The 57,671-nt window shown below is 44.7% G+C and carries 50 protein-coding genes, 1 tRNA gene and 2 pseudogenes; 30 read left to right on the forward strand and 23 right to left on the reverse strand.

The window, feature by feature from the left end; translation table 11 throughout:
• Window positions 1-124: 124 nt before the first annotated feature.
• From A0256_08655 to A0256_08670, 4 genes are all read left to right on the forward strand, one after another.
• Window positions 125-469, forward strand: coding sequence for a hypothetical protein (locus tag A0256_08655; protein AMR31490.1), 345 nt, complete (start codon window positions 125-127; stop codon window positions 467-469).
• A 3-nt stretch (window positions 470-472) separates the two neighbouring features.
• Window positions 473-889, forward strand: a complete 417-nt coding sequence (locus A0256_08660; GenBank protein ID AMR31491.1) for a peptide-binding protein — start codon at window positions 473-475, stop codon at window positions 887-889.
• Window positions 890-913: 24 nt separating this feature from the next.
• Window positions 914-1,339, forward strand: coding sequence for a hypothetical protein (locus A0256_08665; protein AMR31492.1), 426 nt, complete (start codon window positions 914-916; stop codon window positions 1,337-1,339).
• 161 nt (window positions 1,340-1,500) lie between these two features.
• Complete coding sequence (locus tag A0256_08670; protein AMR31493.1) at window positions 1,501-2,004, forward strand: hypothetical protein; 504 nt, start codon at window positions 1,501-1,503, stop codon at window positions 2,002-2,004.
• Here the strand turns inward: A0256_08670 and A0256_08675 are convergent.
• Both A0256_08675 and A0256_08680 read right to left on the reverse strand, forming a co-directional pair.
• Window positions 1,984-2,463: a hypothetical protein gene (locus tag A0256_08675; GenBank protein ID AMR31494.1), complete on the reverse strand. Its 480-nt coding sequence runs from the start codon at window positions 2,461-2,463 to the stop codon at window positions 1,984-1,986. The genes A0256_08670 and A0256_08675 overlap by 21 nt on opposite strands.
• A gap of 79 nt (window positions 2,464-2,542) precedes the next feature.
• The gene (locus tag A0256_08680) at window positions 2,543-2,953 is read right to left on the reverse strand and encodes a hypothetical protein (GenBank protein ID AMR31495.1); all 411 of its coding nucleotides are present in this window, start codon (window positions 2,951-2,953) and stop codon (window positions 2,543-2,545) included.
• A 421-nt stretch (window positions 2,954-3,374) separates the two neighbouring features.
• On the opposite strand from A0256_08680, the gene A0256_08685 reads away from it, so the two are divergent.
• From A0256_08685 to A0256_08695, 3 genes are all read left to right on the forward strand, one after another.
• The gene (locus A0256_08685; GenBank protein AMR31496.1) at window positions 3,375-6,221 is read left to right on the forward strand and encodes an ABC-ATPase UvrA; all 2,847 of its coding nucleotides are present in this window, start codon (window positions 3,375-3,377) and stop codon (window positions 6,219-6,221) included.
• A gap of 109 nt (window positions 6,222-6,330) precedes the next feature.
• Entirely contained in the window at window positions 6,331-7,140 is an 810-nt protein-coding gene (locus A0256_08690) for a hypothetical protein (GenBank protein AMR31497.1), read from the forward strand.
• Window positions 7,141-7,249: 109 nt separating this feature from the next.
• A complete protein-coding gene (locus A0256_08695) occupies window positions 7,250-8,749 on the forward strand; it encodes a bifunctional ADP-dependent (S)-NAD(P)H-hydrate dehydratase/NAD(P)H-hydrate epimerase (GenBank protein AMR31498.1) in 1,500 nt (499 codons plus the stop codon).
• A gap of 210 nt (window positions 8,750-8,959) precedes the next feature.
• Here the strand turns inward: A0256_08695 and A0256_08700 are convergent, their stop codons facing one another.
• The 7 genes from A0256_08700 to A0256_08730 all read right to left on the reverse strand — a co-directional run bounded on the left by A0256_08700 (window position 8,960) and on the right by A0256_08730 (window position 13,746).
• Entirely contained in the window at window positions 8,960-9,817 is an 858-nt protein-coding gene (locus A0256_08700; GenBank protein ID AMR31499.1) for a hypothetical protein, read from the reverse strand.
• A 1-nt stretch (window position 9,818) separates the two neighbouring features.
• Complete coding sequence (locus A0256_08705) at window positions 9,819-10,370, reverse strand: RNA polymerase subunit sigma-70 (GenBank protein AMR31500.1); 552 nt, start codon at window positions 10,368-10,370, stop codon at window positions 9,819-9,821.
• Window positions 10,371-10,394: 24 nt separating this feature from the next.
• Complete coding sequence (locus A0256_08710) at window positions 10,395-11,273, reverse strand: lipoyl synthase (GenBank protein ID AMR31501.1); 879 nt, start codon at window positions 11,271-11,273, stop codon at window positions 10,395-10,397.
• Window positions 11,274-11,492: 219 nt separating this feature from the next.
• The gene (locus A0256_08715) at window positions 11,493-11,822 is read right to left on the reverse strand and encodes a bacillithiol system protein YtxJ (protein ID AMR31502.1); all 330 of its coding nucleotides are present in this window, start codon (window positions 11,820-11,822) and stop codon (window positions 11,493-11,495) included.
• Between the two features lie 232 nt (window positions 11,823-12,054).
• Window positions 12,055-12,552, reverse strand: coding sequence for a 6,7-dimethyl-8-ribityllumazine synthase (locus tag A0256_08720; GenBank protein AMR31503.1), 498 nt, complete (start codon window positions 12,550-12,552; stop codon window positions 12,055-12,057).
• 134 nt (window positions 12,553-12,686) lie between these two features.
• Entirely contained in the window at window positions 12,687-13,364 is a 678-nt protein-coding gene (locus A0256_08725; GenBank protein AMR31504.1) for a hypothetical protein, read from the reverse strand.
• Between the two features lie 184 nt (window positions 13,365-13,548).
• Window positions 13,549-13,746 carry a hypothetical protein gene (locus A0256_08730; protein ID AMR31505.1) on the reverse strand — a complete coding sequence of 66 codons (198 nt, stop codon included), beginning with the start codon at window positions 13,744-13,746 and terminating at the stop codon, window positions 13,549-13,551.
• A gap of 47 nt (window positions 13,747-13,793) precedes the next feature.
• Between A0256_08730 and A0256_08735 the strand changes: the two genes are divergently transcribed.
• Both A0256_08735 and A0256_08740 read left to right on the forward strand, forming a co-directional pair.
• The gene (locus tag A0256_08735) at window positions 13,794-14,894 is read left to right on the forward strand and encodes a DNA recombination protein RecF (protein ID AMR31506.1); all 1,101 of its coding nucleotides are present in this window, start codon (window positions 13,794-13,796) and stop codon (window positions 14,892-14,894) included.
• The gene (locus A0256_08740; protein AMR31507.1) at window positions 14,887-15,177 is read left to right on the forward strand and encodes an RNA-binding protein; all 291 of its coding nucleotides are present in this window, start codon (window positions 14,887-14,889) and stop codon (window positions 15,175-15,177) included. Before A0256_08735 ends, A0256_08740 begins: the two co-directional genes overlap by 8 nt.
• On the opposite strand, the gene A0256_08745 is transcribed toward A0256_08740, so the two are convergent.
• Entirely contained in the window at window positions 15,178-15,375 is a 198-nt protein-coding gene (locus A0256_08745) for a hypothetical protein (GenBank protein ID AMR31508.1), read from the reverse strand.
• A 126-nt stretch (window positions 15,376-15,501) separates the two neighbouring features.
• A complete protein-coding gene (locus A0256_08750) occupies window positions 15,502-15,921 on the reverse strand; it encodes a nucleoside-diphosphate kinase (protein AMR31509.1) in 420 nt (139 codons plus the stop codon).
• A gap of 141 nt (window positions 15,922-16,062) precedes the next feature.
• Here A0256_08750 and A0256_08755 point away from each other — a divergent pair, with 141 nt between their 5' ends.
• Genes A0256_08755 through A0256_08775 form a run of 5 tightly spaced genes read left to right on the forward strand, consistent with a single transcriptional unit; the run spans window position 16,063 to window position 20,956 of the window.
• Window positions 16,063-17,073, forward strand: a complete 1,011-nt coding sequence (locus A0256_08755) for an exopolyphosphatase (protein AMR31510.1) — start codon at window positions 16,063-16,065, stop codon at window positions 17,071-17,073.
• A gap of 22 nt (window positions 17,074-17,095) precedes the next feature.
• Window positions 17,096-18,058 carry a hypothetical protein gene (locus A0256_08760; protein AMR31511.1) on the forward strand — a complete coding sequence of 321 codons (963 nt, stop codon included), beginning with the start codon at window positions 17,096-17,098 and terminating at the stop codon, window positions 18,056-18,058.
• Between the two features lie 49 nt (window positions 18,059-18,107).
• Complete coding sequence (locus A0256_08765; protein ID AMR31512.1) at window positions 18,108-19,091, forward strand: peptidylprolyl isomerase; 984 nt, start codon at window positions 18,108-18,110, stop codon at window positions 19,089-19,091.
• A 46-nt stretch (window positions 19,092-19,137) separates the two neighbouring features.
• Window positions 19,138-19,905: a hydrolase TatD gene (locus A0256_08770; protein ID AMR31513.1), complete on the forward strand. Its 768-nt coding sequence runs from the start codon at window positions 19,138-19,140 to the stop codon at window positions 19,903-19,905.
• 31 nt (window positions 19,906-19,936) lie between these two features.
• Entirely contained in the window at window positions 19,937-20,956 is a 1,020-nt protein-coding gene (locus A0256_08775; protein AMR31514.1) for an L-asparaginase 1, read from the forward strand.
• Between the two features lie 132 nt (window positions 20,957-21,088).
• On the opposite strand, the gene A0256_08780 is transcribed toward A0256_08775, so the two are convergent.
• Window positions 21,089-21,799 carry a hypothetical protein gene (locus A0256_08780; protein AMR31515.1) on the reverse strand — a complete coding sequence of 237 codons (711 nt, stop codon included), beginning with the start codon at window positions 21,797-21,799 and terminating at the stop codon, window positions 21,089-21,091.
• Window positions 21,796-22,884 carry a hypothetical protein gene (locus A0256_08785; protein ID AMR31516.1) on the reverse strand — a complete coding sequence of 363 codons (1,089 nt, stop codon included), beginning with the start codon at window positions 22,882-22,884 and terminating at the stop codon, window positions 21,796-21,798. The genes A0256_08780 and A0256_08785 overlap by 4 nt, the downstream gene beginning before the upstream one ends.
• A gap of 162 nt (window positions 22,885-23,046) precedes the next feature.
• Here A0256_08785 and A0256_08790 point away from each other — a divergent pair, with 162 nt between their 5' ends.
• The 4 genes from A0256_08790 (at window position 23,047) to A0256_08805 (ending at window position 26,984) form a co-directional block, all read left to right on the forward strand.
• Window positions 23,047-23,868 carry a hypothetical protein gene (locus A0256_08790; protein ID AMR31517.1) on the forward strand — a complete coding sequence of 274 codons (822 nt, stop codon included), beginning with the start codon at window positions 23,047-23,049 and terminating at the stop codon, window positions 23,866-23,868.
• Between the two features lie 527 nt (window positions 23,869-24,395).
• Window positions 24,396-25,895 (forward strand): deoxyribodipyrimidine photolyase, encoded by a 1,500-nt coding sequence (locus A0256_08795; protein ID AMR31518.1) that lies wholly within the window; start codon window positions 24,396-24,398, stop codon window positions 25,893-25,895.
• 80 nt (window positions 25,896-25,975) lie between these two features.
• Window positions 25,976-26,311 (forward strand): hypothetical protein, encoded by a 336-nt coding sequence (locus tag A0256_08800; GenBank protein ID AMR31519.1) that lies wholly within the window; start codon window positions 25,976-25,978, stop codon window positions 26,309-26,311.
• A 166-nt stretch (window positions 26,312-26,477) separates the two neighbouring features.
• The gene (locus A0256_08805) at window positions 26,478-26,984 is read left to right on the forward strand and encodes a transcriptional regulator (GenBank protein ID AMR31520.1); all 507 of its coding nucleotides are present in this window, start codon (window positions 26,478-26,480) and stop codon (window positions 26,982-26,984) included.
• A gap of 264 nt (window positions 26,985-27,248) precedes the next feature.
• Here A0256_08805 and A0256_08810 read toward each other — a convergent pair.
• Window positions 27,249-27,668: pseudogene (locus tag A0256_08810) on the reverse strand (two-component sensor histidine kinase).
• A gap of 407 nt (window positions 27,669-28,075) precedes the next feature.
• On the opposite strand from A0256_08810, the gene A0256_08815 reads away from it, so the two are divergent.
• Window positions 28,076-29,179 (forward strand): PAS domain-containing sensor histidine kinase, encoded by a 1,104-nt coding sequence (locus A0256_08815; GenBank protein AMR31521.1) that lies wholly within the window; start codon window positions 28,076-28,078, stop codon window positions 29,177-29,179.
• A 30-nt stretch (window positions 29,180-29,209) separates the two neighbouring features.
• Here A0256_08815 and A0256_08820 read toward each other — a convergent pair whose 3' ends face one another.
• Window positions 29,210-30,025, reverse strand: coding sequence for a hypothetical protein (locus tag A0256_08820; protein ID AMR31522.1), 816 nt, complete (start codon window positions 30,023-30,025; stop codon window positions 29,210-29,212).
• A gap of 176 nt (window positions 30,026-30,201) precedes the next feature.
• Here A0256_08820 and A0256_08825 point away from each other — a divergent pair, with 176 nt between their 5' ends.
• The gene (locus A0256_08825) at window positions 30,202-31,407 is read left to right on the forward strand and encodes a hypothetical protein (GenBank protein ID AMR31523.1); all 1,206 of its coding nucleotides are present in this window, start codon (window positions 30,202-30,204) and stop codon (window positions 31,405-31,407) included.
• A gap of 409 nt (window positions 31,408-31,816) precedes the next feature.
• Here the strand turns inward: A0256_08825 and A0256_08830 are convergent, their stop codons facing one another.
• The 3 genes from A0256_08830 to A0256_08840 are packed head-to-tail and all read right to left on the reverse strand — an operon-like array spanning window position 31,817 to window position 37,603.
• Window positions 31,817-33,223, reverse strand: coding sequence for a hypothetical protein (locus tag A0256_08830; protein AMR31524.1), 1,407 nt, complete (start codon window positions 33,221-33,223; stop codon window positions 31,817-31,819).
• Between the two features lie 18 nt (window positions 33,224-33,241).
• Window positions 33,242-36,403, reverse strand: a complete 3,162-nt coding sequence (locus A0256_08835; protein AMR31525.1) for a multidrug transporter AcrB — start codon at window positions 36,401-36,403, stop codon at window positions 33,242-33,244.
• A gap of 33 nt (window positions 36,404-36,436) precedes the next feature.
• Window positions 36,437-37,603, reverse strand: coding sequence for an efflux transporter periplasmic adaptor subunit (locus A0256_08840; GenBank protein AMR34483.1), 1,167 nt, complete (start codon window positions 37,601-37,603; stop codon window positions 36,437-36,439).
• A gap of 205 nt (window positions 37,604-37,808) precedes the next feature.
• On the opposite strand from A0256_08840, the gene A0256_08845 reads away from it, so the two are divergent.
• Window positions 37,809-39,428: a hypothetical protein gene (locus A0256_08845; GenBank protein AMR31526.1), complete on the forward strand. Its 1,620-nt coding sequence runs from the start codon at window positions 37,809-37,811 to the stop codon at window positions 39,426-39,428.
• A 276-nt stretch (window positions 39,429-39,704) separates the two neighbouring features.
• Here the strand turns inward: A0256_08845 and A0256_08850 are convergent, their stop codons facing one another.
• Genes A0256_08850 through A0256_08860 form a run of 3 tightly spaced genes read right to left on the reverse strand, consistent with a single transcriptional unit; the run spans window position 39,705 to window position 45,556 of the window.
• The gene (locus A0256_08850) at window positions 39,705-40,826 is read right to left on the reverse strand and encodes an efflux transporter periplasmic adaptor subunit (protein AMR31527.1); all 1,122 of its coding nucleotides are present in this window, start codon (window positions 40,824-40,826) and stop codon (window positions 39,705-39,707) included.
• Between the two features lie 13 nt (window positions 40,827-40,839).
• Complete coding sequence (locus A0256_08855; protein ID AMR31528.1) at window positions 40,840-44,118, reverse strand: acriflavin resistance protein; 3,279 nt, start codon at window positions 44,116-44,118, stop codon at window positions 40,840-40,842.
• A 43-nt stretch (window positions 44,119-44,161) separates the two neighbouring features.
• On the reverse strand, window positions 44,162-45,556 hold the full coding sequence (locus tag A0256_08860) for a transporter (protein ID AMR31529.1): 1,395 nt from the start codon (window positions 45,554-45,556) through the stop codon (window positions 44,162-44,164).
• A 438-nt stretch (window positions 45,557-45,994) separates the two neighbouring features.
• On the opposite strand from A0256_08860, the gene A0256_08865 reads away from it, so the two are divergent.
• The 9 genes and pseudogenes from A0256_08865 to A0256_08905 all read left to right on the forward strand — a co-directional run bounded on the left by A0256_08865 (window position 45,995) and on the right by A0256_08905 (window position 56,359).
• A tRNA-Ser gene (locus A0256_08865) sits at window positions 45,995-46,082 on the forward strand.
• Window positions 46,083-46,276: 194 nt separating this feature from the next.
• On the forward strand, window positions 46,277-47,521 hold the full coding sequence (locus tag A0256_08870) for a recombinase (GenBank protein AMR31530.1): 1,245 nt from the start codon (window positions 46,277-46,279) through the stop codon (window positions 47,519-47,521).
• A 39-nt stretch (window positions 47,522-47,560) separates the two neighbouring features.
• Window positions 47,561-48,108 (forward strand): annotated as a pseudogene (locus A0256_08875) (DNA-binding protein).
• A 931-nt stretch (window positions 48,109-49,039) separates the two neighbouring features.
• The gene (locus A0256_08880; protein AMR31531.1) at window positions 49,040-49,891 is read left to right on the forward strand and encodes a hypothetical protein; all 852 of its coding nucleotides are present in this window, start codon (window positions 49,040-49,042) and stop codon (window positions 49,889-49,891) included.
• 102 nt (window positions 49,892-49,993) lie between these two features.
• Complete coding sequence (locus A0256_08885) at window positions 49,994-51,067, forward strand: hypothetical protein (GenBank protein ID AMR31532.1); 1,074 nt, start codon at window positions 49,994-49,996, stop codon at window positions 51,065-51,067.
• Window positions 51,068-51,096: 29 nt separating this feature from the next.
• Window positions 51,097-52,413 (forward strand): hypothetical protein, encoded by a 1,317-nt coding sequence (locus A0256_08890; GenBank protein AMR31533.1) that lies wholly within the window; start codon window positions 51,097-51,099, stop codon window positions 52,411-52,413.
• A complete protein-coding gene (locus tag A0256_08895; protein AMR31534.1) occupies window positions 52,410-54,416 on the forward strand; it encodes a hypothetical protein in 2,007 nt (668 codons plus the stop codon). The genes A0256_08890 and A0256_08895 overlap by 4 nt, the downstream gene beginning before the upstream one ends.
• Before the next feature lie 2 nt (window positions 54,417-54,418).
• Window positions 54,419-55,924 carry a hypothetical protein gene (locus A0256_08900; GenBank protein AMR31535.1) on the forward strand — a complete coding sequence of 502 codons (1,506 nt, stop codon included), beginning with the start codon at window positions 54,419-54,421 and terminating at the stop codon, window positions 55,922-55,924.
• Between the two features lie 249 nt (window positions 55,925-56,173).
• Window positions 56,174-56,359, forward strand: coding sequence for a hypothetical protein (locus A0256_08905; GenBank protein AMR31536.1), 186 nt, complete (start codon window positions 56,174-56,176; stop codon window positions 56,357-56,359).
• Window positions 56,360-56,923: 564 nt separating this feature from the next.
• On the opposite strand, the gene A0256_08910 is transcribed toward A0256_08905, so the two are convergent.
• A complete protein-coding gene (locus A0256_08910) occupies window positions 56,924-57,355 on the reverse strand; it encodes a hypothetical protein (protein AMR31537.1) in 432 nt (143 codons plus the stop codon).
• Between the two features lie 79 nt (window positions 57,356-57,434).
• The gene (locus A0256_08915; protein AMR31538.1) at window positions 57,435-57,641 is read right to left on the reverse strand and encodes a hypothetical protein; all 207 of its coding nucleotides are present in this window, start codon (window positions 57,639-57,641) and stop codon (window positions 57,435-57,437) included.
• Between the last annotated feature and the right edge of the window lie 30 nt (window positions 57,642-57,671).

Below are 57,671 nucleotides of genomic sequence, written 5' to 3' on the forward strand. Positions count from 1 at the left end.
GCGGCTTTTTTTTATATTTCAAATCTTGATTGTTAATTCAAATGAAATAAAATTTCATTTGAAGATTTTATAACAAACATAATTAGAATAAAAGTAGTTGTAACACCACACCAAACTACTAAAAATGAAAAAGTACTTATTGAAACCCATCGTATTTTGCGCATTGCTACTTAGCGCCACCCAGTTCCCGGCCTGTAAAATTAAGCCCAAAGAGGTTACAACTACAGATTCTGTAATTACCGATACTGCAGCTAAAACTGCCGCCCCGGTAACCATAGCTGCTGATGATGAATTGACTAAAAATACGAAAGATGCCATCAAAGATTTTCCTGGTGTAACTGCGGATGTTAATGACGGCGAGATTACGCTCACCGGCAACATTACCCGCGATAGATTGCAAAAACTGATGATGTCTTTAAACGCACTGCATCCCAAAAAAGTAAATAATAACCTAACTATTACCAAATAAGCCATGGCATTACAAGAAAAATATGCTGAACTAATCAGCGCAGCAAAAGCTGGAGGCGTAAGCAATTTACAGGTTCGCGAGCAGGATAATGTTTTATACATAGACGGTAGCGCTGCGAGCGGCGAACTGAAAGATTCCCTTTGGGACGTTTACAACAAAATAGATCCCGATTACCGGGCGGGCGATTTGGTACTTAATATTGATGCTTCTGCTGCGGCAGGTACAAAAGCCAAAGTTACTACCGAATCATCTAACCTCAATATACGTAAAGGCCCCGGTACCGATCAGCCGGTTGTTGGCAAAGCCGCACATAACGAGGTAATTACCGTGGTGAGCCGCGCAAACGAGCTGTGGTCATTAGTACGCACCGATGCCGGTGAAGAAGGCTATGCATACAGCCAGTATTTAAGTCAGCAATAATATTTACCTATAAAAAGCAATAACATGTTTGATGAAATTTTAAAGATGGTTAAAGACCATATAGGCGGTAATAGTGAGGTAGCATCGGCTATCCCGGCAGGGCAGGAAAATGAGGTGCACAATGAAATTGCATCACAAATTGATAGCGGCATAAAAACCCAGGCGCAGGAGCAGGGCGGTATCGGCGGCCTGTTAGGTTCGCTTAGTAGTGCAGTAAGTTCCGGCAGCCCGGTAACCAATGCTATACAAGGAGGCCTGGTAGGTAGCCTGGGCGCCAAATTTGGCTTATCGCCTGCTGTTACCGGTGCAATAGCGGCGGCACTACCCGGCCTGCTGCAACAATTTGCCCATAAGGCTAATGACCCAAACGATCATAGCATCACGCCAGATAGCATCCAGAATTCGGTTAGCGGCGGTTTGGGCGGCCTTGTTGGCGGCTTGTTTAAATAAGGATATATCCATTACCCGTTAAAAAGGCCCGCCAAGGGCCTTTTTTAATGCACCTAAAATTGGTTGCCAAACCCTGGTGCCTTTTTAAGATTACAAAAAGATAGGATGGGTTTTAGGTGCGGCGGTTTTATTTCATACCTTCCCCTAAATAAACCGCACGAATGATCGATAAAACCATACAGTTCCTCACCAACCAATTAAACCAGCACCTTAAAAACCTATACACCGTTCATGATGACCTGGCCGTTGCTTCCCCTATGCTTGCTCCGGGTGGGCAGCCTGCCCCCGGCATTCAAAACAAAGTAGTTTTAACCCTCATCAACATCAAACAGGATGCCTTACTGAAAAACGAGCCGGTTTACAAAATCAATAACACCTCGCCCATTGTGGGCAACGCCCCGCTGCATATCAGCTTAACCCTGCTGTTTGCTGCTAATTTTGATAATTATGCCGAAGCTTTGAAATTCATCTCGGCCACCATGAAATTTTTCCAGGGCAAATCAGTTTTCAACCAAAGCAACTCGCCCGAGATGGATAGCTCGGTAGATTCGCTGATCCTCGATCTGGAGAACACCTCCATCCAGGATCTTAAATCCATCTGGGGAATGCATGGAGATTACTACCTGCCATCGGTGATCTATAAACTAAGAATGCTCACCGCATAACGCCCGCAAAGGCAAAATGGCTTTTAATATCAAACTCGTTATCGCCAACAACGAAGCCTTATACACCATTGTCGCCCTGAGGAACAAAGGATACGTTGAACGCCATGCCTGTGGGCTTGCAATATCCATCATTGTCATCCTGAGGACGAAGGATCTGTTGAACGCCATGCCTGTCGGCTTGCAACATCCACCATTGTCATCCTGAGGAACCAAGGTTACGTTGAACGCCATGCACATCGGCTTGCAAAGTTTGTTAATAGATCCTTCGTTCCTCAGGATGGCAAGTACTGATTCGCCGTTGTTGGTGTTTTCACCAACAACCTTCAGGACGGTGAACGAGGGCAAAGTTTGCTCCACCATTGTCATCCTGAGGAACGATGGATCTGTTGAACGCCATGCCCGTTGCTTGCAATATCCACCATTGTCATCCTGAGGAACGAAGGATCTGTTGAACGCCATGCACATCGGCTTGCAAAGTTTGTTAATAGATCCTTCGTTCCTCAGGATGACAAGTTCTGATTCGCCGTTGTTGGTGTTTTCACCAACAACCTTCAGGACGGTAAACGAGGGCAAAGTTAGCTCGCCCATTGTCATCCTGAGGAACGAAGGCTCTGTTGAACGCCATGCCCGTTGGCTTGCAATATCCATCATTGTCATCCTGAGGAACGAAGGATACGTTAAACGCCATGCACATCGGCTTGCAATATCCATAATTGTCATCCTGAGGAAGGAAGGATCTGTTGAACGCCATGCCTCTCGGCTTGCAACATCCACCATTGTCATCCTGAGGAACGAAGGATCTGTTGAACGCCATGCCCGTTGGCTTGCAAAGTTTGTTAATAGATCCTTCGTTCCTCAGGATGACAAGTTCTGATTCGCCGTTGTTGGTGTTTTCACCAACAACCTTCAGGACGGTAAACGAGGGCAAAGTTTGCTCCACCATTGTCATCCTGAGGAACGAAGGATCTGTTGAACGCCATGCCTGTCGGCTTGCAAAGTTTGTTAATAGATCCTTCGTTCCTCAGGATGACAAGTTAATGATGCCATACGGGATGCCCATGCCTGTCCGCAAAACCCCGCTTCCAAAAACGGACGGACAGCACTTACCTAAACCCGATAGGCGCGGAAAGCCCCGACGAAGGAGGGCTTGCAGCAGATAGCGGGGCTACGGGCACCTAAGGGCTACTGCAACTGCTTTTCAAAATGCGGACACCACCCGGCCCGGTACCGAAATTTTACATTAAACGGTAGTTGCTGCCTGTGGCTAACTCTTTAAAACACCGCTGTTTTTACCTATATTTGCGAACTTTTTTAGTATTTACGCGACTGGGTGAAACCATGCCGTGCTTAACCTGTTTTCTACAGCATATATGAGCGAAAAAACAATAGACCTTGGCGAGCAAAGTGAAGTTGAAGTGTATGGTGCCCGGGTACATAATTTAAAAAATATTGATGTTACTTTTCCGCGTAATAAACTGGTTGTTATAACCGGTTTAAGTGGCAGCGGGAAATCGTCGTTGGCCTTTGATACCATTTATGCCGAGGGGCAGCGCCGTTATATGGAAACGTTTTCGGCTTACTCGCGCCAGTTTATGGGCGGTATGGAGCGGCCGGATGTAGATAAGGTGAGTGGCCTTAGCCCGGTGATTGCCATTGAGCAAAAAACTACCAGCAAAAACCCGCGCAGTACGGTAGGTACCATTACCGAGATCTACGATTTTATGCGCTTACTTTTTGCCCGTGCAGGTGATGCTTACAGCTACACCACCGGCGAAAAAATGGAGCGCATGAGCGAGGACCAGATCCTGCGTACCATTATGGAAAAGTTTGACGGGCAGCCGGTGAATATTATGGCCCCTGTTGTAAAAGCCCGTAAAGGCCACTACCGAGAACTTTTTGAGCAGATTCGTAAGCAGGGCTACCTGAAGGTTTACATTGATGGCGCTATTGCCGATGTGGAACCTAAAATGCAGGTAGACCGTTACAAGATTCATGATATTGATATTATTGTTGACCGCCTGGTGGTAAGCGAAGCTGATAGCAAGCGTTTGTACACCTCGGTGCAGTCGGCCCTGAAGATTGCCAAAGGCATTATCCGTATAGCAGATAAGGACAATAACGTAGCCTATTTCAGCAAGTATTTGATGGACCCGGTTTCGGGCATCTCTTACGATGAACCGCAGCCAAATACCTTCTCTTTCAACTCGCCGTATGGCGCCTGCGAAAAGTGTAACGGTTTGGGTTATATCTTCGAGGTGGATGAAGCATCGGTGATCCCTAACCCGAAGCTGAGCATTAATAATGGCGGTTTGGCGCCGATAGGGGAGTACCGCGAAACGTGGATCTTCCAGGTGCTGAAATCGCTGGCCAAGAAATACGAGTTCTCGCTGACTACCCCGATAGAGAAACTTACCCGCGAACAGCTGGATATTATACTGAACGGTACGCCCGATACGATCAGCGTTGCCGTGGAATACAACAAGTGGAATGTACAGAACTACCAGATCACGTTCGATGGGATCATCCGGATGCTGGAAGAACAGCAGGAGCGCCGCAACGACGAGGGGATGGACGATATGGAGAATTATCGTGTACTGCGTACCTGCCCGGTTTGCGATGGCGCAAGGCTGAAGAAGGAGTCGCTGCACTTTAAGGTAGATGCCAAAAACATCTTTGAACTGGCTACCATGGATATTACCACGCTAAGCAAGTGGTACGAGGGGCTGGAAGACCGGTTAACCGATCGCCAGAATGTAATAGCGAAGGAGATTTTGAAAGAGATCCGTGCGCGTATTGGCTTTTTGCTGGATGTGGGGCTGAGCTATTTAACGCTGGATCGTACGGCGAAGACCTTATCCGGCGGTGAGGCGCAGCGCATCCGTTTAGCTACGCAGATAGGTTCGCAGCTGATGAACGTGATGTATATCCTGGATGAGCCGAGCATAGGACTGCATCAGCGGGATAACGAACGCCTGATTAACGCGCTTAAAAACCTGCGCGATTTGGGCAATACCGTGTTGGTGGTGGAGCACGATAAGGATATGATACTGGAAGCCGACCATGTAATAGATATGGGCCCGGCAGCAGGTGTACACGGCGGCGAAATTGTGGCCCAGGGCACGCCAGCCGAGCTGATGGCCTGCCATACGCTAACCACATCTTACATTAACGGCGAGCGCGGGATAGAGATCCCTAAGAAACGCCGCGAAGGCAACGGTAAAACGCTGAGCCTTAAAAAAGCTACCGGCCACAACCTGAGGAAGGTTTCGGTAGATTTTCCGTTAGGGAAACTGATAGGTGTTACCGGGGTATCTGGCAGTGGTAAATCCAGCCTGATCACCGAGACCTTGTACCCAATATTGAACCACCATTTTTTCCGTGCCAAAAAGCACCCGCTCCCTTATGATAAAATTGAGGGACTGGAGAATATAGATAAGGTTATTGAGATAGACCAGACACCTATCGGCCGTACGCCGCGGAGCAACCCGGCTACCTACACGGGTGTGTTCTCGGATATCCGGAACCTGTTTGTGGCCCTGCCCGAATCAAGGATCAGGGGGTATAAACCCGGTCGTTTTTCTTTCAACGTAAAAGGTGGCCGTTGCGAAACCTGCCAGGGAGCAGGCCAGAAGGTAATAGAAATGAACTTTTTGCCGGATGTGCAGGTGCCCTGCGAAGAATGCGGCGGTAGGCGGTACAACCGCGAAACGTTGGAAGTACGTTACCGTGGTAAATCCATCAGCGATGTGCTGGATATGAGTATAGAGGATGCTACGCCATTTTTTGAGCATATCCCGGCTATTTACCGTAAGGTAAAAACCTTGTTTGATGTTGGTTTGGGTTATATCACCCTGGGGCAATCGTCTACAACCCTATCGGGCGGTGAAGCGCAACGGGTTAAGCTGGCTACCGAGCTGTCTAAAAAGGATACGGGTAATACCTTTTATATACTGGATGAACCTACTACCGGCTTGCATTTTGAGGATATCAACGTGTTGCTGGGTGTATTGTACCAATTGGTTGATAAGGGCAACACCGTGCTGGTGATAGAGCACAATTTGGATGTGATAAAGGTAGTTGATCATGTGATTGATCTTGGTCCGGAAGGTGGATCGGGCGGAGGTAAGATCCTGTATAGTGGCACACCAGAAGGTTTGTGTAAGGTAAAAGACAGCTTTACCGGCCAGTTTTTGAAAAAGGAAATGGGGATAAAGTAAAGCGGCTGAGTTTGTCCGCTAATTTTCCATAGCGGAGTTGCTGGCGGACGGACGGACAGATATGCTGAATAGTTTGCATGGTTTAGAAAAAACCCGATATTGCTTTGATATGAGCCTTGCCGATAAATTACAGGAGATAGATCGCTTAAACGGTTCCATTGCGACGCATGGAGTTATCCCTGTGGCTTTGCTGAACAAAATTAACTACAAATTGCGGTTGGAATGGAATTACACTTCTAATAGTATGGAGGGTAATAGTCTTACTAAACGTGAAACGCGTACGGTAATGGTAGGGGTAATCAGCGTTAACGATAAACCGCTAAAAGATATCCTGGAGATTAAAAACCATGATGATGTGATCAGCACCATTATGCGTATGGGGAAAGGCGAGCTAAATGTATCTGAAAGCCGCATCCGCGAAATTCATAAAGGTATAATGTATGAAGACGATCCCAAAAAGCGGGAGTACATAGGCCAATGGAAAACAGTCGATAACTATCTTTATAACGCCCACGGTGAACGGTACGACTTTGTACCTCATGCAGAAGTTGCAGCGCGAATACATCAGTTGGTTAATTGGTGTAATGCTGAAAAGGAAAAGACTGAGCGAAAGCTAAAAGATGCCATTCATCCTGTTGAACTGGCCCTGAAATTTCATCTTGACTATGTTAATATCCACCCCTTTTATGATGGTAACGGGCGTACCGGAAGAATTTTATCTAACCTGATACTAATTTCATACGGTTATCCTCCATTTTATATACAAGAGAACGAGCGCAATACCTATTACCAATATCTAACGGATATCCAAAGCTACGGCGGGGAGCCGGATCTTTTTTACGAGTTTATGGCTGGTTTAGTTGAAAGGTCATTGCAAATTACGCTGGACGTAATTGAGGGGAAACAACTGGAGGAATAGCAAAACTTCTTGCAGGTGCAATGCGATAAGAATTATTGAGTAGAACAGTCCTTAGTATAATACTCCTTTCTTCGCCAAACAATTTCCTAAAATCCTACCTTTAGGCTATATGCAACCATTACTTATCGCTTCCCAAATTCGCGAAGCGGACGCCTTTACCATCGCCCATGAATCCATCTCCTCGTTGGATCTGATGGAGCGTGCCTCCAAAGCTTTTGTGGGGTGGTTTATTAACCATTTTCAGGATAAGGATAAAAGCATTTCGGTATACTGCGGTACCGGCAATAACGGGGGTGACGGACTAGCTATCGCCCGCTTGCTGAAAGATCATGGTTATCATCTCATCAATGTTAAAGTAGCCCGTTTCAGCGATACGGCAAGTGATGATTTTAAGGCTAACCTGCAATTGCTCGGCAGCATAGATCAAACGGACATCAATAAGGGTGAAGACCTACCCGAAGAAAAAAGTGATATCCTGATCGATGCGCTGCTTGGAAATGGGCTCAACAAGCCCTTAGCCGTCGATTATAAAAAGCTGGTGGAGTATCTTAACTCCCTTAATAAAACCGTTGTTGCAGTAGATGTGCCTACCGGATTTTTTACCGATGGTGAGATCCCGAAAGATGCGGTGGTTTTGAAGTCGGATCTGACGATTACGTTTCAACAGCCGAAGATCAATTTTCTGCTGCCGGAATCAGGGCCTGTTATCAATTGCTGTGAGGTGGTGAAGATTGGATTAAGCGAAGAATTCATTAACTCCGTTGATACCCCTTATTTATTTGTAGAGGAAGCGGATGCCCGGCAAATGCTTAAGCCCCGCCATCGCTTTAGTAACAAAGGTACTTACGGGCATGCCTTGATCATTGCAGGGAAAGATGAAACCATGGGAGCGGCCCTGCTGTCGGCATCGGCCTGTGCACACGCCGGTGCGGGGCTAACAACTGCCTGTATCCCGCAAACCGGATTAGTAGCTTTAAACAGTTATTTGCCGGAACTGATGGCCATCACCAGGAAAAAAGGTGAAGTGCCGGAAATTGAATGGGATAAGTTCAGCGCCATTGCCATTGGGCCGGGTTTAGGGAAAGATGCCGCTGCCATGAAACTGCTAAAGGCGCTTATCAAAAACTATAAAAAGCCGCTTATTATTGATGCCGATGCCCTGAATATTTTAGGAGAAAATCCGGCACTACTGAAAAAATTACCTGCGGGTAGCATCCTTACCCCGCATATGAAAGAGTTTGACCGGATGTTTGGGGAGCATACCGGCTGGTGGCAGCGGTTGCAAACCGCAAAAGCCAAAGCGATTGAGTTGGGTATTTTTATTATTTTAAAAAACGATTACACCATAACAGCCACCCCGGAAGGTAACCTTTATTTCAATTCAACAAGTAACGCAGCTATGGCCACGGGAGGGATGGGTGATGTGCTGACTGGTATTATTGCATCGTTATTAGCACAAAAATATTCGCCGCAGGAAGCCTGTATCTTAGCAGTGTACATCCATGGGAAAGCAGGAGATGAGCTTGCTTTGCCCAACCGCTTAAATGTTACTTTGCCTGGCAATATTATACAGCAACTACCGGTAACCATGGCAAAATTAAAGGCATAAAAAAACGGATGTAAGTATCAAACATCCGTTTTTTTTCATTAACTATTAACTGATCTTATAAAGAACTAAATACTTCAAATTAGTATCTATATGACGTGTGAGACATATAATAGTTACGATAACAGTGCAATTTATTTTTAGTTTTTTTTGCGCACAAAAAAGTCCCGGGTAGTTTGGCTACCCAGGACTAGATAAATATTTTCTCTTCAGTTAGTTAGCAGCGCCTGATACTACCATTTCGGTAATAGTAGGGTTTGTACTTCCTCCGGTCGGTTCTATAGTTACCGCGAAGGCATCAGCACTTGCAATGGTTTTCATCTCCTTTACGCTAGATGTGTCTATCGCATTTTTGCCGTCAAAAACACCCAAGTCAACCGGCTTTCCACCAACCAATGCCCAAAGCTGGTATTGATGTTGTCTATCCGTTTCGGGCAACTTTAGGCTGTTCATATCTACTAATACTTTTCTGCTGGTTGTATTCCAGGCAATCGTCATAGCAGCTGTTGGGGTTTTAGCTGTACCTTTTAAGCGTAATACTTTAAAAACCGGGTCTCGGTACAGGTCAAGTTCCTGGTCGCGCATGTTTACCTGGTTGGCTATTTTTTGCTTATCCAGCAGCATAGCAGTTAACTGGCTATCAGAATCCTGCAGGCGGGTGTACAAATTTACCAAGCCGTAAATACTGATCAGTAACAGCGTTAAACAAGCCGCAAAAGCGTATTTAAAAAAGTTGGTTTGTCTGGCAGGCATTGCTACTACTTTATCATCCTGCATCTCGTCATCTTCAAAAGTTTCGTCTTGTTGGTTTCGTGCTTTGCTGAACGTTCTGTCATCGCCCAAGTTGATTACCAGGCTGTTTAGCACTTTGCTGCGTAATGCTTCGGCAGGCTCAATTGCGTGTGCTTCAGCATAAAATTCCATCGATCTTTCTATTTCGTCTATCTCCGCTCTAATCTCGCTATGCTCAGCAGCCATTGCCTCCACTTGCAACTTTTCGTCGGGGCTGATATCGCCCAGAACGTAAAGTTCCAATATTCCCGATTCAATATACTCCTTGTTGTCTTTCACTTTAATTAAAATGTTTTCTGAGCTGTTGAATTGCCATTCTTAACCGGGTCTTAATGGTTCCCAGGGGCACGCCAAGTTCCTCGGCAGCTTCAACATGGGTATAACCTTTAAAATACACCAGGTCGAGGATCGACTTCTGTTCGGGTTTCAGTGTAGATACTAATTCCCTGATTCCAAGCAACTCAGGCTTGTAAACCGTATTTCTTTGTTCGTCTATGAAAGTTACGTTATTTTCAAGCTCGTGGTTTTTGCTTTGATTTTTAAAATCTTTAGAACGTACCTTATCAATGGCCAGGTTGCGGGCGATATTAACCATCCAGGTAAACAAGCGGCCTTTTTCGCTGCTGTATCCCGAAAAAGAATTCCAGATTTTCACAAAAGTTTCCTGCAAAACATCTTCGGCAACAGGGGTATCTGTTATGATGCGGGAGATAACACCGAACAACGATGCGGAATACATATCGTACAATGCCTCCACCGCAATCTTTTCGCGGTTACGAAGGGCAAGTACCAATTCTTCCTCAGAGAGTGATATTTTTCTTTTTTTGCTCAACGTTGTGAAGATAGAAAGGATTAATTACATTTCAAACAAATGCTTTTCAGCGTGATAAGAAGATCGTACCAACGGCCCGCTCTCCACATATCTAAATCCTTTTTTCAATCCCCATTCTTTATAAGCAGCAAACTGGTCCGGATGTACCCAATCAATAACCGGATGGTGATTACGGGTAGGCTGCAAATACTGGCCTAGCGTTAAAATATGTACGCCTGCATCCAGTAGATCGTCCATTGCTTCCAATACATCTGCCTCTGTTTCACCCAGGCCAAGCATAATGCCAGATTTGGTCCGCAAACCTGTTTCAGATACACGGCGCAGGGCATCTAAACTCCTGTCATACTTTGCCTGTATACGCACCTCTTTGGTTAAACGGCGAACGGTCTCCAGGTTGTGCGACACCACTTCAGGGCGGGTTGCCAGCACACGCTCCAGGTTATCCCATATGCCGCGGAAATCGGGCAACAAAGTTTCAAGGGTAGTATCCGGGCTCTCGCGGCGGATGGCATTGATCGTTTCAGCCCAGATAGTAGATCCTCCGTCCTTTAAGTCGTCGCGATCGACAGAAGTAATAACACAATGTTTTACCTGCATCAGTTTTACCGAGTTAGCTACGCGGTTAGGCTCATCGGTATCAACAGCCAGGGGCCTGCCCGTTGCAACTGCACAGAAAGAGCACGAGCGCGTGCATATGTTACCCAATATCATAAATGTTGCCGTACCGGCTCCCCAGCACTCGCCCATATTCGGGCAATTACCGCTTTCGCAGATGGTATGTAGCTTATGGTTATCAACCACGCCACGCACATGAGCATATTCCTTCCCGATAGGAAGCTTAACTCTGAGCCAATCGGGCTTACGTTGCGGCTGATTCGCCGGTACTACAGGCAGTTCGATCATATCTACAAAATTAGTTAAAAATGTTTTAAATGTAGTAAGGCAAGAAATGGTTACAGAAGTTTGACGGAGAAAGTTGGTAAGTCGGAAAGTCCGTAAGTCGGAAAGTCCAGAAGTCGGTAAGACGAAATCTGTGCGCATGTAAAAGCCCCTGAGCTAAGTTCAGGGGCTTTAAATATTTTTCTTACGGACTTACCGACTTTCCGTCTTCCGGACTTCCTGCTAATTCAGAACGCTGATTGTCTCGTCTACAGAAATTCCTCCGTGTGACTGATCCAACACGCATTCACCATCTTTTATCAACAATAACTGTGGCGATTCATGATGCACATGGAAATCTTGGGCTATCTTGGCAGAAAGGTCACGGTTTTTTAGCAGGTCTAAAAAGTATAAAGGCATATCTGCCGGTAGATTTTCCCAATCCAGCTCAAAGCGCCTTTTGGCCATCATACTGATAGAACAGCGGGTGCTATGCTTAAAAATTAAGCTGTAACCTTGTTGTTGTTTTATATTATTCAGCTGATCAGCCGAATTAAGCGATATCCATTCCATAAAACAAAATTAAAAGTATAAACCCTTTTAAAAGTAAATACAATGTAAAACTGCTTAAAGTTTCGGGTCAGATGCGAAAAATGACAATCTCCGTTACCTGCCCCTGTTAGGATAAGAGCCGTAAGCAGGGCATAATTTGCTCGAGCAAGCTGATATGCTGCTGATGGCCAATGCGATAACAATGATGTAAACTATTTTTTTCATCTTTAATAAATATACGATTTATACGTCTCTAGCTTTTTAATGTTTCAGCCAATTTAGCCATTTTTATGGCAGTGACAGCAGCCTCCTCACCTTTATTTCCGTGTTTACCGCCTGCCCTGTCAATAGCCTGCTGTTGATTATCGGTTGTAAGTACCCCAAATATAACAGGTTTTGAATATTTTATGGCAACATTACTTACGCCATTTGCCACTGCGTTGCAAATAAAATCGAAGTGCCGGGTTTCACCCTGTATAACACAACCCAGGCAAATTACGGCATCAAACTTACCCGTTTGTAATAGCAGCTCAGCACCGCTGGTTAGTTCAAAACTTCCAGGTACCGGGTAACTGTGAATATCAGCGGCATTTGCGCCATATTGAAGCAGGCTGTTGTAGGCACCCTGGTATAAAGCGTTGGTGATTTCGGCATTCCATTCGGCAACCACAATGCCAAAAGTAAATCCCTCTGCCGATGGAATTTCGGAAGCTGTTGAAAAATCAGAAAGGTTTTTTAATGCGGAAGACATATTGATTAATGTAAATGTTGGAATGGTTATGGGTGCAAAGGTTGCTAAAAGACGGTAAAAAACAAAGGGTTGAAAAGGAAGCAACGCCCTTCGACTTTTACAACCCTTTCAACCCTCAGAATATTTTAAACCGGTTACGATTTGGTTTCGCTGCGGGCTATGTACTCGTCTATATTTTGTGCTTCCTGGCTTGTTGGATAATCAGATTTGATCTTCTTGTAAGTGTCGGTAGCCGATTTGTTGTCATTTTTAGCTTCGTAAACCAAGCCTAATTTTTTCAGATACACCGGAGAAAGAAACTGGTTGTTAGCTTTATCGATCGCTTTCTTAAAGTAGGTTTCAGCTTTATCAAAGTCTTTTAACTCTACATATGCATCAGCAGCACCACCAAGTGCTTCTGCAGCAACCATGATATCGTCACCGCGGTAGCTGTCAAAGTTCTCTATCGCTTTGCGATATTCGCCTTTGTTTAAATAAGCAACACCTAAATAAAAATAAGCAAGATTGGCGGTTTTAGTATTGCTGTAATCACTGATGATCTTTTCGAAACCAGGGTAGCTGTCGGCGCCTTTGATGGCTTTATCCCAATCCTTTTTCGCCCAGTAATCTTGCGCAACGTGCATTTGGTTTGCAGCAGTAACTTCGCGCGGGCCCAGGTACAATTTAAGATAAGCAATATATATGATCACCATTAAAACTATAGCAGCAGCTATAAATAATAAGCTTTTCTGATTTTCCTGAACAAAACTACCACTCTTTACTACCACTTTATCTTCGGTTGTAGTTTTGGTATTTACCTGCGTTGCTGACATTTGTATTTAAAAATTAAGTTTGCAAAAATACGGTTTTCAAAACTTTTAGCAAATAAATATTTTGGCTGATAATGCATAGGTGAAGGATGGTTTAAGACATGTTATATTTACTGCCGGCAGGAGCGGAGAAGAAGCAGAAAATTCACAGAGTTCGCTTTGCTCATTTAACTTTTGTGGGGTGTAATTAGAAGTTTTGCACATCTTTAAAAATTAAGTGGTCGCCTAAGGCCCCGTACTTTTTACTGCAACTATTTATTTTAGGCCGCTGACGGTAGCGGCCTGTTATCCGGAGGGTTCCGTTCAAACCTAAGCCAACATTTTTGGCGAGCTTCTTGGTTTCATTCAGGCAATGGGATGCTTCTTTCAATATCTGTGCAATCACATCTTAAATCGGTTAAATCGCAAACTAATCTGTAAATTTGCCATCCCATGTACTTGCAGCATCTTTCCTTTTTAAATTTTAAGAACTATACCGAGGCCGAGCTTACCCTTAGTCCGGGTGTAAACGCTTTTGTTGGTAACAACGGTGCCGGCAAAACCAACCTGTTGGATGCCGTGCATTACCTTTCACTTTGTAAAAGTTATTTTAACCCCATAGATAGTCAGCAGATAAAACAAGGCGCCGACTTCTTCATGATCAATGGCGTTTTTCAAAAAAACAACCAGAAAGAAGTTGTTGCCTGCGGATTAAAGCGGAATCAAAAAAAGCAATTTAAGCGAAACAAGAAAGATTACCAGCGCCTTGCCGATCATATTGGGCTACTGCCGCTGGTAATGGTATCGCCCTACGATATCAGCATTATTATAGAGGGGAGTGAAGAGCGCCGTAAGTTTATCGATAACGTTATCTCGCAAACAGATCATCAGTACCTGGATGAATTGATCGCTTACAACAAGTTTTTGGCTAACCGCAATGCTATGCTCAAACAAATTGCAGATACCGGCCGATACGACCCTGATCTGCTGGCCGTGCTGGACGAGCAACTCAGCGTTTCCGGTTCCCGCATTTTCGACAAGCGCCGGGCATTTATGGAGACTTTTACACCCATATTTAACGAACATTATAGTTTTATAAGCGGGGACGCGGAGCAGGTTGATCTGATCTATGAATCGCAATTGCTCAACGGCAGCCTTGATGCTTTATTAAAGAAGAATATCGAGAGGGACAGGATTCTGGAGCGAACAACCTCCGGTATTCACAAGGATGATCTGCAGTTTACTATCCACAGCATGCCAATGAAGAAATTTGGTTCACAGGGGCAGCAAAAATCCTTTCTGATCGCGCTAAAACTCGCTCAATATACTTTCTTAACCCAGAAGAAAGGCTTTAAGCCGCTGCTGTTATTAGATGACATTTTTGATAAGCTGGATGAAGGCCGCGTTACCAAGCTGATGCAAATGGTGAGTAACAATGATTTTGGGCAGGTATTTATCACCGATACGAGTGTTGGCCGGGTACAGCAGGTTTTTGAGGCGATTAACGTCGATGTTAAACTATTTAAAGTAGCAGGAGGAGGTATAGATGCGTAAAACAAACGACAAATCGTTGAAGGAAGCCATTGAGCAGATGCTGAATGTTTACAAGATCAGGCGCCGTTATGATGAAACCGCTATTGTAAATTTATGGCCTGAATTGGTGGGCAAATCTGTGGCTAACCGAACGAAAGAGCTATTTATCAGGGATAAAAAGTTGTTTCTGCGGATAGAATCGTCAGTAATTAAAAATGAATTGGTAATGATGCGCAGTCAGATCATCCAAAAGATAAACGACGATGCTAAATCAATACTGATAGAAGATATCGTGTTTTTGTAATTATTTTCTGCCCAACTTCACACGTGAAGAGATGCCGCGCAGTGCATCATCCATAATACCGGAAAATATCAGCAGGAAAATACCCGGGAAAATAAAGGCAAATTGTGCTTCAGGATGATATCTGAAAATATCAAGGGAAATGATCAGGATCGTCACGATGATTATGGAATAAATTGCATACTTAAGCAGTGACTTCATTTCCTTAGAATATTAACGGTTGTTAAACTGGGATAACAACGTAAAGCTAGATACTAATATTGTAAAAAGCAAGTAGATGCGAAAATAAACTGGTTGTAACTAGGTAGTTACAACCAGTTTAACTACTTAAAATTTCTCAAAAGCCGAAAAGAAGAAACTTCCTTCTATTTCAGCGTTCTCGTCAGAATCTGAACCATGCACAGCATTGGCATCAATTGATTTTGCAAAAAGGTTGCGGATGGTACCTTTATCAGCCTTGGTGGGATCGGTAGCGCCTATAAGCGTACGGTAATCAGCAATGGCGTTGTCCTTTTCCAATATAGCGGCAACGATAGGACCGGAAGACATAAAAGCTACTAAATCAGCATAAAAACCGCGCTCGCTGTGTACTGCGTAAAACTCGCCGGCTTTTTCAGGGCTTAATTTTGTGTATTTAAGCGCTACGATTTTGAAACCGGCTTTAGTTATCTGGTCTAAAATAGCGCCGATGTGGCCGTTGGCAACACCATCGGGCTTTATCATTGTAAATGTTCTGTTGTTTTTCATCTTATGGTTTAATCGTTTAGTTAGATCAATAAAATCGGCGCAAAAATAGGCTTTTCCAACTGAAACATAAAGCTTTTACCCTCAAATAAGGTGTTTGTATTTAATTAATTTATTTAGCTTTGCAGCTTCTTTTAAAAATTGATGTTGGATTTAGCCTCGCTTGCAGAACTTTTAGCTCAGCCCCAAAAAATAGTTATTACAACGCATCATAAACCAGATGGCGATGCCATGGGTTCTTCTTTAGGTTTGTATAACTACCTCATACAACTCGGCCACCATGCGCAGGTGATTGCTCCTACCGATTATCCCGACTTTTTAAACTGGATGCCGGGTAACGAGGAGGTGATGATCTACACTGAGGAGTCTGAAAAGGCAGCCACCCTGATTGCTGATGCGGCTATTATTTTTTGTCTGGATTTTAACAGCCTAACCCGCATTAACCAGATGGGTGTGCTGGTTGGCGAAAGTAAAGCTTATAAGGTGATGATAGATCATCACCTGGAGCCTCAGGATTTTGATGATTACCGCTACTGGAACATTGGTGCCTGTGCAACTGCCCAATTAGTGTATACCTTTATTGCAAATGAACTAAATCATAAAGAATATATAGACAAAGATGTGGCCACCTGCTTATATACAGGCATCCTTACCGATTCGGCATCTTTCCGTTTGCCAAATACTACATCTGATGTTCACCGCATTGTTGCCGAGCTGATTGATGCCGGCGCAGTAAACTGGCGCATTCATGAATTGATCTATAACAGCGCATCAGAAAACCGGCTGCGGTTTTTAGGGCATTGCCTGGCCAATTGCCTTGAGATACTACCCGAGTACAATACAGCTATTATTGCCGTTAGTAAAACCGATCTTGCTATGTTTGATGTAAACACAGGCGATACGGAAGGAATTGTTAATTACGCACTTTCTATGGGCAGCATTAGGTTGGCTGCTTTTATTGTGGAGCGTACCGATATGGTAAAACTATCTTTACGCAGCAAAGCGGAGTTTCCGGCCAATGAGATTTGTAAAAAATATTTCAGCGGTGGCGGTCACCGCAATGCAGCCGGGGGGCAGTCTGATAAACCTCTTGAAGCAGTTGTAGCAGAATTTAAATCGATATTACCAGAATATAAAAAACTATTAATACAGTAAAATAAAAATGAGGAAGAACCTAATGATTGTTGCGATTGCTGCCTTAGGATTAGCAAGTTGCAAAGGTGGATTTAAACAGGCCGAAGGCGGTTTGTTGTATGACATCGTTACCGATAAATCGGGCCCTACAATAAAAACAGGCGACTTTTTAAGCCTGAACTTGGTACTTAAAACTGAAGGTGATTCGGTTATCAACAGCACTTATGAGATGGGGCACCCTATCCAGACGTTGATGCCGAAAGTTCAGAAAAAAGGTGATGTAACCACTGGCTTTTTGTTAATGAGCGAAGGCGACAGCGCTGTATTTAAAATGAATTTGGATACCATCTTCAAAAAAGGGCAACCTAAGCCACCGGGCTTAAAAGGTAAATATCTTATTTACACTGTTAAAGTAGAAAAAGTTATTCCGCGCGGAAGCCTGAGCGAGGTTGTATTCCAGGGCCGCATTTCTGAATTTGTAAAAGGGCAATCAGAAGTTATCAAAAAAGAAGAACTGGCTAAAATCAAAAAATATGCCGACGATAACAAAATGACGGTATCAACTACTGCATCCGGCCTTTCCTACCAGATCACAAAACCAGGCACCGGCGAAAAAATTGCAAATGGCGATACAGCCGTTGTAAACTACACCGGTAAATTAATGAAAAACGGTAAGGTGTTTGATAGCAGCATTAAAGAAGAAGCTGTAAAAGCGGCAACCGCCAACAAAATGCCTATTGATCCGCGTCGTCAGTATGCACCACTTCGTGTTCCTGTTGGCCAGGGTGGCGTAATAAAGGGTTGGGAAGAAGGCTTGTTATTGTTAAACAAAGGCAGCCAGGCAACATTGCTTATTCCATCCTCTTTAGGTTGGGGCGAACAAGGCGCGCCGCCAATGATCCCGGCTTTTGCACCTGTAGTATTTACATTAGAGTTGGTTGATATTATTCACCCAAACCCTAACGCACCTAAAACAACAGCACCGCAGCCACCTGCAATGAGATAATTGAAAAATATTTTATAGCCTTCCGCGTTATGCGGGAGGCTTTTTTATTATGAAGAAAACTTTTTATACCCTACTAGCGCTGGCTGCATTTGCAGTGAATGCCAATGCACAAACAACCCAACGCTTACCAAACGGTGTGCAATGCCAGGTAATTAAACAAAACCCGGGCGAAAAAATCAAACAAAGCGATGTGGTTACCTTCAATGTTGAGCAACGCACGGAAAGTGACTCGCTGCTGTTCAGCAGCTTTAAAATGGGGCAGGCGGTTAAAGTTCAGATCCAGCCATCCCGCAATGTTGGCGACCTGATGGATGTAATGCCATTGCTAACTGCCGGCGATAGCGCCATTGTTAAAGTACCTGTAGATTCTATCTTCAAAGGGCACGAAGATCAGCGCCCGGCATTTTTAAAAGCCGGCGGCAATATTGTTTACAAAGTAAAGGTGGAGAAGGTGCAAACCATAGCCGAGGCGATTGCGGAACGCAACGCAGCAATGGCAAAGGTAAAAGCACAGGAAACGATGTTGGCCGAGGCCTATGTTAAAGAACATAAACTGGTGATGAAAACCACCCCGTCAGGCTTGCGTTATGTGATTACGCAGCAGGGGAAGGGTGTAAAACCACTTAGCGGCGATTCAGTAAAAGTAAATTATGCCGGCCGCACGCTGGATGGAAAACTATTTGATACCAGCATCAAATCGGTGGCAGCTGCAGCCGGGGTTGAAAATCCTAACCGCCCCTATGAGCCAATTGCATTCCCTGTAGGAATGAGTAAAGTGATTCGTGGCTGGGACGAAGGTTTACTCTTGTTGAACGAAGGCACAAAAGCAACCTTTATTATTCCATCTGCACTGGGTTATGGAGAGCAGGGTTCCGGTCCGGGCATTCCGCCGTTTAGTACACTTGTTTTTGATGTAGAACTGGTAAAAGTTACGCCCGCAAAGCGACTCGCATCCAAAGCTACCCGTGTTACTGCCAAAAAAGGTAGAGGCGCGGTAACCAAAAAACGAAACGCAGTTAAAAAGAAAAATTAATCCAAGCAAAAGCCTTCTCACCCGGAGGCTTTTTTATTTTTGCAGCATGGTATTAACCGATACGCATACCCATTTATATTACGAGGCGGATGATATTAAGCGCGCCGCTTTGATGCAGCGTTGTTTAGATAGCGGTGTGGAACGCTTATTTCTGCCCAATGTTGACGCCGCTTCTATCCCGATGATGAATGATCTGCTGGAAGCCTACCCAGCTAATTGCTTTGGCATGCTGGGGCTGCACCCGTGTTCGGTAAAAGAGAACTGGGCGCACGAACTGGCGCTAATGCAACCCGCACTGCACAAACATCCTATTTATGCCATTGGCGAAATAGGGATTGATCTGTATTGGGATAAAAGCTTTTTAACCGAACAGATCCATGCTTTTAAATTGCAGATTAAATGGGCTAAGGAATTGCGTTTGCCCATTGTAATTCATTGCCGGGATGCCTTTAATGAGGTATACCAGGTACTGCAGGAGGAGCGTGGAGACGATTTGCGCGGCATCTTCCATTGCTTTGGCGGATCGCTGGAGCAGGCCCAAAGTGTGATTGACCTTGGTTTTTACCTTGGCATCGGGGGGGTGGTGACTTATAAAAACGGCGGACTGGATAAAATCTTACCGCAAATTGATTTAAATCATGTGGTTTTAGAAACCGATTCTCCGTATCTTTCGCCTGTTCCGTATCGCGGCAAACCTAACGAAAGCTCTTATTTAACTTACATAGCCCAAAAGGTTGCAGACCTGTATAACATTAGTTTTACAGAAGTAGCCCGTATTACTACCGAAAATTCAAAAAAGGTTTTCGGGGTTTAATTTATTATTGAAAAACGCATAAATCTGACCGATGAGCCAAATTCTGATCATCTACACCGGGGGGACAATCGGTATGATGGCCGACCCTGTTACTAAAGTACTTGTACCAATAAATTTTGAGCAGATAATGGACAATGTGCCTGAGCTGGAAAAGCTCAACTGCAAAATAAAGGTGCATTCGTTCGAACAGATAATCGATTCATCAAATATGAACCCGGCAGTTTGGAGCGAACTGGCCGGTTTGATAGAAGCTAATTACAATGATGTTGACGGTTTCGTGATCCTGCATGGATCGGATACAATGGCTTTTACAGCCTCTGCCCTGAGCTTTATGCTGCAGAATTTGGATAAGCCGGTAATCTTTACGGGCTCCCAGCTCCCAATCAGCGCCGTACGTACAGATGCCAAGGAAAACCTGATGACGGCAATAGAAATTGCTAAAGCTAAAAAGAACGATAAGGCGCGCGTGCCCGAGGTGTGTATCTATTTTGATTACAAACTCTTCCGCGGTAACCGTGCATTTAAATATAATTCTTCAAAATTCGAGGCGTTCCGGTCGCCAAATTATCCTATCCTGGCTGAGTCCGGCGTACACTTGCGCTTTGCCGCAAACGAAATCCGCCAGCCGGGAGAAGGCCCGTTGAAGATCCATAACAATTTGGTGAGCGATGTTGCAGTGCTTAAACTGTACCCAGGCATTAGCGCGAAGGTGGTAGAAACCATATTGGGTGCAGACGTGCGCGGTATTGTAATGGAAACCTTTGGTGCCGGCAATACTACTACCGACCAATGGTTTATCGATCTGCTGAAAAATGCGATCGATGCAGGTAAGGTTGTACTGGATATCTCTCAATGTAAAGTGGGTACCGTAGAGCTGGGCCGTTACGAAACCAGTAGGGAGCTGAAAGATATGGGCGTAGCCAGCGGATTCGACATGACTTTTGAAGCCGCCGTAACCAAAATGATGTACCTGCTAGGCGAGATAGACGATCCTCAGGAAGTTAGGCGTTGTTTGGAAAAAGATTTACGTGGAGAGTTGACAGAATCTTAGGCCGAGCCAAAAATTTCGATCCGTAATTGCGAGGGCAAAAGTAAATATCGGCGCACCAGCAGCGGCTAAGTTGCAACGCTTTGATAAGGTTTTATTCATCGCAATTACGTATTTCATTTAGCAAACAAACCTTTAAAATATCCGCTCTCTGATCAGCCCCATAAATACCTCCCGGAACTTATCTCCAACCGGGATCTGCTTGCTGCCAATATAAATGTGATTATCCTGGATCTTGTTAAGCCGGCTGGTATTAACGATGTAGGAATTGTGCACCCTTACAAATGGCTTGGGTAACTGTTCTTCAATGTCCTTCAGCCTGCGGTATATCAGCAATTCTTCGGTGCCGCTTACTAGTCGCACATATTCCTTTTCACCCTCAAAATACAGCACTTCATCCATCAGGATCTTCCTTAGTATTTTGCCTGTTTTGAAAAAGAAGTAATCTGCATCGGGTTTATTTTGCGTAGCAGATGTTGATGCCGGTTTGCCGAAATTCGCCTCAATCTTTTGGGTGGCTGCCAGGAATCTTTTCAGCGTAATCGGCTTCAATAGGTAGTCTATCGTTTGGTAGCTATAGCTATCGGCCGCGTGTTCGGCATAAGCAGTAGTAAATACAATTTTTGTATCCCGCGGTAGTAGTCCCGCCAGTTCCATGCCCGTTAGGTACGGCATATTTATATCGAGGAAAATAAAGTCTACTGTTTGCTTCTTTAAAAAATCCAGTGCCTCTAGCGCGTTGTAGCATTTACCCAGTAATTGCCAGCCGGTTGTTTGGCCAATAAGCACCTCCAGCAGATTAGCAGCATTAGGCTCGTCGTCTATAATAATGCACTTCAAATTCATTTTAGCGGTATATTTAAACTGGCCAAGTAAATATCGCCTTTAATTTCGGTAAGTAATTCAAAATCTTCATTGTAAAGTAGCATAAGCCGCTTACGTAAGTTCTTAATGCCGAACCCTGTTGAAGCTGGTTTTAATAGTGTTTGTGGCATGGTGTTTTTTGCGACGAACAACAACCTCCCGTTGATCTGCCTTAGCGCTATTTCTACCTTATTTTGAGTGCTCGATTTATCTATCCCGTGCTTAAATACATTCTCTACAAAAGTCATCAGCAGCATGGGTGGGATGCTGAGGTTATCGTCGCATGTTTTTGTAAAGGTAAGGTCGATAGTATGTTTAATGCGAATTTGCTCCAGCGCAATATAGTTTTCAATGAAACCGATTTCTGTGGTAACCTTTACCAGCTTTTTTGGGCTTTCATCTACAAAATACCGCATAATATCAGCTAGTTGTTCAATCAGCGCTGCCGTTCGCGGCGCCTCCAGGTAGGCTTCGTAATAGATATTGTTGAGGGTGTTGAACAGGAAGTGTGGCTGCACCTGCGACTTTAAAAGGTCCAGCTCGGCTTGTGTTTTTTGGGTGATGATATCATCTTGCTGCCTTTTCAATTCAAAATAGGCGATCGCGATGCGGAAAATAAAACTGAGCAGAAAGATGAGGATCCCGCCAACTACAAAGCTAAACATGGCTTTCATGCTCATTACTTCCGGTTGTTTGGCGAACCATGCATTGTAAATAGTTAGGGTAATAAAGCCTTTCACCAGGCCCACGGCAAGCAGGAAAAGAACAACCGCTAACACATATGCAACTATTCGCCCTTTTTGGTAAAGTTTAGGAAACAGCCAATTAATATGACCATAAATGATAACTGCGTAGAAAAAAGTATAAATGATGGCATAGGTAAATGCCTGGCCAATGCCATCCATCGGCAATAACGACAGCAGGATGACGATGAATACCGATACCCATACCATTTGCTGGAGTTGCAACGCGCTGAGTTTACCGGTGAACAATTTCATGCTTAAAAGTACAAAGCTTTTTGATCTGGTACCATTTCTTTCAACAAAGCCGGGAAATTCTCCCTTCAACAGTAGCTTTTCTTCAACAGTTGCATCAATGGCATTCTATTGTAGCTTTAAAAAGACGTTGAATGTTAAGGACTCTTGGCAGAATAAATCGTGCAATCGGTTGAACGTATTTTTTGGGAGGGGACGTAACGGGCAAATTTGCCGTCAATCAAAAATATAAAAATGAAAAACTGTATCTATACCAATTGTACGATCCCTGCGCTAATAGCCGCTTTGCTGTTTACCCTTTTTTTATCGGCACAACCCAGGCTTGCGTCGGCCCAGGCAGATACCATCCGGATGGCCGATAAGCGCCTCAATACCGCTACACTGAAACCCGGTATGCGCCAATACCTGGTTTATTTTAAAACCCCTAAAAGCCCTAAAACACTGCGGTTTTGGCTTTGGCTGCGCGATACCAAAATTGAAACACAAGCAGGCCAAAAGGTATATGCCACTACGCAGCACTGGTATGGCAGCGATACCATGAGTTATCGTACGGTGTACTCGGTTAACAGGCTGAAAGATTTCGGTCCGGTCTATCATTCCGAAACGGTTAATGGGAAAAATAAGTCCTTTAACTGGTTCGATAAAAGGATAACGGGTGCCGATACGGTTGCCATCAATACCCAAAAAGCATTTGCGCTTGATTTTACCGCACCCTGCTTTAACTGGAACCTGGACATCGAAACCTTTGAAATGCTGCCCCTTGCTGCCGGCAAAACCTTTGCTATTAACTTTTACGATGCCGGCTACAGCAAGCCAGAGTTTATTCTTTACAAAGTAATCGGCAGTGAGGTGATCGCTACGCTGGATAATCAAAAAGTAGATTGCTGGATGCTTTTCAATGAAAGCGATAACGGCGGCCGCCATGCTACCGAAACTTTCTGGATAAGTAAAAAAAGCCATGAGTTTTTAAAGGAAGAAGATGCTTTTGCCGGCATGTATCGTTACAAGGTAAAGATGCCGGCTTCAGCGGTTGATATCTCCCCGAAGGCGAATTAATGAAAGGAATTTCGCTGTAATATTCCAGGATGCTTGTTCGTGTTCGCGATATTAAACTTGTGTAAACATGTACAAACAAGCCCGAACAAGCCCGAACAAGCCATAAAGGTGCTGATTGTTGCTCGCAGAGGGGACTCACCCCGGGTTCGCTGTCGCTGCCCGACCCTCTCTACCTTCGGTAAAGAGGGTTAGGAGAAGTTCGAGCGGGTCAGGGTTCGCTGTCGCTGTCCGACCCTCTCTACCTTCCGTAAAGAGGGTTAGGAGAAGTTGGAGTGGGTCGGAGTTCGCTGTCGCTGCCCGACCCGCTTTACCTTCGGTAAAGAGGGTTAGAAGAAGTTGGAGAGGGTCGGGGTTCGCTGTCGCTGCCCGACCCGCTTTACCTTCGGTAAAGAGGGTTAAGAGAAGTTGGAGCGGGTCGGGGTTCGCTGTCGCTGCCCGACCCGATTTACCTTCTGTAAAGAGGGTTAGCAGAAGTTGGGGCAGCCTTTATTCGATAAACAATCTTCCTCCGGCGATGTTGTGTTCGCATGGCTGCTATCACCATTATCTTCCCTCACCAGCTTTTTGAAAAACATCCTGCAGTAAAAGCAGACCGGCCGGTTTACCTGGTAGAGGAATGGCTCTTTTTTAATCAATATACTTTCCACAAAAAGAAGCTGCTGCTGCACCGTGCGGCTATGAAATGCTATGCAGATCGGTTGGCGGGTCAGGGCATTGCGGTGCATTATATTGAGGCGACAGATCCACTTTCCGATATTCGTGAACTGATACCGCATCTTGCCGCACAAAAACTTTCAGCCATTCACTATGCCCACCTAGCCGATGACTGGCTGGAGAGCCGACTGGATAGTGCCTGCGCAAAACACAACATGCAATTAGCCAAATATCGTAGTCCTAATTGGCTCAACACTGCTGAAGAAGTAAGCGACTATTTCGACGGGCGGAAAACCTATTTCCAAACTGACTTTTATACCCAACAGCGCAAACAGCGCAAGATTCTATTGGAGCCCGACGGCAAACCCATTGGTGGTAAGTGGACCTTCGATACCGAGAACCGGCTGAAATTTCCTAAGAACGGGGCGGTACCTCTGCCCGATGTGCCGGGTAAAAACTCCTACGTAACCGAGGGCGCCGAATGGGTTGATCAGCATTACCCGGATAATTATGGTACCACATCATCGCCCTTTGGCAATTTAGGTGGTTTTTACCCGGTCAGCCACAAGGAGGCAGAAGAGTGGCTAAATAATTTCCTTTCGCATCGATTCGGCAACTTTGGGATCTATGAGGATGCCATGGTAGCCCGCGAGAGTTTTTTGTACCATTCGGTACTTACCCCAATGCTGAACATTGGGTTGCTGAATCCGCAGCAAATTATCGAAAGGGCCTTGCAAATAGCGACAGAAAGCGATGTGCCAATGAATTCTTTGGAAGGTTTCATTCGCCAAATAATGGGCTGGCGCGAGTTTATCCATATTGTGTACGAACGCGAGCATGTGAAACAGCGCACCCGGAACTACTGGGGGTTCACGCGTAAAATTCCCGCTACTTTCTGGAAAGGTGAAACAGGAATATTGCCAGTAGATACCGTAATCAAAAAAGCCTTGCACACCGGCTATTCGCACCATATAGAGCGGTTGATGGTGATGGGCAACTTTATGTTGCTCTGCGAGTTTGACCCGCATGAGGTTTACCGCTGGTTTATGGAAATGTACATAGATGCTTACGATTGGGTGATGGTACCCAATACTTACGGGATGACCCAATTTGCCGACGGCGGCTTAATGACCACCAAGCCCTACATCAGCGGGAGTAATTACCTTATTAAAATGGGCGATTGGCAAAAAGGCCCGTGGCAGGAGATATGGGACGGGCTTTTTTGGAGATTTATGCACGTACACCGCAATTTTTTCCTGCAAAACCCAAGGCTTGGAATGTTGGTCAAAACCTTTGATAAGATGCCTGAAGAAAAGCGCAGCAGGCATTTGAACACCGCCGAAAAGTTTTTGATGGAATTGGACAGGGGCTAACTGGCTGTGCAAAAAAAACGTCAGTTATTTAATTACCTTTAAATGAGTACTATTGCATACCAATTAAAAACCCTAAACAAATGAAGTTTTATATAGAAATATGGTCTGCCAAAAAGGCCTGGCTAGATCTCAGTATTGACGAACGCACAGCTTATATGGCCCAGTTGGGTCCTGCGATACAGCAATTAACCGCCATGGGTGTTGAAGTAGTAACCTGGGCATCAAATGATGTAGCTACCGTTAATAGGTTGGGGTATGATTTTTTTGCGATATGGAAATTCCCTACCGATGAGTTGGCAAAGTCGTTTGAGGCCCTGGTAACAGGCTCCGGCTGGCACAATTATTTCGACCAGGTGAACATGAAAGGTGAAGCAGGCGGCCCTGCGGATGTTATAGCGCAACTGGTACATCTTTAGGCGAATCGCTTTAATGGGTTTGTAATCCCTGTTAAATAAGCAAAGTATTGCGATGGGCAAAATAACCTGCGCAATCGAACAATCCTTCAATCGTCATAATTTATTCTTGCCAATTTGTTTATTTTCAATATGTTTTGAAAGTTTAAAAACATAGTTATATTTGTAGATGCAATTACCAGAGGCAAAGGGCAAATTTATTGAAGCTTGGGGCAAGTTGGGTTCGGAGTGGGGTGTTAACCGCACGATGGCTCAGGTGCATGCATTGCTTTTGCTTTCCCCGGAGGCTTTAACTACCGAAGAGATTATGGAAGAATTGAAGATTTCCCGTGGTAATGCTAACATGACCCTGCGTGATTTAATGAGCTGGGGGCTGGTGGAGAAGGAACACCGGGCAGGCGAACGTAAGGAATACTTTTTTGCTGATAAAGATACCTGGAACATTGCCCGGCAGGTGGCTAAAGAACGCCGTAAGCGAGAACTGGATCCCATCATTAAAATCCTCGACGAATTGACGAAGGTGGAAGGCGACGTTAAGGACGAAGCCTACAAAACCTTCCATAAGTCGGTGACAGATATTAACAAACTGGCTAAAAACGTGGATAAAACACTGGAAACCATGCTGAAGGCAGAAGAGAACTGGTTCTGGAAATCGATCTTCAAGATTTTCAAATAAGTTTTTCGCCTAAATATCCTTTGTTTTTTTATCCATATTTGTAATAAATGTGCTGAGCTCCATGATGAATTCATCAAGCGATTTGGCAGACTTTTTTAAGTACACCACCATCTTCTTCAATTGGAAAGGTGAATCTATAAAACCTTCTAAAATGCTTACAATGCCTAAAATGTTTGCAACAGGCTGTCGTACTTTATGTGATGTGATAAACATCATTTCTTCCATATTTTTAACGTAGCCCTTTAAATATTCTTCAGCCCTTTTAAGTTCCTGGTACGCTTGTACCAATTCAAGCGCCCGCTTTTCCTTTTCCTGGTTTTGGTAAGTGAGTTCGGCATTGGCGATAAGCAGTTCGGCAGCCCGGGCCTCTTTTTCCTTATTCTGAAAAGCCAGCTCGGCATTTGCAATAAGTAATTCGGCAGCACGTGCTTCTTTCTCCTTGTTTTGAAATTCCAGCTCGCGGTTGGCAATGATCAGTTCTGCAGCCCGCTTTTCTTTTTCCTGGTTCTGATAAGCCAATTCTTTGTTAGCAATTGCCAGCTCGGCAGCCCGCTCTTCTTTTTCCTTGTTTTGATAGGCAAGTTCGGTATTGGCTATGATCAGCTCAGCTGCGCGTTTTTCTCTTTCTTCGTTTTGCAGCGCGAGTTTTTTATTTGCTGTAAGCAGGTCTTCTGATTGGGGCATAGTTTTATTTTGTAGCGGCAAAAATGTAAACGGAAAGAATATACGGAAAGTCGTTTTTTGCAAATTATGCTTTTGGGGAGAAAGCGTAACTGGGCGACTATCTTATTGTACTAAAAATAACTTTATATGTTTACACATCCTATTAATAAAATATAATAAGGGCAGTAGTTGCAGGGTAATTAAATTTATTATTACGATTAAGTTATTAGTTAAATTAATAGGTAAGGTAAAAGCTTTTGAAGTCGATAAAATTTAGTTAAAATATAATTTGATAATCAAGTAGTACTACCTGATTATCAAATAAACACAACTGTTGTAACACCTTATGCGTATTAATATGTTACAGGATGCACCCCCGGGTTTAAAGCTTGTAATAGCAACCCGGATCCTTTTTAACATCCACACCTATGGAAGCTGCTGTATTTAATAGCGCAGGGAACGCAACTGATCACTACAACCTCGAGCTTTTCTTTGAGAGCTCGCCGGATATTTTGTGTATTGCGGGTTATGATGGCTATTTTAAAAGAATAAACCCAACGGTATCTAAGGTGCTCGGCTATACCACAGAGGAACTTTTTTCGGCACCAATTAACACCTTTGTGCACCCGGAAGATCAGCAAATAACGGCCAAAAACCGCGATAGCCTTACCAATAATAAACCGCTGCTCAATTTTGAGAATAGATACATCACCAAAAGTGGTGAGATCATTTGGCTATCCTGGACCTCAATGCCGATTGATGAACAGCAGCTTGTATTTGCCATTGCCAAAAACATCACCCATAAAAAGAAACAGGAAGAAGACCGGAATTTGGTGATTGCCAGTTTAACGCAAACCAATAACGACTTGAAACAACTTACCTACACCACCTCACATGATCTGCGGTCGCCGGTAAGTAACCTGCTCACGGTGTTTAAAATGTTAGATATGGGTAAAATTAAGGATCGTGAGACGTTGGAATTTGTAGAGATGCTTAAATCAGCAACAGATAATCTGCATAGTACGTTAAACGGTTATGTTGACGCGCTGACGAAACGTAATATGCTCAGTGTAGCAGTAGAGCAGGTAGACCTTGCAGAGTCGCTCAACGCTGTATTAAGCTCCGTTAACTCTTTAGTAAAAGATACCAAAGCAGTATTCATTATCAATTTTGAGGAACAGCCATCGGTCAAATTCAACAAGGTGTATCTCGAAAGCGTTTTTCTTAACCTGATCACCAATTCCGTGAAATATACCAGGCCCAATAAAACACCCATTATTACCATAACATCCTGCCGGCACAATAATGTAAGCAGGTTAATCTATAGCGACGAAGGGCAGGGGTTCGATATGGAGAAAGTTAAGGATAGGGTATTTGGCTTTAATCAAAAATTCCACAGTGATGAAACGATTGATAGTAAAGGTATTGGGCTTTACCTGGTTTACAACCATGTTAGCAGCCTTGGTGGTCACATTTCTATCGATAGCGAATTAAATAAGGGGGCCAGTTTTACCATAGCCTTTAGGGATTAACCCTGTATAACAGCCAAAGTTTAATCAGTTTTAAAGATTGGTACCCATTTCATAGATCTTCTCTCTTAGGTATCCCAGCAGTTGGATATTATCCGTTTCCGGGATTGCAGAGGGGGTAATTGGCCTGCCTATTTTAATCTGCAACCGGTGCCCTTTTTTATTAAACAATTGGGAAAACAACAAAATAGTTTGCAGGGACGGGTGAATGTACCGCATCAAACTAAACCAAAGGCCATTGTTGCCGTGGAAATAAACAGGTAATACCGGTTGGTCTGCCTTTTTGATGATTTTCCCTACTACCGGGTGCCATTCTTTATCAGTGATCTGTTTCTGTTTCAGGCAGTAATTAGATACTTCACCCGCAGGGAAAATAGCTACGGGTGTTCCCTGTTTCAGAACAGACAGGGTTGTTTTTAAACCACTGATGCTGGATGAATCTTTAATGTTCTCAAAAGGGTTTACTGCGATGATATGGTCCGCCAGGTTAGGCACCTTTTTTAGCAGGAAATTACCCATAAACATGGTTTCCGGTCTTTTTTTAACCAGGATGCTCAACAAAGCCAGCGATTCTATTGCGCCATAAGGGTGATTGGAGATGGATACAAAGGCGCCATCCTGCGGAATGTTGAGGAGGTCGGCCTCATCGATCACCAACGTAACGCCAAGGGTTTTAAGCAGGTGATCGGTAAATGCGACACCTTTCAAACTTTTTGCATCCGCCATCATCTGGTTGAAGGCATTGATCTTCAAGATCCGCATAAAAAAGCTGGCCAGGCCACTGAAGGGCGAATTGCCAATACCTGCCGCTTTGCAGAAATCCTCTTTGGATATTGATAGTGCCTCCATCTATGCAGCGTCCCGGGATAAAGGACTAGGTAAAGGTAGGCCCGCCATATTAATTGGCGAGTCGCTTCAGGTTATCATAAGCCACCGATTTCGAATGATCCTCTAGATATTTTAACAAAAACTTAATGTTAGGATAAAGGTAAACTATTTGTAAATTTATACTACCAAAATTTCCAATGCACCGGTTTATAAAACATTTGATCCTTAGCCTTACGGTTATAGCCAGCGCCCCTGTTTATGCGCAGGACAATAGCCAGCGGATCTGTTTTGAATTTTACGGTGTCACCTTTAATAGCGAAATAGCGAGCTCGTTGAAAACAGATATACCGTCGCGATTATCCAAACAGGATATTACTTTATTTTATCAAAAAATGGAGTCTGGCAATTATCACCCGATAATTGATTCGTTATTGGCTTTTAAAAAAAGGAATAAATTAAACGACTGGCTCTACTATCAGTTAATCCGTAAAACCGCCGAACAGATCAGTCCGAAAGCGGATAACTATGCCCGCTATACCATGTACAAATGGTTCTTGCTGGCACAATCCGGCTATGATGCACGACTGGCGCTAACCAGCAGCAAAGTGATTTTTTATGTGCTGAACGATGAAGACATTGCCGATATCCCGTCTTTTGCCGTCGATGGGAAAAAATACATGTGTCTCAATTATCATGATTATGCAAAAGCAGATCTCAACCGGGATCCACCTGTACCAATTGTTATCAACATTAAAAATGCCAAAAAGCCTTTTTCTTATAAAATAACCCGCATGCCCGATTTTAAGGCAGAAGACTACCAGGATAAGGAGATTCAGTTTACATATCATCATAAGGTTTACTATTTTAATATCAAGCTGAACCCACAGGTAGATAAAATTTTTATGAATTATCCGGGTGTTGATTTCGAGACCTATTTTAATATCCCTTTAAGCAAAGAAACCTATAGTTCGCTCATTCCACTGTTGCGGAATAATACCGCCGGCATGCGCCAGAAACAAGGCGTGGATTACCTGATGCGCTTTACACGCTATGCCTTTTTATATGAAGATGATGAGGAGAACTATGGTACAGAGAAGCGCCTTTCTCCCGAGGGAACCTTAGCCGCAAAGTATAGCGACTGTGATGACCGCGCTGCATTGTTCTTTTATTTGGTAAAGGAGATTTACAACCTGCCAATGATTGCCTTACTGTATCCAACCCATATTACTATGGCGGTGCAGTTTAGCAAGCCTGTAGGTAAGCCCATTATGTATAAGGGTGCTGCCTACACGGTATGCGAACCAACACCACAGGTAAAGGACCTGAAAATTGGTGAGCTATCTGCAAAACTTAAAAACGTGCCGTACCGGGTAGTTTACCAATATGCTCCTCCCGCTAGGTAGCTGCCAGCCGCGCAGATAGTGAGGGTTAACCCGAAACAATATTGGGACGACGGCACTCACCACCCTGCCGTCGTGCTGAATTTATTTCAGCATCTCACGCGCAAGGTAGCCGCATCTCGTAGAATTGTCCCGTAAGATCCCGAAACAAGTTCGGGACGACGGCACTCACCACCCCGCCGTCGTGCTGAATTTATTTCAGCATCTCACGCGCGAGGTAGCCGCTTGGTGTTGAATTGTCCCGTGAGATCCCGAAACAAGTTCGGGACGACGGCACTCACCACCCCGCCGTCGTGCTGAATTTATTTCAGTATCTCACGCGCAAAGATTTGAAAGGTTAACATTTCGGTTGTGTCAAGCAGTGTCAACCCTGTAAAATGCCGCGTAATTGCTAAATCCCGGCGTGTGTATGCTATCTCCATCCGCCGCCTAAAGCGCGGTACAGGTTTACAATAGCCTGCAATTCCTGCAATTTATCGTTAACCCCGCTCAGCTGTGCCGAAAGTAAATTTTGTTCGGATGTCAGTACATCGGTATAGTTGGTTGCTGAGCTGTAGCGCAACAGCTCTTGCGTAAATTCCACCGATTTTTGAAGGGCTTCAATCTGCTTTGCCCGGGCATCTTCCTTTTCAAAGGCGGTTTGATGCGCGTACAGTGCATTTGATACTTCCTGCCCGGCCACCAGTAAAGTTTGCTGGAAATTATTCAGCGCTTGTTGCTGGGTAGCCTGTGCGTTGCGTAAACGTGCCTTATTTAGGCCCTGGTTAAATATAGGTTGCGTAAGCCCGCCTACAATATTGTAAAAAATCGAGTTGCTGAAAAAGTCCCTTAATTGCAAACTGGATAAGCCACCCTGCGCCGTAATGGTAAACTGCGGATAAAAGTAAGTGCGGGCTACATTGGTGTTTTCAAATGCCGACCGGAATGCAAATTCGCTTTGCTGCACGTCCGGGCGGTTTACCAGTAGTTGTGCAGGGAAACCGGTTTGCAGATCAGTAGTTAGCTTTTGATCGGCCAGAGAACCGCGACTAACCGGCCCCGGCGGCCGGGATAGCAGGATATCCAACGCATTTTCCGTTTCGCGGATACTGCGTTTCAGGTCTGGAATGGCAACCTCAGCGGCGTAGCGGTTGGCCTCGCTTTGTACTACCGCGGCGCCGGTAACCACTGCACCTTGTTTCAGCTGCTTCATGGTTTCCACGTCCTTTATCCTGTTTTTTAGCGTTTGCTGTGTGATCTCCAGCTGCCTGTCTAAGGTGAGCAGTAAAAAGTAATTGTTGGCAATATCTGCGATCAGTTGCGTTTGTACGGCACGTTTGGCAGCATCGCTTTGCAAATAGTTAGCTATTGCAGACCGCTTCGTACTGCTTAGTTTGCCCCAAACGTCAGCTTCCCAAGAAGCGCTTAAACTGCCCTGAAAGGTCGTCGTAAGGGTATTAAAACCAGTACCCGTGGGGAAGTTTAAACCCGCTACAGATTGTTTTGACCGGGTAACGCCTGCGTTAGCGCTCAAGCTTGGGTAAAAAGCGGCTTTGCTCTGCTGTAAAGTTGCTTGCGCTGCCAAGATGCGCTGCACGGCAGATTTCAGGTTGAGGTTGTTATTGATTCCTTCCTGGATCAAAGCTTTCAAAGCATTATCTGTAAAAAGGCTTTGCCATGGCATGGTGGCCAGTGTAGCACTGTCGGTACCTGTCTGATCGCGGTAAAGACCTGCAGTAGCCAGATCAGGCGACTGGTATTTTTTCCCGATCTTACAGGAAGAAGACGCAACTATTGCAAGGGTAAGCAGGCAAATATATCTGGTTATGGATCTGTTCATTTTATGCTTTTCATTTATTTAATGCGCAGGGGTAGTGGTAATCACCTCGTCATCATCGTTGTCATGTTCTTTATTTCGGCCAACTTTTTCCTGTAGATGCTGGAAAATGATAAACAGCACCGGGATGATGAATACCCCGAAGATGGTACCTACCAACATGCCACCCACTGCACCTGCACCAATGGATCTATTACCATTTGCACCCGCCCCCGTAGAAAACATGAGTGGCATGATCCCGAATATAAACGCAAAGGAGGTCATGAGGATCGGGCGAAAACGAGCTTCGGCACCGGCAATAGCGGCAGGGATCAAATCCATACCTGCCCGGCGGCGTTCCAGCGCAAATTCCACAATCAGGATGGCGTTTTTGGCTAATAAGCCGATAAGCATGATGAGCGAGATCTGCAAATAGATATTGCTGCCTACATTGAAGATTTGCGCAAACAGGTAGGTGCCCGCCAAACCCACAGGCAAGGAAAGCAATACTGCAAAGGGCAGCAGGTAGCTCTCATACTGGGCACTCAACAAAAAGTAAACAAAAACGAGGCAAAGGATAAATATATATACGGATTGCTGCCCTGTGCTCAATTCCTCGCGTGTTAGGCCCGAAAATTCAAAATCATAACCAGCAGGCAGTTGCTGTGCGGCAACTTCTTTAATCACTTTAATGGCATCACCTGTACTGTAACCCGGTTTCGGCGAGCCGGAAACAGAGATGGCCGTAAACAAGTTGAACCTCGACAGCGATTCCGGACCGAATACTTTTTTAAGGCTGATGAAGGTAGTGATAGGTGCCATAACGCCTGTGCTGGTGCGAACGAAGATTTTGCTCAGACCCGTTTCATTGGCGCGGTAATCATAATCTGCCTGTACCATTACCCGGTACTGCTTGCCAAATTGGTTAAAGTTGGAGGCATATAATCCGCCATAATAACCCTGCAGGGTATTCAAAACCGAGGTTACCGTAACGCCCGCTTCTTTACATTTAGCCACATTAACATCCACCTGGAACTGCGGGAAATTAGGATTAAAGGACGAGTTTAAACTCTGGATCTCCTTTCGGTTTTGCAGTGCTGCCTGGAAACGGTTGCTTACCTTGTATAATTCTTCAATGCTGTGCCCGCCTTTATCCTGTATCTCGAACGAAAAACCATCACTGTTACCAAAACCTTGTAAGGTTGGTGGCGAGAAGTAAAATACGCTCGCTTCGCGCATATTGGCTGTCTTTTTAAAAAGCGTTGCGATGATATTTTGCAGGCTTTGTTCCTTTGCCTTACGCTCATCCCAGTTTTTTAGTTTTAATATCACCATGGCATAGGCACTGCCCGAGCCTGCCAGGAAGTTAAAACCAACCAGCTTTAAAGAATTTTCTACTTCGGGGATGGTGTGGCCAATGCTGTCGATAGTAGTGGCAACCGCTGTTGTGCGTTCCATTGATGAAGCAGGAGGCAGGCTGATAGCTGCAAAAACTGTCCCCTGGTCCTCATTGGGTACAAAGCTGGATGGCGTAGTTTTAGCCAGGTAAATAAACAGTGCCGAAAATACCGCTACGGCTGTCATCGCTATCCACTTTTTTTGCGCCAAAAAGTTAACCGATTTCTTATACTTTCCGGTAACTGTATCAAACGAAGTATTGAAGGCCACATAAAAACGGTTGATGAAACCATGTTTCTTGCTGCCTTTTTCGTGCGGTTTTAAAAACAATGCGCATAATGCCGGGCTTAGCGTAAGGGCATTTACTGCTGATAAGATGATAGCCACTGCCAGCGTTATACCAAACTGTTTGTAAAATACCCCGGTTGAGCCGCTGATAAAGGTTACCGGTAAAAATACGGCCGACATTACCAGCGTAATAGAAACGATAGCGCCCGAGATCTCGTTCATCGCATCAACCGATGCTCTACGCGCTGATTTGTAGCCCTGATCCAGCTTGGCGTGCACGGCTTCAACTACCACAATGGCATCATCCACCACAATACCGATGGCCAGCACCAGGGCAAAAAGCGTAAGCAAATTGATGGTGAAGCCAAACAGGTTTAAAAAGAAGAAGGTACCCACAATAGCTACCGGCACCGCTATAGCCGGGATCAGCGTAGACCGGAAATCCTGCAGGAAGATAAACACCACGATGAAAACCAGTATAAACGCTTCGATCAGCGTGCTGATCACTTTTTCAATTGAAGCATCCAGGAAGTTATTAGCATCTACCAGGTAAGTGATTTTAATTCCTTTCGGGAATTTTTCTGAGGCTTCGTCCAGGATTTTTTTGGTTTGATTGATCACGTCCCTGGCGTTTGACCCTGCTGTTTGGCTTATGGCCACACCTACGGATTCGTGCCCGTTTGTTTGTTCTACAAAGGAGTAATCCAATGCGCCAAGTTCTAAACGGGCTATATCATCAAGGCGGAGCAGTTGCCCGTTGCCTACCGATTTGATGATGATATCGCCAAATTCCTTGGCCGTTTGCAGCCTGCCTTTGTACCTTATTACATATTGAAAGGGTTCATGACTGTTTTCGCCAAACTTACCGGGGGCGGCCTCCACGTTCTGTTCGTTGAGTGCTTCTGTTATATCATCTGGTACCAAACCATAGCGCGACATTACATCCGGTTTCAGCCAGATCCTCATCGAATAATCCTTCGAACCAAAAACCTGCGCCTGGCCAACGCCGGTTACGCGTTGTATCTGCGGGATCAGGTTGATTTTGGTATAGTTCTGCAGAAATGTCTCATCGTAAGTTTTGTCTTCACTGGAAAGCGAAAAAATAAGCAGGTTACTGCTTTGGCTCTTAGCTACCGACACCCCTGCCTGGGTTACTACCAATGGCAGCAGGCTGGTAGCCCGCGATACGCGGTTTTGTACGTTCACAGCGGCCAGGTCGGGATTGGTGCCCACCTTGAAATATACAGTGATTGAAGCAGAGCCATCGTTACTTGCACTGGAGGTCATGTAAGTCATGTTCTCCACCCCATTGATCTGCTCTTCCATAGGGATGATCACGCTTTTCAATACCACATCGGCATTAGCACCGCTGTATGAGGCCTGTACCTGTACGGTAGGCGGTGCAATATCCGGGTATTGCGAAATAGGCAAATTGATGAGGCCCAATACGCCCAGTATCACCAATAAAACTGATATAACCGTAGATAATACGGGCCGTTCAATAAATTTCTTAAGCATGTTGCCTGGGTGTAATTTGGTGGGATAATGCCGTTATTTTAATTCACGATACACGGTAGCATCGTTAGCGGCTTCTGGTTTAATAACGGTACCATCTTTAATATTGCCGGAGCTTTCCAGTACGATCTTATCTCCCGTTTTCAATCCGCCGGTAACCACGTAGAACTGGCCTGCCGTATTGTCCATCACTTTGATAGCAGTACTCTTTACTTTATTCTGAGCCCCAACTACGTATACGAAGCGTTTATCCTGTAATTCATAAGTAGCACTTTGCGGTACAAGGATAGTCTGTTTTACCAGGTTCGGGATGCGCACGCCGGCGCTGCTTCCGCTGCGGATCAACCCTCTCGGGTTAGCAAAATCGGCCCGTACATTGGCGGCACCAGTTGCGGTATTAATGAGGCCGTTAACGGTTTCTACCCGGCCGGTGTGGTCATAGATGGTGCCATCAGAAAGTACCAGTGATACATTTGGTAATTTGCCGATCCTGGCCTTCAGTGAACCAGAACCGGTGCTGTCGCGGCTAAAATCAAGCAGTTGCTTTTCGTTGATAGCAAAGTAGGCGTAAACGTTGGCCGTGTTGTAAACCGTTGTTAGCGGGTCGGTAGTATTGCTGTTCACCAGGCTGCCAAGTTTGTAAGGCAGCGAGCCGATAACGCCATTTACCGGGCTGGTGATAGTGGTGTAGCCAAGGTTCACCCGCGCGTTTACCAGCGTTGCTTTGGCTTGTGCCAAAGCTGCCGCTTTACTTTGCTGCGCATACTGGGCCGATTCCAACTCAAATTTGCTGATGATATCTTTTTCGACAAGTGGTTTAACTTTGCTTACCTGCATCTTCGCAAGCGCCAGGTCGGCCTCGGCTGTTTTGATGCCCGCCTCTGCGGTGCGCACTTCTTGTTCGTATTGTGGCGCATCGATTTTAAAAAGGAGTTGCCCTTTAGTTACTATCGTTCCTTCATCCACAAAAATTTTAGCTACATAACCATCTACTTTGGGGCGGATTTCGATATTTTGCTGTCCCTGGATGCTTGCCGGATAATCTACATTCAGTGTAGCATTATGGGGCTGCAGCGTTAAAACTTTATAGCTTAAAGCTTCACCCTGCCCCGCGGCATCTGGCTGTTGCTTATTTTCGCCACAGGATGTAACGAGTGTAGCCGATACAAAAATAATTGTTGGTATAAAGAATTTTCGCCTGATTTTGGCAAGTGGCAGGGTATGGTTTAGATAAGGAACAGTCATGATGTATACTATTGCAGCTAAATTTGTTGCGTGGCTAAATTCGGTATTTATTTTCAAGGAAAATATTCTTTCGGCAAACAATATATTGATGTTTTTGTAACAATATCAGCATATCAATCCCTAAGCCGACTAAAATGCTATCTTAGGGACTAACAAAAATCAGATGAAGCCCATCCTTGTCCGTTCAACTACCTTCGTTATCCTTCTCCAGCTTTTATTTTTTGCGGCTTGTACACAGGAAAAGAAAAAAGCCCCTCCTAAAAAAGCTAAGAAACAATGGGATAGCACCATACCCGGCAGTTTTAGTAAACAGATGGATCTGAAACTTGATAGTAACCTGGTTGATACTTTCTTTGCGCATTATCCTGAACTCAAAGCCTACAATATCCAGGTAAAAGATTTTTACCGCGACCGTAAATTTGCCTATGCCTGGTTTGAGAAAGGGCAGGTGATAGAACAGGCAGGCAACCTTGCCAACCGGGTAATGAATCTGGAAAACGACGGTATCTACAAGCAGATCCCTTATCAAAAAGGACTGGATTCGCTTTTGCACGGGCAGGACGGTAAAGCCGCGAAAAAGGCACCTGATGTTGACCTGGAGGTTATGCTGACCGCCCAGTATTTTGCTTTCGCCAAAATAGTTTATGAAGGGCAGGACCCATCCGTGAGTAAAGCAAGCGGCTGGAATGTACCCCGTAAAAAACTTAACTACCAACAGTACCTGGATAGCCTGCTTAAGACCCCCGCCGGTAAATCGGCAAACGAACCTGTTTACCGCCAATATGAGCTGCTAAAAGGCTACCTGAAGAAATACCAGGCATTGGATGCGAAAGCCAATTGGGAAAACCTGCCGTTGCTGAAGCTTAAAAAGGGGGATAGCTCTGCTGCCGTGTTGTTATTTAAAAAGCGCCTGTATCAGCTGGAAGATTATAGGGGAGATACCCTGAGCAATAGTTTTAATGACGAATTGGTACAGGGTGTAAAAAGTTTCCAGGAGCGAAACGGACTGGCGGCCAAAGGAAGTATTGATGCGCCAACGGTTGCGGCATTGAATGTGCCGTTAAAAAAACGCATCATCCAAATTCTTGTAAATATGGAGCGCAGCCGTTGGCTGCCGGTAACTATTGGTGGTGACTATCTGGCCGTAAATATTCCGGAGTTTCAGTTGCATGTTTATCATGCCGATAGCCTGTTATGGAGCTGTAATGTGGTTGTAGGGCAAACCACCCACCCCACAACTATCTTTTCCGGACAGGTTAAGTACGTTGTTTTTAGTCCGTACTGGAATGTGCCGCAAAGCATTGTGCGCAATGAAGTTTTGCCGGGAATTAAACGGAACAGCAGCTATTTGACCGAACACCGCATGGAGATAACGGGTAAAGAAGACGGCTTGCCGGTAGTTCGTCAAAAACCGGGTACGGCCAATTCGCTGGGGCTGGTGAAATTTCTCTTCCCAAACAGCTACAATATTTACCTGCATGATACACCGTCCAAATCGTTATTTGGGGAAAATGCCCGTGCGTTTAGTCACGGCTGTATCCGGGTGGGTAAGCCTGCAAAACTAGCCGAATTTCTTTTGGCCGATAGCACTAAATGGGATCCTAAAAAGATCAGCACTGCTATGCACGCCGGTAAAGAGCAATATGTTACCCTGAAAAACAAAGTTCCGGTTTTCCTGGCCTATTTCACCGCCTTTACCGATAGGGCAAACCGCTTAAATTTCCGAAAGGATATTTATCAGCTGGATAGTAAGCTGGCCGATGCGCTGGTGGCCGAGAAGTAGGGTTAATGAGCTGTAAGTTACTACTATTATGATAGCTTTAAATTATTAAAACTTAGGACCGATATTTCAGAGCATCACCCTATCCGCTTAAGAAATGTTATGTGCAAATTTCATCTGGGCAAAGCCAATATTGGAGTAATATGGATATTCAGATGAGCTTTTCAAATACTGCCTGACAGGTAGATTATTATTCAGAGGCTTTACCTCATTAGCATATCACAAAAAAAAGGCCTGCAATCCATTGATTAGCAGGCCTTTTTTACAATAAAGTATTCGTTATTTTATCGCCACCTTAACTTTTAACGGCGATTTATCCCTGATCTCTTCGGTAGCAGTCAGGGCCAGCGTATCTGATACAGCCAGCGCGCCGAAGATCTCGGTTTTGCCATCGGTATTTCGGCCGGTTTTAATCGGGATCCAATTAGAAGAATCACGGCTCAGTTTAATCACATAGGTGCCCTGGGTTGAATTGAGGATGGCATTTGACGGAACCACAAAGTTGTTCACTTTGTCGCTCAGCGGAATTTCCACCTCGGCCACCATACCCGGCAACAGGTTTTTCCCGGTGTTGATCACATCCATTTCAGTACGCTGGGCACGCAGGCGGCTATCTAAAGCCCCGGCAAGCCTGGCTACTTTGGCTTTAAAGGTATTGTTTGGCAAACTCCTTACCGTAAAATTCACTACGCTTTTATCATCCATGTAACCGGTATAGGCCTCGGGTACGCTTACTACCAAACGCAGCTTATCCTGTTGCTGCAGGGTAAACAAAGGCGCTTCTGATCCTTTGCCGGAGGGGCCAACATACGCTCCCTGGCTTACGTTACGTGCGGTGATGATGCCGGAGAAAGGTGCGCGGATCTCCAGGTAATTATTGCTTGCGCTCACTTCCCTCACCGCCGCCTGCGCCGATTGAAATTGCGCGTAATCTGAATTTTGTTTAGCCAGCGCGAGATCAAGGTCGTTTTGTGATACCGTCCCCGGGGTTTTGCTGGTTTCCAGCAAACGGTTGTAGGTGGCTTTGCTGGCTATGTAGGTAGCTTGTTGTGCCTTCAGGCGCGATTGCGCTCCATTTATCTGCGAGCCTATTTCCGGGGCCTCCATACTAGCTAAAAGCTGCCCAGCACTTACAACGCTGCCTACATCAACATGTATTTTCTTAACAAAGCTGCTTACCTTGGCATAAAGATCTACCTGTTGATAGGCCACTAGTTCGCCGGGGATCTTGATATTGGAGAGCATAGCGCTTTTGCTTAATGATAGCGCTTCCATTGCGGGTTCGGCAGTGGCGGCGCTGTCTGCAGCCGCAGTTTTTTTCTCCGGCGATTTACATTGCATGAGTAACATGCCTGCTGCTATTATGGATGCAGAAATAAAAACGACTTTACGGGTATGCATGGTTATATGGATCTTATGATTTGTAGTCAAGTTTAGTAAAATGGATGCTTTCTTCATCCTCCGGATCAAGAGAAACACTTTGTATGCTGGTTTTACCTTGTCCCCACGCAAATACCAGCGGCAGGATAAACAAAGCCGCAAACGTTGATGCAATTAGCCCGCCAATTACAGCACGGCCAAGCGGCGAAGACTGGTCGCCGGCTTCACCCAGGCCGCTTGCCATTGGGATCATCCCCACAACCATTGCCAGAGCGGTCATCACAATCGGGCGTAGCCTTAAAGACGCCGCCTCACGGGCCGATGCCATTGCATCACCGTTTACCAGGCGCAATTCCTCGGCGTTGGTAATGAGCAGCACGGCATTGGAGATGGAAACCCCTACAGACATGATCATCCCCATGTATGATTGCAAATTAAGCGTCGACCCCGCCAGCATCAACAGTGTTAACGAACCCAATATTACAGCAGGTACCGTCGCCAGTACAATGCCCGAAACTTTAAACGACTGGAAGTTTGCTGCAAGCATTAAGAAGATAACGATGATGGCAATACCCAGGCCGCTTTCGAGGCTATCCATGGTTTCTGTTAGCGTATCGCTCAGGCCTATCAGGTTTACGTTTAAGCCGCGGGGAAGTTCGCCCAGGGAGGCAATAGCCACGCGCACGTCTTTAGCTGCTGTTCCTAAATCCTGGTTATTGAGGTTGGCGGTAACCGTTAACATTGGCAAAGCGCCCAGGTTATCGGTTTCCCCATAAGTACTGCCGGGATGGATCTCGGCGATATCTCCTAGTACAGGACGCGAAGTGTTTTTCAATAGTGGAATTTCGCTGATCTCGGAGATACTGGCCATTTTGCTTTCCGGGATCTGCACCTGCACGCTGTAACTGTTGTTCGTTTTATGATCTATCCAGATGTTCTTATCGGTATAGCGTGATGAAGAAGTTGAAGCAATAAGGGAGCGGGATATATCATTGATATCCACCCCAACCTGAGATGCCCTGGTCCGGTCAATATTGATATTGATGGATGGGTACTTGGTGCTTTGCCCCAACTGTACATCGCGCAGATATTTAATTTGATTGAGTTTGTTGATTAACTTGTTAGCGTAGGCTTCGCTCAGTCTTTTATCTCTGCCGGAGAAGCGCACTTCAATAGGGGTAGGTGAACCCTGGCTCAAGATCTTGTCGGTAAGCTCGATAGGCTCAAAGGATGATTTAATATCCGGGAGCTGCTTTGCATACGCCGCCCTGATGCGTTCCTTCAGTTCATCCAGATTGGTTTTAAAATCTTCTTTAAAAGCCACCTGGATCACGGCCTCCTGTGGCCCTGCCATCCATAAATAAATAGGACTGGTAGAAAACAGCGAGGGATGCGTACCAACATAAGCCGATGTGATGGATACATTCTCGGGGCCAACCAACTCTTTAATGATGTTGATCGCTTTAAAAGTGCGTGTTTCGGTTTGCTCTATGCGGGTACCTTCGGGTGCTCGTAAGCGTACCTGGAACTGGCTGCCGTTAACTTTAGGCAATACATCCCGGCCAATGGTTTGCATCAGCAAAAATGCCAGTCCGCAGATCACCACTACGTAACCCAGTACAATAACCTTGCGGAAAGGCATCATCCGGTCGATAAATTTAAGGTAGCGCATCCGCATCCGCTCAAAGGCGCCCACTTTGCCGTTATGGTTGCGGTCTGCCGTGGCAGCTGCTAATTGTTTTTGATTCAATTGCGCGCGGCGACAGGTGTCATCAATTCCAGAAAGGGCAAGTTCTTCGCTATCACTTAATTGGTGGCCATCCGCTGCGTGATGATGTTTATTTTTCATCATCCAGTTTGCCATGATCGGCACGAAGGTTTGCGCTAAAAAGTAAGACACGATCATACTGAAACCAATAGCCAGCGCCAGCGGTAAGAATAACGAACCGGGGATGCCGCCCATAGTAAATGCGGGGGCAAATACCGCCAGGATACAAAACAGGATGAGTAATTTAGGGAAGGCGATTTCCTTACAGGCATCCCAAATGGCGAGGGCCTTGGGTTTACCCATATCAAAATGCTGGTGAATATTTTCAATAGTAACCGTACTTTCATCCACCAGGATGCCAATGGCCAGTGCAAGGCCGCTCAAGGTCATGATATTGATGGTTTGGCCAAACAGGCTAAGGAACAATACGCCCGAGATAATAGAGGTAGGGATGGTTAGGATCACGATAAGCGCGCCCCGTGCATCGCCCAAAAACAAAAGAACCATCAGCCCGGTAAGTATCGCGCCGATAGCACCCTCGGTTATTAAGCTTTTTACCGAGTTCATCACATATACCGATTGATCAAACTCATAGCTTACCTTCACATCCGGCGGCAGCAATGCCTGAATTTTGGGGATGGATGCTTTTAAATTCTGCACCACTTCCCAGGTAGAGGCATCGGCACTTTTGGCAACGCTGAGGTAAACCGAACGCTTCCCGTTAACCAGTGCATAACCTGCGGTAACGTCTGCCGCATCAGCAACGGTAGCTACATCGCGGAGATACAGCCCCTGCACACCGCCTTTAAAAAGGGGAATGTTCTCAAAATCTTTTACGGTGTTAATGGTAGTGTTAGTAGGTGTGATATAGTTTTTATCACCGATGCGCACATTACCCGAGGGGGTGGTTTGGTTATTCAGCTTCAGAGCTTCCACCAATTGATCGGGTGTCATGTTATGCGAGCGCAGCAACTCTGGGTCTGCCTTGATAACAATGGTACGGATATTACCGCCAAAAGGTGGTGGTGCAACCAAACCGTGAATTGACGTGAAGGACGACCTAACATATACGTTCGCTAAATCAGCCAATTCGTTATTGCTGCGGGTAGGGCTGCTTAATACGAGTTGTCCCACGGGCAGGGTAGAGGCATCAAACCGAATTATAAAAGGAGGATTGGAACCGGGCGGGAACACGGCCTGGATCCTGTTGGTGAACGATGCTAACTCACCCGCAGCCTGCGCCATATTGGTGCCAGGGTAAAAGTTGAGTTTCATTAAGGTTAAACCCTGGATATTTTTGGTCTCTATACTTTTTAAACCGTTGGTGTACAATAGGATGTTCACGTATTGCTTAGCGAAAAAAGATTCCATCTGCTCGGGCGTATAGCCTGTAAAAGGGTGCGATATGTAGATCACCGGCATATCGAGCTTAGGGAAAATATCTATTTTAATGGTGGTGATCGCCTTTATCCCGAAGAAGAACAGAGCGGCAACAAGCACCATAATGGTGATGGGCTTACGTAGTGCGAAACGGATTAAATTCATATATATTTATTTCGAAGTACAGTTAAAATGGATAATAGCAATTTTAAAGAGCACCGTTAAATAACTCAAAATCGCCTTTGGCGGCCGCCTTTAGCAAGAGTGCCTGCCATACATTAGTGTAGGCAATATCGCGGTCGGTCTCTGCACGGATAAGCGCATATTGTGCTTGCGTAACATCAACCAGGTTGGTAAGTCCGTTTTTATACAGTACCGATTTTTGCAGGTATGCCTGTGATGCTGCCTTTACCTGAACAGGGGCCTCGCGGTAATTGCTGAGGGCATTAATAGTTTTGGTATCTGCCAGGGCAAACTGTGCCTTTATCTGCTGGTTGGCGAGTTCATATTCGTCTGTTAGTCCTTCGCTGATGTAGCGCTGTGCTCTGGCTTGTTTGGAGATGCGGAATGGCTGTGTTAAATTCCAGCTGATGCCGATACCCAGCAGATAATTGCTGCGCGTAGGTTTGGTACCGTCCCAATAGTTATCGGTATAAGCATTTTGGTTCGAAGAATATAAGTTGCTGAAACCCGAACCGCGGGTTTGCAGGATGCCCACAAATGAAAAGCTGGGGTAAGCGAACTTTTTAATGTATTTGATCTGCTCGTTGTTGACATCAATGCGCGATTGATAGTATTGCAAGGTTGGGTGACTGGCCACAGCTGAATCGGTGGGTGCATCAATATTTTTAGGCAGGTGAGATACAAAAACAGTGTCCAGCTTAAACAGGGCGGGCGCAACGCCCATCAGCTGTGCCAACTGATTGCTTTGCTGCTGCTCCTGGTCAATAGCGCGGGTAAGGATAATGCGTGCACCGGAAACCTCTGCGCCGGCCTGAGAAGAATCCACACCCGCAATAAGTCCGTTTAACGCGCGGGTTTTAACAATGCGTTTAAAAGTATCTGCACGCACCAGGTTTTTACGATAGGAGTCGGTAAGTTTTTGTGCGGCCAGCAGGTTGAGGTATGCCGCCGCCACTTTCACTTTATGGTTAAAGATCTCCTGTTGCAGATCGTTCTGATCCCTGATAGCTACCTGTTGTGCCGTTTTGATCCGTTCTTTTATCCTACCGAAGGTGAAAAACTCCCAGTTAAGGTTGGCTAGGTACAAAGAGCCAAAAGCGGCGTTCCAGTTTTGATTGGGTAAAGGTAAACCAGATGAAGCCACACCAAAACCACCGAAACCGTAAAGCGGGCCGTTTTGCCCGTTAACCGTACCGTAATCCTGCTGGGCGCTTAAATTTAAATTAGGCAAAACCTCGGCTTTTGTTTGGCTGATGGTAGCCTTGGATGCCGCAGCGTAATTTGTTTTTGCTTTTATGGTAGGATAATTGACTACCGCAGTTTCAATAGCTTGTTTTAAGGTGAGCGGTTGTTGCGCAAACACTAAAGAGGGAACGGAAAATAGGAAGAGAACATTTAGCAAGTAATTCTTCACGAAAATTGATCTTAGATGAACAAAAAATACCGGCTGCTGCCGGCGTATTTAGCAAAAGATAAAGGCTTTTATGTGAGATACCAAAAGCGAAGCACCCTTACCTGAATCTAGTATGCGTTGAAACGCTTAATTTACGATGGCACAAACGTATCATATTTGATTTACTTGAATGATGATAAAAGTGTAACATTTTTATCACTTGCCCGATGATTGAAAATCTCTGACAATTAAGGGTAATACATCCACTCAATAATGTTGACGTAAACAAATAATTGTGCTGCCAAGTGTAAAGATAACACTCTGCTTTTATTGTTGATTCCAAAATCTCATCGGGCGGGGATAAAAATCAAAGAGGGGGCAAGAACCGGTGTTTTGAGTAATGATTTTTCAAAGTGTTTATTTGCTAAACTTTATTTGCTACTTTTGCGGCCCTTACAAGAGCCTGGAGAGGTGTCTGAGTGGTCGAAAGAGCACGCCTGGAAAGTGTGTATACGCCAAAAGTGTATCGAGGGTTCGAATCCCTCCCTCTCCGCATTAAGTATATCAAGTTTTCGAAAAACGCCTCAAATCATAGGATTTGCGGCGTTTTTTGTTTACAGGCAACGCATCCAAACGCAAAACTTCTCAATCTGGTCGAGACCTCTTGCGAGACCTATTGAACACTCGTAATTTTAGGTCTCGCAAAAACGCTAAATGTTTATTTATTAACCTTTAATTGTTAAAGCGATGATCAGAACTGTCTGTATCAACTTCTCACTGAAGAAGTCCAAAGTCCTGAATAACGGAACTGCACCCGTTTATCTAAGATTAACCGTTGCCGGTGAGCGCGTTGAATTTACTACTCGCCGCTACATTAAACCTGATCGGTGGAATCCCGATACTCAAAAAATGACTGGTACTAATGAAGAAGCGAGGGTATTTAATCATTACCTCAAAACCCTTGAACAAAGAGTATTTGAAGAACATCGAGTAATGTTAGATACTAAGGTGTCAGTAACAGCCGAAAATTTAAGAGATAGACTTTTAGGTAAGACCGACATTAAACGCTCTAAAATGCTCGTTTCCATTTTTAACGAACATAATAAACGGATCAAGTCCCTTATCGGAAAAGATTATGCTGCTGGAACACTAGAACGTTACGAGACCAGTTTAAAGCATACTATTGATTTTATGCAATGGCAGTATAATAGAAATGATATTGATATTGTTGACGTTGATCATGAATTTATCACTTCGTACGACTTTTACTTACGGTCAGAAAGGCATTGCTGTAATAACACAGCTGTTAAATACATTAAAAACTTCAAAAAGATCATTCGCATTTGCATAGCGAATAGCTGGTTAGACAAAGATCCATTTATCAATTACAAAGCAAAGGTAAAAGAAGTTGTCAGGCAGTACTTAACCTCGGAAGAAATACAGCTAATTGCGGATAAGCAGTTTGTCAGCGACAGGATAAATCAGGTCAGGGATACATTCTTATTCAGTTGCTTTACTGGCCTGGCTTATGCTGATGTAAAAAAGCTTAAAAGGTCGGAAATTATTAAGGGTATAGACAAGCAACAATGGATTTTTACCAACAGACAAAAGACTGATACATCATCTCGCATACCCCTATTGCCGATTGCTTTACAGATTATTAAGAAGTATGAACATAATGTGGAATGCCTGCACAATGATCGGGTATTACCAGTCCTATCTAATCAAAAAATGAATAGCTACTTGAAAGAAATTGCTGATGTATGCGGTATCTCTAAAGAACTTACTTATCATATAGCACGTCATACCTTCGCCACATCAGTTACATTGGCTAATGGTGTTTCCATAGAAAGCGTATCTAAGATGCTTGGTCATAAAAACATTCGTACTACACAACATTATGCCAAAATACTGGATGCTAAAGTGAGCGAAGACATGGCTCTGCTAAAAAACAAAATTAATTTTTTTGGAACCAAAGTAGTAAATAACTAATAAGGCTACCACAAATTATGACAATTCAATTATAACATTATGGAAAAGTTAGTAGTGGTACCCAATGAGATAATTTCAAGTAAGATTTACCTTATTCGAAATCAGAAAGTATTGTTGGATTATGACTTAGCTGAATTATATGAGATTGAAACAAAACAACTCAAACGGCAAGTCAGACGGAATATCGAACGTTTTCCAGGTGAAGATTTCATGTTCGAATTATTAAGTGAAGAGTATAAAGTTTTAAGGAGCCAATTTGGCACCTTAAAACAAGGCCAGCATTTTAAATATCCGCCGATGGCCTTTACAGAGTTGGGTATCAGTATGCTTTCAAGTGTACTTAACAGCCCTGCTGCTATCCAAGTGAATATTCAGATAATGCACATTTTTGTGCATATACGTCAAATTCTTGCTGACAATACGGAAATCAGGTTAGAGATTGAGAAGATACGGAATGAACTTCTCAACCATGGGAAAAATATGGAAATTGTGTTTGCTTATCTAGACGAATTACCCAAAAAAATTGACCACCTCAACCTCCTAACCAAAGTAGACAAAGAATTGGATTTAAACCTGATGATTACTGAGTCTCTGCCCCGAATCGAACTTTTTGTAATAACTTATTGAGCTATAAGGAAATATAAGAAAGCAAAGTATTTTGTCCTTTTAAATATTTGAATATTAAGGTACAGCTTGGACAGGTCCGTTGATTTTTCCGCAATGGCTTATTATCAATAATTCAATGTTTCTAAAAATTATTCGGTAACCGATTAGGTCACCTAATAATTTGATTTGTTTTGATTAAAATTGAAAGAACTATATCAAAGATATTCATTAGTAACTTAGTTTAAAACACCAAATTTCTACGAATTGTCGATTTATCAATCCTTTGCCTATAAAGTCAAAATATGTTTGAGGGATTCGATTCCCCTATGGACTACTGTAGCAAGATATGCATACCATGGTTAAGAGCTTCCTCGACTTGGAAACTGTAATGGTTTAATATATTATTGACAGCATCACCTTTATGCCTGATCAGTATGTCTTAGTTCTTTTACATTTTCATTATCAAGACTCCAATTCTAACAGAAAAATAACCCATACAATGTCCATCTCTAAAGAACAAAGGGAATACGATATAATAAAATACTTGAGGGACTATTTAAAGGGTTATAAGCCCATTATTATAGTTAAACCGTCACCTGTCGTTTATATTTTGGTTTGTTTTTGATGGGAGTCATACCTCACTCCGTGAAGTATGAGTGAGCGAAGACTGTGAAAATTTCTCGGTAATGGACAATATTTTTATTTTTTTGTATGATGCTATTTGTTTTGTCTTTTTAATATTAAATTTACAATACCGAATCTTACACAGGTCTTTTGGCTGAACAGTTGCCTGATTATCTGGATTTTAAGAATATATCATAGCGTTTTTTCTATATGCACGCCCCCCCCCCCCGTGCATGTCGACATAAATTATACACTATTAATTATATTTTTTTACCTAAGCTAATTCTTATGTGCAAATTAATTATCTCCATCGTGTTGATCATGACGACGTTTGGCAGTTATGCTCAGGCGATCATTGGTAAAATGTACACCATAGTTCCTGATTTTGTTAACGTTTACGGGGTCACGAAAACCAATTCTATTGACCCGGTCGCAAAGTTCAGGGCGAGCGGCGGTACCAAATTCACCGTAACGGGATTCGATAAAGATCACAATATTAAACTCACCTTCTGGCGGTATGTGGACGCCAGAATGCATACGAAGCAGTACGATAGTGTGAAACGGGCTGAGGAACTGTACAATTTTGGCGTTCCTAACGGCTATATAGGTAAATGGGCCAATTATAAGGAGTTCGCTATGAGCCCGGAGGATTTTAATAGTTCCTGTATTGCCTATTATGGGACAAAAACCGAATTTACCTGGGGGGTAATGACCTTGCCGATTAAGTTAAGACCGGGTAATGGAAGCAGCCGTTTTTTTAGTTATGAAGAAAGCCTGAATCTCGGATTTGTATTCGGATGGCGGCAACAACTTAAAGGCAAAGTGAAGCATTCTATTAATTATTTGATGGGTGTCGGTATTGCTAATGTTAAAACTGATAGCCTCAGTCAGAAAAGCGGCATTTCGCCTGCTGGCGCCAGCGCTGCGGCGTTCTCCGTAAATGCAGGCGTTTTGTACGCCCATAATAATTTTCAGATAGGGTTTTTTGTCGGTAAGGACCACATCCCCGGAAGTCAGGGCCGTGACTGGAAATACCAGGGAAAACCGTGGATAGGACTGGCGGTGGGCATTTCATTGTTCTCTGACACAGATAGTCAGGGCGGTGCCGGAACAAATACTGATAAAGAAAAAGATAAATAGATTTCACTTTCGGAACAACTAATACTTTACCAGTCTTTTGACTTGGACTACTAGGCGAATCTTAAGTATTTAAATTAGGTAGTTGACATTAATCGTAGAGTTATGAAACAGTTCTTTTTAACTTTTTTAGCGATCTTGTTTTATTGGAGTGCGTTTGCGCAGTCGCAGCAAGCCTATCTCAACCACCAGAATTATGATGTGTTATATTCCGTTGATAAACATGTTCCGCTTACGGTCGTATACATGCTGAGAAAGACAGATCCTTCGGCTGTCCGGATCCCCAGGCCCACACACTTTGCCGCAGATCCGCAGGTACCCGGCTCCAACTTTTCAACGGCCTACCTGAAAGCAGGATATGACAAAGGCCATATGATGAGTGCGGCGAGCAATCAATTTGACCCTGTGGGAATGAAGGAGTCGTTTCTCTTCACCAATGTCACCCCGCAAAAACCCCGGTTAAATAGGGGTAACTGGAAAGCCGTTGAAACCCTGGAAAGGAAACTTCGTGATGATTTTCCTTATGTAAAAGTCATATGCGGTAATATATTGAGTGAATATTCAAGTTCTATTGTCAATGGCACAATCGGGGTTCCTGATTATTGCTGGAAAGTGCTCATTACACCTGCTACAGCGCTGAAACTTGCTGATACGCTTTGTTACCTGTTTCCCAATACGAGCGACCTGGAGGGTGATATTGACAAGTATAAAACAGGTTATAAGGAACTCGAACCGGATATGCCTTACAAATTGAATGAGCTCATCGGGATGTATGAATGCCCTGATGCCGATGCTTTGCAGAATTATATGGCATCAATGCTGCAAGTCCGGTTAAACCTACAGTATAAAAGCGATATTGATGTTGATGAGGTCATAGACCGTTATAAATACAGGTTTAAAGACGACGAAGGTTTCAGAAAAGAAATGGAGTATGTGGGAGTAAAAGTATCGGAAGGAATCTCCATAGAGGATTATGCGAGGGACAATTTTACGAAAGGGAAGGCTGATCTTGAAAATGAATATTCGGTATTGCAACAGGGTGTCTCTGCCTTGAAAACGCCGCAAAGTTTCTTGGACTTATTAAGCAATCCTGCGAAAACTCTATCAAAAGTGGGGATTTGTCCGATCTGTCATCTTCCCATGTCATTCCCGTTTTGTCTCGTGCCAAGACCCAGGTAAAAATTTACGCATGTTAAAATGAAAACGTTATGGAACCAAAACACAAATTAGGTCTCGCTCTTTCAGGTGGTGGTTACCGCGCAGCCGCTTTTCACCTGGGCACCTTAAATAAGCTGAATGACCTGGGGATCCTGGATGAAGTGGACGTAATTTCCACTATTTCAGGCGGTTCTATAACAGGGGCGGCCTGGATGCTGAGTGAAGAAGCGTACCCTGAATTTCACGAGAAGATCAAAGCTGACCTGTCGGTCAAAAGCGTGATCGGATTTGCGGTATGCTCACCTGCTTTTTTGATCCCGGGAACACTAATCATCGCTTCCCTGCTGGCCGCGGTCGCTCTAACGTTTACTGAGCTTGCCTGGCTGAGCTACTTGGTGCTGACTGTTTTGCTGATTATCCTATTTCGTTTCCAATATCAATTGGTCCCAGTCAGTGAACTGATTGAAAAAGCCTATGATAAATATTTTTATCATGGGGCAACCCTGGACATGTTTAAGACCACGCCGGTCATTGCAATCGGCACTTCCAACCTGCATACAGGCAGGCCATTTACCTTTTCGCGTGATAAAATTGGGGACACCTTTTATAGTAAAGAGTGTAAACCGCCCGTTACTTTCTTGGCCGGAGGCCTCCCGGTCGCCAGGGCCGTTGCCGCGTCCAGTTGTGTCCCTTTTGCATTTACTCCTGTGAAAATTAGCCCCGATTTTTATACCGATCCGGCAGATGCCGAAAGGGTGCATCCCCAACTGATCGATGGCGGCGTCTACGATAACCAGGGCATTCAGAAGCTGACAGAGCAAGAGAGTTCCTATTCATGTGAGATCGTCATCGTTTCTGACGCCGGGGGAGGATTTATGGCGGATAAGATCTACCGGAATACTATAGGGCTGCTTTTGCGCACTGTCGAGCTTTTTATGTACCGGATCAAAGCTTCTCAAATGCAAAAGAACCTGTACCAGCAAACGGATAAGTCAACCCGCCCGATAGCCTATTTCTCGTTAGGATGGGAGCTAGGCAGGTGCATTGATGGCTTTGTAAACAATCTTGGAGAAAATAACATAAATAAGGAGGTTGTGGCAGCCCATGGACTTGAGGCGTTATGGGTAAGTGACCCGGCGTTGTATCGCGACCAGATCAGAGCGAAGCTGCAAGAAAACGTGGATTACGATAGAATCGCTAAGTTGAGGCCTGAAGAATGGTCATTAGCATTGGGCGTAGGCACCAATCTTACTCCGCTTAAAAAAAGAGAGATAGAATACCTGATCATTCATGCAGAATCTCTTACTGAGCTTCAGGTTAAACTTTATTGTCCCATGCTATTATCAATTCATAAACAAGCAAAATGAGCAACTCGGCCATCCCATATCGAAAACTTCGCGGTTACGCGTTTGACCCCAGCCTGAGCCTTCAACTGGAAACCATTGATGTGAATGCTATTGTTTACAAAGTCCCATGGGAGTCACTGGAGGAATTTGAAGGGAAATCTTTTCCCCGTGGCGAGTATGTCGAAATCATCGATTACGATCCGGCCTCGGAGGTATTCTACCCGCCGGTAGACCTGGATGATCATATGCTGGTCTTGCAGGAGGGGCTGAGCCCTGATGTAAATAACCCGCAGTTCCATCAGCAGATGGTGTATGCGGTCACCATGACGACGATCAAAAACTTTGAGCAGGCATTGGGCCGTAAAATACAATGGTCAGACAGGTTCTACGTCGATGACAAAGAACAGCTCAGGTCGGATTTTGTAGAGCGGCTTCGTATTTACCCGCATGCGCTGACCCAGGCGAATGCCTATTATAGCCCCGAAAAAAAAGCATTGCTTTTTGGCTATTTCGACACGGGGGGCGCCTCAGCACATTTAGGTGTTCCTTCGACAACCGTCTTCACTTGCCTAAGCCATGATATCATCGCGCATGAAACGACCCATGCGATCCTGGATGGCCTGCATCGCCGCTACATCGAGCCCAGCAACCCGGATACGAGGGCTTTTCATGAAGCATTTGCCGACCTGGTCGCCTTGTTTCAGCACTTTACTTTTCCGGAAGTTCTGCGTCACCAGATTGCTAAAACAAGAGGGGATCTTGAATCCCAGAACTTGTTGGGCCAGCTTGCGCAGGAATTCGGGAAAGCTTTGGGCAGTTATGGAAGTCTTCGCGATGCTATTGGACATTATGATAAGGAAAAAAAACAATGGCAATTAAACGAAGGGGATTCATTTGACTACCAGAACAAAATGGGTTTCCATGAGCGTGGAAGTATCCTCGTCGCTGCCGTTTTTAATGCGTTTTTAAGTATATATAAAAGGCGGAGCCGGCCCATTCTGCGCATCGCATCCGGCGGTAGCGGCGTTCTTGCGGAAGGTGAGCTTCACCCTGACTTGGTGAACGAGCTCGCAAATATTGCAGCAAAAACCGCAGGGCATATGCTACGGATGTGTGTCAGAGCCCTGGATTACAGTCCGCCCGTAGATATCACTTTCGGCGAATTTCTCCGCGCTCTGATTACTGCCGATCTCGATTTTGTGGCGGAGGATACACACGATTATCGCGTTGCATTTATCGAGGCTTTCCAGAAAAGGGGGATATTCCCGAAAGACCTGAAAAATATTTCGGTGGATTCTTTAAGTTATCCTGCCAATCCTCTCCCGGATATCGATGCGTCCCTGTTTTCCGACGAACTTAATGTTGAAAAAATATTCGTCAATTTTCTCCGGGAATTCCGGCAGGATATAGGTTACCAGACGAATAGGAAAATAATACATGAACTTACCGGTCAGTATATTGCAGGTAGTGGTAAAACCAGAATGGGTCTCCACAGAAGAATCAATACCAAGTTTATAAAAGGTCCGGGTAATGTACATTTCACCCCGCTTACAGGTTTGCTGTTTCCGCCCACAGAGAAGGAGTGCATCGATAAAGGAGTTACTTATTCAAAAAGCACCGTGGCAAAATATCAGATTGGTAACGTCTGGCTGGCAAGCAGGGCCGCTCCTGATGGTAAAATCGTAAACCATGTAATTATAACGATGATCCAGAAACGCGGCGTAATCGGAACCTTTAAAGGGGAAGAATTCATTATCGCAGGTTATTTCAACCCTTCAGGGGAAGTGCCGGAAAATGGATTGGTCATAAGGGGAGGCTGTACGCTGATCTTCGACCTTGATACACTCTGTTTGAAATATGCGATCAAAAAGGATATTGATGATCTGCGCAGAATAGAACTGCAATTCCAGTACCAAAAGTACCTGATAGACGGACAGGACGGTCAATCGATTTATTTTGATAACACGACTATGGAAGCCATTGACGGTCCGTTCGCTTTTATGCATAACCACGCCAACGATTAACAATGAAAACAGATTCAGTTAAAATAAGGATGTACAGGCATGGCTTCGGCGATTGTTTCCTAGTGCGTTTTTTTGACCAGCAGAAGTGTACATTTTCCATGGTCGTTGACTGTGGACTCAAATTAAATGACCAGGTGCCGGGAATCACCTTGACTAATGTCGTTGATGATATCGCAGCCCGGGTTAATAAAAATCCTGGTGACAACCGGCCTGAACTCGATATCCTTGTGATCACACATGAGCACTGGGACCACGTATCGGGCTTTCATCCTGACGCCAAATTGTTCGATGGCTTCAAAATAGAAAAAATATGGATGGCATGGACAGAAAATCCTGATGATAAGGAGGCCACACTAATACGTCATCATATCAACAGGGGGATTACGGCGCTTGGCGTTGCCAACGAGAAACTAAAAGACTCCCTTGCAAAAAAAACTGCCTCGTTCGCGGCAATGGCCAACGGCACGGAATCGCTCGCTGCCTACGAGGCATTCAACAGGACGATCGACGACGTGGCTTCATTTTTCGGGTCGCTCGAAGTTACCAAAACCGCCAGCGGAATCAAGTTGAAGGATAAATACAAGATCAGCGTTAATTCATTAAAAGCTATAAACCACGTTAAAAGCTTTGCTGATAAGGATGCGGCCATGCAATATCTTTATCCGGGAGACCTTATTACAGACAAGAATCTTCCGGGCATCCGCATTTATATCCTCGGGCCGCCTAAGTCCGCATTACTGAACAAAAGCGACCCTTCAGCCGGTGCTGGGAAGGAGGTATACCTGGGCATGAAGGATAATGCTTTATCTGGTTTCGTAAACCATCTTTTGCAGATGACAGATTATCCCGGTACCTCCGGTACCGCTCCATTTATTCAAAGCAAGATTATTGATAAGTCCGAAGCGGAAAAGCACCCATATTACAAGGAGTATTTTGAAGCTACAGAAGAATACCGGAACATTGATGATGATTTTTTAAATCTTGCAGGGGCACTGGCTATGCAGCTGGATGGCGATACCAACAATACCAGTCTTGCTTTCGCCGTGGAATTTATAGAAAGCGGCAAAGTACTGCTATTTCCAGCCGATGCGCAGGTTGGTAACTGGTTAAGCTGGCACGATCTCCAGTGGAACACAAACAATGGGGGAGCGGAACAGGTGATTAAGGTTTCCTCCCTGCTTAACCGTACGGTTTTTTACAAAGCAGGACACCACGCCAGTCACAACGCTACCCTGAAGGAACTAGGCCTGGAATTGATGAAAAGTGACGACCTAGTGGTCTTTGTACCTGAAAAAGAGAATCAGTACAATGGTATACCCTATGTTCCGTTAGTCGAAAGCCTGAAAGTTAAATCGAAAGGCAGGACATTTTTCTCTGCGGATAAAAATTACCCTCCGGATAAAGTACTGGCATCGAAGCCAACGCAGTTATCAAAGAAAGAATGGGCCGATTTTACAAAGAATTGTGACATCGCTCACTTGTATATTGAGTATACGATAAGCGTATAAAACAGGAAGGAGAATGTCCCCAATGATCATTTTCTATTGTCTTATAAGAAATTTCTTACCTATGCATGTAGAGACTAAGTAAAAGTCGTTGTAGGATTACCGTCCTACAGCCCTTCTGCCTGTTTTATCATGGCAGTTGGTAAGTAATGGCCCCGGTTACCGGAAACCTGTTCGCCGTTCTGCTGATGATTAGCCTGTAAGAGAAATCTTTAAACGGGTATCTGGCAGACCATATCTTTTGAAATCATAATGGTTCAACTGGAGCGGCCCGTCAGGTTCTTTTCTATAAAGATCAAACCAGCAGTCAAGGGCCAGGCTTTCACAGACTTCGCGATGCTGAATAGAAAGTTGAGCGTTGTTGCTCAAAATACAATCCCGCAGGCGATCTACAAGGTCCGATCTGACAAATCCGAGATCGGCCAATTGAGTTTTTAGCTCGTAAAAGTTAACACTGGATCCATCCAGCTGCCGCCTTTATTAGTGTTGTCCATTTCTGACCCACTTTCTGTTCTTCTGTAATTGTGCGCTCAGCACTTTGACTTTTGGTACCTGTTGGCGTATTTTTTGACTTAATTTTTCAGCAGTTGTTGGCTGAAGTTTTTTATGCGAATAACTTGATCGTGCTATTGGCGGGGTCTGCCTGTATCGAAATGCTGATAAAGGAACGCCCTTGTTTTCAATAGGTCGGCACCTGCTGCCCGTTTTCCAGGTATCGAATCAGTTCATCTTTATTCGGGTAATCGCAGGCAAAGCATCTAAAGCGGTGCGTATATCGAAAGTGTACTCCGGATTATAATGATGAATGGCATTCGGGCCGAGTTCTATCCATCGATGGTTCTCATGCCCGTTTACGTCGGTATATCGCTGCTTCATAGCCCGTCCTTCCAGTAAACTCCAAATCTGGTTAGACTTTAAATCAGGCCACTCGCTCAGTTCGAACTCCTGCGATCTAACGGTTGTACCGTTCTCTTGTAATGCGGCGCTGATCTGGTTGAACCGTTAGCCGCCGTGCATATCCATTTTGAAATAGAGATCGAACGTCAGTCGTTTTTCAGGTGCTAATTGACGATCGAGCGGCACACGCACTTGTTGTTGACCTGAATCCAAATGCTGCTCAAGCCTGCCGGCAAAAGAACCAGACCGGCTTCTTTTAGCTCTATTTTGAGCGTTTCGAGGTTTTGCGTTGGTTGCTGCTGTTGTTGCCTTAAATAAGCCGGGCCGTCCCAAAGTCTGTCCCTCAATTTGGAAAACAGCCAAATTAATAAATTTGGCATAACTGTTTTCCAGCTTCGTGATCTGGTTGTTTAACAGGAGCATGAACGATTTTTCATCCGGCCTTACTGACACTTGCAAGCGATGTGCTGCCTCGCGCAGATGGTCGAGTTGCATGCGGGTAATCGTACCGGCGTCGGCTGCACCCGTCTTAGACAAGGGATCAAGCTCCTTTTTGCGTTAATCCCAGTCTTTAAAAGCCAGGAGGACGCGGTTAACTGCGACTGTCATAACTTTTCTATTTGTTGATTTTAAGCAGGACCGGGTATTGGTCGTTAAGTTTCAATGTGATCTTCTTGCTGCACAAACCTTTTGCGGCATTCACCCCGCCTGCTGCGGCTTGCGCGCCCAGGCTTTGATCCATGCTCAGCAAGCCATGTTTTCGCCATGCGAAAACTAAGCTTGTCGGGACGCCCGAACCCGAATACTTCACTTTGTTCAGCATTTAAAAGGCGGTTAGGCGACATCAATCGAC

This window comes from Mucilaginibacter sp. PAMC 26640 (assembly GCA_001596135.1).
GTDB lineage: Bacteria > Bacteroidota > Bacteroidia > Sphingobacteriales > Sphingobacteriaceae > Mucilaginibacter.

What these genes read in the sequence shown, in the direction of transcription:
- A0256_08720 (AMR31503.1), bottom strand. Translation starts at nt 12,552, where the DNA reads ATGTCTTCCGCATTAAAAAACCTTTCTGATTTTTCAACAGCTTCCGAA.
- A0256_08870 (AMR31530.1), top strand. Translation starts at nt 46,277, where the DNA reads ATGATCAGAACTGTCTGTATCAACTTCTCACTGAAGAAGTCCAAAGTC.
- A0256_08800 (AMR31519.1), top strand. Translation starts at nt 25,976, where the DNA reads ATGAAGTTTTATATAGAAATATGGTCTGCCAAAAAGGCCTGGCTAGAT.
- A0256_08715 (AMR31502.1), bottom strand. Translation starts at nt 11,822, where the DNA reads ATGGAATGGATATCGCTTAATTCGGCTGATCAGCTGAATAATATAAAA.
- A0256_08855 (AMR31528.1), bottom strand. Translation starts at nt 44,118, where the DNA reads ATGAATTTAATCCGTTTCGCACTACGTAAGCCCATCACCATTATGGTG.
- A0256_08790 (AMR31517.1), top strand. Translation starts at nt 23,047, where the DNA reads ATGAAAAACTGTATCTATACCAATTGTACGATCCCTGCGCTAATAGCC.
- A0256_08765 (AMR31512.1), top strand. Translation starts at nt 18,108, where the DNA reads ATGAAGAAAACTTTTTATACCCTACTAGCGCTGGCTGCATTTGCAGTG.
- A0256_08805 (AMR31520.1), top strand. Translation starts at nt 26,478, where the DNA reads ATGCAATTACCAGAGGCAAAGGGCAAATTTATTGAAGCTTGGGGCAAG.
- A0256_08740 (AMR31507.1), top strand. Translation starts at nt 14,887, where the DNA reads ATGCGTAAAACAAACGACAAATCGTTGAAGGAAGCCATTGAGCAGATG.
- A0256_08845 (AMR31526.1), top strand. Translation starts at nt 37,809, where the DNA reads ATGAAGCCCATCCTTGTCCGTTCAACTACCTTCGTTATCCTTCTCCAG.
- A0256_08830 (AMR31524.1), bottom strand. Translation starts at nt 33,223, where the DNA reads ATGAACAGATCCATAACCAGATATATTTGCCTGCTTACCCTTGCAATA.
- A0256_08695 (AMR31498.1), top strand. Translation starts at nt 7,250, where the DNA reads ATGCAACCATTACTTATCGCTTCCCAAATTCGCGAAGCGGACGCCTTT.
- A0256_08735 (AMR31506.1), top strand. Translation starts at nt 13,794, where the DNA reads ATGTACTTGCAGCATCTTTCCTTTTTAAATTTTAAGAACTATACCGAG.
- A0256_08745 (AMR31508.1), bottom strand. Translation starts at nt 15,375, where the DNA reads ATGAAGTCACTGCTTAAGTATGCAATTTATTCCATAATCATCGTGACG.
- A0256_08690 (AMR31497.1), top strand. Translation starts at nt 6,331, where the DNA reads ATGAGCCTTGCCGATAAATTACAGGAGATAGATCGCTTAAACGGTTCC.
- A0256_08850 (AMR31527.1), bottom strand. Translation starts at nt 40,826, where the DNA reads ATGCATACCCGTAAAGTCGTTTTTATTTCTGCATCCATAATAGCAGCA.
- A0256_08685 (AMR31496.1), top strand. Translation starts at nt 3,375, where the DNA reads ATGAGCGAAAAAACAATAGACCTTGGCGAGCAAAGTGAAGTTGAAGTG.
- A0256_08885 (AMR31532.1), top strand. Translation starts at nt 49,994, where the DNA reads ATGAAACAGTTCTTTTTAACTTTTTTAGCGATCTTGTTTTATTGGAGT.
- A0256_08675 (AMR31494.1), bottom strand. Translation starts at nt 2,463, where the DNA reads ATGGCGTTCAACAGATCCTTCGTTCCTCAGGATGACAATGGTGGATAT.
- A0256_08795 (AMR31518.1), top strand. Translation starts at nt 24,396, where the DNA reads ATGGCTGCTATCACCATTATCTTCCCTCACCAGCTTTTTGAAAAACAT.
- A0256_08900 (AMR31535.1), top strand. Translation starts at nt 54,419, where the DNA reads ATGAAAACAGATTCAGTTAAAATAAGGATGTACAGGCATGGCTTCGGC.
- A0256_08770 (AMR31513.1), top strand. Translation starts at nt 19,138, where the DNA reads ATGGTATTAACCGATACGCATACCCATTTATATTACGAGGCGGATGAT.
- A0256_08915 (AMR31538.1), bottom strand. Translation starts at nt 57,641, where the DNA reads ATGCTGAACAAAGTGAAGTATTCGGGTTCGGGCGTCCCGACAAGCTTA.
- A0256_08905 (AMR31536.1), top strand. Translation starts at nt 56,174, where the DNA reads ATGGTTCAACTGGAGCGGCCCGTCAGGTTCTTTTCTATAAAGATCAAA.
- A0256_08750 (AMR31509.1), bottom strand. Translation starts at nt 15,921, where the DNA reads ATGAAAAACAACAGAACATTTACAATGATAAAGCCCGATGGTGTTGCC.
- A0256_08895 (AMR31534.1), top strand. Translation starts at nt 52,410, where the DNA reads ATGAGCAACTCGGCCATCCCATATCGAAAACTTCGCGGTTACGCGTTT.
- A0256_08775 (AMR31514.1), top strand. Translation starts at nt 19,937, where the DNA reads ATGAGCCAAATTCTGATCATCTACACCGGGGGGACAATCGGTATGATG.
- A0256_08780 (AMR31515.1), bottom strand. Translation starts at nt 21,799, where the DNA reads ATGAATTTGAAGTGCATTATTATAGACGACGAGCCTAATGCTGCTAAT.
- A0256_08725 (AMR31504.1), bottom strand. Translation starts at nt 13,364, where the DNA reads ATGTCAGCAACGCAGGTAAATACCAAAACTACAACCGAAGATAAAGTG.
- A0256_08665 (AMR31492.1), top strand. Translation starts at nt 914, where the DNA reads ATGTTTGATGAAATTTTAAAGATGGTTAAAGACCATATAGGCGGTAAT.
- A0256_08655 (AMR31490.1), top strand. Translation starts at nt 125, where the DNA reads ATGAAAAAGTACTTATTGAAACCCATCGTATTTTGCGCATTGCTACTT.
- A0256_08880 (AMR31531.1), top strand. Translation starts at nt 49,040, where the DNA reads ATGTGCAAATTAATTATCTCCATCGTGTTGATCATGACGACGTTTGGC.
- A0256_08755 (AMR31510.1), top strand. Translation starts at nt 16,063, where the DNA reads ATGTTGGATTTAGCCTCGCTTGCAGAACTTTTAGCTCAGCCCCAAAAA.
- A0256_08815 (AMR31521.1), top strand. Translation starts at nt 28,076, where the DNA reads ATGGAAGCTGCTGTATTTAATAGCGCAGGGAACGCAACTGATCACTAC.
- A0256_08680 (AMR31495.1), bottom strand. Translation starts at nt 2,953, where the DNA reads ATGACAATGGTGGAGCAAACTTTGCCCTCGTTTACCGTCCTGAAGGTT.
- A0256_08670 (AMR31493.1), top strand. Translation starts at nt 1,501, where the DNA reads ATGATCGATAAAACCATACAGTTCCTCACCAACCAATTAAACCAGCAC.
- A0256_08660 (AMR31491.1), top strand. Translation starts at nt 473, where the DNA reads ATGGCATTACAAGAAAAATATGCTGAACTAATCAGCGCAGCAAAAGCT.
- A0256_08835 (AMR31525.1), bottom strand. Translation starts at nt 36,403, where the DNA reads ATGCTTAAGAAATTTATTGAACGGCCCGTATTATCTACGGTTATATCA.
- A0256_08820 (AMR31522.1), bottom strand. Translation starts at nt 30,025, where the DNA reads ATGGAGGCACTATCAATATCCAAAGAGGATTTCTGCAAAGCGGCAGGT.
- A0256_08760 (AMR31511.1), top strand. Translation starts at nt 17,096, where the DNA reads ATGATTGTTGCGATTGCTGCCTTAGGATTAGCAAGTTGCAAAGGTGGA.
- A0256_08710 (AMR31501.1), bottom strand. Translation starts at nt 11,273, where the DNA reads ATGATCGAACTGCCTGTAGTACCGGCGAATCAGCCGCAACGTAAGCCC.
- A0256_08825 (AMR31523.1), top strand. Translation starts at nt 30,202, where the DNA reads ATGCACCGGTTTATAAAACATTTGATCCTTAGCCTTACGGTTATAGCC.
- A0256_08890 (AMR31533.1), top strand. Translation starts at nt 51,097, where the DNA reads ATGGAACCAAAACACAAATTAGGTCTCGCTCTTTCAGGTGGTGGTTAC.